This window comes from Streptomyces cellostaticus (genome assembly GCF_001513965.1).
Lineage (GTDB): Bacteria > Actinomycetota > Actinomycetes > Streptomycetales > Streptomycetaceae > Streptomyces > Streptomyces cellostaticus.
Genome location: NZ_KQ948016.1, coordinates 375988 through 433658, shown reverse-complemented (window position 1 = coordinate 433658; position 57671 = coordinate 375988). Strand labels below are relative to the sequence as shown.

The 57671-nt window shown below is 70.9% G+C and carries 48 protein-coding genes, 1 pseudogene and 1 riboswitch (2 of these 50 only partly in view); of the genes and pseudogenes, 33 read left to right on the top strand and 16 right to left on the bottom strand.

The genetic code is table 11. The features are described 5' to 3' along the window. Positions 1 to 482: the start of a glycine oxidase ThiO gene (thiO, locus tag AQI88_RS05560; RefSeq protein WP_066992751.1), read on the bottom strand. 679 nt of this gene lie to the left of the window's left edge; only the first 482 of its 1161 coding nucleotides appear in the window; it begins with the start codon at positions 480 to 482; its stop codon lies beyond the left edge, outside the window. After that, positions 480 to 591, bottom strand: a riboswitch (TPP riboswitch). (Overlaps the previous gene by 3 nt.) Before the next feature lie 53 nt (positions 592 to 644). Here thiO and AQI88_RS05555 point away from each other — a divergent pair. From AQI88_RS05555 to AQI88_RS05530, 6 genes and pseudogenes are all read left to right on the top strand, one after another. Then, a pseudogene (locus AQI88_RS05555) lies at positions 645 to 891 on the top strand (avidin-fold protein). 32 nt (positions 892 to 923) lie between these two features. Further along, positions 924 to 2156 carry an NAD(P)/FAD-dependent oxidoreductase gene (locus tag AQI88_RS05550; RefSeq protein ID WP_079057403.1) on the top strand — a complete coding sequence of 411 codons (1233 nt, stop codon included), beginning with the start codon at positions 924 to 926 and terminating at the stop codon, positions 2154 to 2156. Positions 2157 to 2298: 142 nt separating this feature from the next. Beyond that, positions 2299 to 2664 carry an Rv2175c family DNA-binding protein gene (locus AQI88_RS05545; RefSeq protein ID WP_066992743.1) on the top strand — a complete coding sequence of 122 codons (366 nt, stop codon included), beginning with the start codon at positions 2299 to 2301 and terminating at the stop codon, positions 2662 to 2664. Positions 2665 to 2754: 90 nt separating this feature from the next. Continuing rightward, on the top strand, positions 2755 to 3402 hold the full coding sequence (thiE, locus tag AQI88_RS05540) for a thiamine phosphate synthase (RefSeq protein ID WP_066992740.1): 648 nt from the start codon (positions 2755 to 2757) through the stop codon (positions 3400 to 3402). A 120-nt stretch (positions 3403 to 3522) separates the two neighbouring features. Then, the gene (gene metF / locus AQI88_RS05535) at positions 3523 to 4446 is read left to right on the top strand and encodes a methylenetetrahydrofolate reductase [NAD(P)H] (protein ID WP_066992737.1); all 924 of its coding nucleotides are present in this window, start codon (positions 3523 to 3525) and stop codon (positions 4444 to 4446) included. Positions 4447 to 4502: 56 nt separating this feature from the next. Continuing rightward, complete coding sequence (locus AQI88_RS05530; protein WP_066992734.1) at positions 4503 to 5423, top strand: SCO2102 family sporulation regulator; 921 nt, start codon at positions 4503 to 4505, stop codon at positions 5421 to 5423. Positions 5424 to 5436: 13 nt separating this feature from the next. Here the strand turns inward: AQI88_RS05530 and AQI88_RS05525 are convergent, their stop codons facing one another. The 4 genes from AQI88_RS05525 to AQI88_RS05510 all read right to left on the bottom strand — a co-directional run bounded on the left by AQI88_RS05525 (position 5437) and on the right by AQI88_RS05510 (position 10843). Continuing rightward, positions 5437 to 6948, bottom strand: coding sequence for a phytoene desaturase family protein (locus AQI88_RS05525; protein ID WP_208615720.1), 1512 nt, complete (start codon positions 6946 to 6948; stop codon positions 5437 to 5439). 394 nt (positions 6949 to 7342) lie between these two features. Further along, complete coding sequence (locus AQI88_RS05520; RefSeq protein ID WP_066992729.1) at positions 7343 to 7972, bottom strand: TetR/AcrR family transcriptional regulator; 630 nt, start codon at positions 7970 to 7972, stop codon at positions 7343 to 7345. A 47-nt stretch (positions 7973 to 8019) separates the two neighbouring features. After that, a complete protein-coding gene (locus tag AQI88_RS05515; protein WP_066992726.1) occupies positions 8020 to 10104 on the bottom strand; it encodes a YhgE/Pip domain-containing protein in 2085 nt (694 codons plus the stop codon). After that, complete coding sequence (locus AQI88_RS05510; protein ID WP_066992722.1) at positions 10076 to 10843, bottom strand: ATP-binding cassette domain-containing protein; 768 nt, start codon at positions 10841 to 10843, stop codon at positions 10076 to 10078. Before AQI88_RS05510 ends, AQI88_RS05515 begins: the two co-directional genes overlap by 29 nt. Positions 10844 to 11010: 167 nt before the next feature. On the opposite strand from AQI88_RS05510, the gene AQI88_RS05505 reads away from it, so the two are divergent. The 3 genes from AQI88_RS05505 to AQI88_RS05495 all read left to right on the top strand — a co-directional run bounded on the left by AQI88_RS05505 (position 11011) and on the right by AQI88_RS05495 (position 13136). Continuing rightward, positions 11011 to 11574 carry an SAV_6107 family HEPN domain-containing protein gene (locus tag AQI88_RS05505; RefSeq protein WP_066992720.1) on the top strand — a complete coding sequence of 188 codons (564 nt, stop codon included), beginning with the start codon at positions 11011 to 11013 and terminating at the stop codon, positions 11572 to 11574. A gap of 124 nt (positions 11575 to 11698) precedes the next feature. Next, positions 11699 to 12469 (top strand): methyltransferase, encoded by a 771-nt coding sequence (locus tag AQI88_RS05500; protein WP_066992718.1) that lies wholly within the window; start codon positions 11699 to 11701, stop codon positions 12467 to 12469. A gap of 277 nt (positions 12470 to 12746) precedes the next feature. Further along, positions 12747 to 13136, top strand: coding sequence for a DUF3040 domain-containing protein (locus tag AQI88_RS05495; RefSeq protein ID WP_066992715.1), 390 nt, complete (start codon positions 12747 to 12749; stop codon positions 13134 to 13136). 95 nt (positions 13137 to 13231) lie between these two features. Here the strand turns inward: AQI88_RS05495 and AQI88_RS05490 are convergent, their stop codons facing one another. The 4 genes from AQI88_RS05490 to AQI88_RS05475 all read right to left on the bottom strand — a co-directional run bounded on the left by AQI88_RS05490 (position 13232) and on the right by AQI88_RS05475 (position 18840). Next, positions 13232 to 15619 carry a transglutaminase TgpA family protein gene (locus tag AQI88_RS05490; protein WP_066992712.1) on the bottom strand — a complete coding sequence of 796 codons (2388 nt, stop codon included), beginning with the start codon at positions 15617 to 15619 and terminating at the stop codon, positions 13232 to 13234. Beyond that, a complete protein-coding gene (locus AQI88_RS05485) occupies positions 15616 to 16977 on the bottom strand; it encodes a DUF58 domain-containing protein (protein ID WP_066992709.1) in 1362 nt (453 codons plus the stop codon). The genes AQI88_RS05490 and AQI88_RS05485 overlap by 4 nt, the downstream gene beginning before the upstream one ends. Continuing rightward, positions 16977 to 18017 carry an AAA family ATPase gene (locus tag AQI88_RS05480; RefSeq protein WP_066992706.1) on the bottom strand — a complete coding sequence of 347 codons (1041 nt, stop codon included), beginning with the start codon at positions 18015 to 18017 and terminating at the stop codon, positions 16977 to 16979. The genes AQI88_RS05485 and AQI88_RS05480 overlap by 1 nt, the downstream gene beginning before the upstream one ends. A gap of 274 nt (positions 18018 to 18291) precedes the next feature. Then, entirely contained in the window at positions 18292 to 18840 is a 549-nt protein-coding gene (locus AQI88_RS05475) for a beta-class carbonic anhydrase (RefSeq protein WP_066992704.1), read from the bottom strand. Positions 18841 to 19261: 421 nt separating this feature from the next. Between AQI88_RS05475 and rsmH the strand changes: the two genes are divergently transcribed. The 16 genes from rsmH to AQI88_RS05395 all read left to right on the top strand — a co-directional run bounded on the left by rsmH (position 19262) and on the right by AQI88_RS05395 (position 37037). Then, positions 19262 to 20218 (top strand): 16S rRNA (cytosine(1402)-N(4))-methyltransferase RsmH, encoded by a 957-nt coding sequence (gene rsmH, locus AQI88_RS05470; protein WP_079057402.1) that lies wholly within the window; start codon positions 19262 to 19264, stop codon positions 20216 to 20218. A gap of 82 nt (positions 20219 to 20300) precedes the next feature. Further along, a complete protein-coding gene (ftsL, locus tag AQI88_RS05465) occupies positions 20301 to 20891 on the top strand; it encodes a cell division protein FtsL (protein ID WP_066992699.1) in 591 nt (196 codons plus the stop codon). 5 nt (positions 20892 to 20896) lie between these two features. Further along, the gene (locus AQI88_RS05460; protein WP_279616524.1) at positions 20897 to 22861 is read left to right on the top strand and encodes a peptidoglycan D,D-transpeptidase FtsI family protein; all 1965 of its coding nucleotides are present in this window, start codon (positions 20897 to 20899) and stop codon (positions 22859 to 22861) included. A 31-nt stretch (positions 22862 to 22892) separates the two neighbouring features. Further along, positions 22893 to 24548: a UDP-N-acetylmuramoyl-L-alanyl-D-glutamate--2,6-diaminopimelate ligase gene (locus AQI88_RS05455; RefSeq protein ID WP_208615719.1), complete on the top strand. Its 1656-nt coding sequence runs from the start codon at positions 22893 to 22895 to the stop codon at positions 24546 to 24548. Positions 24549 to 24552: 4 nt separating this feature from the next. Further along, entirely contained in the window at positions 24553 to 25959 is a 1407-nt protein-coding gene (locus AQI88_RS05450; protein WP_066992692.1) for a UDP-N-acetylmuramoyl-tripeptide--D-alanyl-D-alanine ligase, read from the top strand. After that, entirely contained in the window at positions 25956 to 27029 is a 1074-nt protein-coding gene (gene mraY / locus AQI88_RS05445; protein ID WP_066992688.1) for a phospho-N-acetylmuramoyl-pentapeptide-transferase, read from the top strand. The genes AQI88_RS05450 and mraY overlap by 4 nt, the downstream gene beginning before the upstream one ends. Further along, on the top strand, positions 27011 to 28453 hold the full coding sequence (murD, locus tag AQI88_RS05440) for a UDP-N-acetylmuramoyl-L-alanine--D-glutamate ligase (RefSeq protein ID WP_208615718.1): 1443 nt from the start codon (positions 27011 to 27013) through the stop codon (positions 28451 to 28453). Before mraY ends, murD begins: the two co-directional genes overlap by 19 nt. A 68-nt stretch (positions 28454 to 28521) precedes the next feature. Next, positions 28522 to 29883, top strand: a complete 1362-nt coding sequence (gene ftsW / locus AQI88_RS05435; protein ID WP_066992684.1) for a putative lipid II flippase FtsW — start codon at positions 28522 to 28524, stop codon at positions 29881 to 29883. A gap of 6 nt (positions 29884 to 29889) precedes the next feature. Beyond that, positions 29890 to 30978 (top strand): undecaprenyldiphospho-muramoylpentapeptide beta-N-acetylglucosaminyltransferase, encoded by a 1089-nt coding sequence (murG, locus tag AQI88_RS05430; protein WP_066992681.1) that lies wholly within the window; start codon positions 29890 to 29892, stop codon positions 30976 to 30978. Between the two features lie 26 nt (positions 30979 to 31004). After that, positions 31005 to 31799 (top strand): cell division protein FtsQ/DivIB, encoded by a 795-nt coding sequence (locus AQI88_RS05425; RefSeq protein WP_066993704.1) that lies wholly within the window; start codon positions 31005 to 31007, stop codon positions 31797 to 31799. A gap of 278 nt (positions 31800 to 32077) precedes the next feature. Beyond that, positions 32078 to 33283, top strand: a complete 1206-nt coding sequence (ftsZ, locus tag AQI88_RS05420) for a cell division protein FtsZ (protein ID WP_066992678.1) — start codon at positions 32078 to 32080, stop codon at positions 33281 to 33283. Beyond that, a complete protein-coding gene (gene pgeF, locus AQI88_RS05415; RefSeq protein WP_066992675.1) occupies positions 33280 to 34008 on the top strand; it encodes a peptidoglycan editing factor PgeF in 729 nt (242 codons plus the stop codon). Before ftsZ ends, pgeF begins: the two co-directional genes overlap by 4 nt. A 6-nt stretch (positions 34009 to 34014) precedes the next feature. Then, positions 34015 to 34734, top strand: a complete 720-nt coding sequence (locus tag AQI88_RS05410) for a YggS family pyridoxal phosphate-dependent enzyme (protein WP_066992673.1) — start codon at positions 34015 to 34017, stop codon at positions 34732 to 34734. Positions 34735 to 34862: 128 nt separating this feature from the next. Next, the gene (locus tag AQI88_RS05405; protein WP_066992671.1) at positions 34863 to 35504 is read left to right on the top strand and encodes a cell division protein SepF; all 642 of its coding nucleotides are present in this window, start codon (positions 34863 to 34865) and stop codon (positions 35502 to 35504) included. 50 nt (positions 35505 to 35554) lie between these two features. Then, complete coding sequence (locus tag AQI88_RS05400) at positions 35555 to 35842, top strand: YggT family protein (protein WP_066992668.1); 288 nt, start codon at positions 35555 to 35557, stop codon at positions 35840 to 35842. 55 nt (positions 35843 to 35897) lie between these two features. Next, a complete protein-coding gene (locus AQI88_RS05395) occupies positions 35898 to 37037 on the top strand; it encodes a DivIVA domain-containing protein (RefSeq protein ID WP_159050297.1) in 1140 nt (379 codons plus the stop codon). A 166-nt stretch (positions 37038 to 37203) separates the two neighbouring features. On the opposite strand, the gene ileS is transcribed toward AQI88_RS05395, so the two are convergent. After that, on the bottom strand, positions 37204 to 40347 hold the full coding sequence (gene ileS, locus AQI88_RS05390) for an isoleucine--tRNA ligase (protein ID WP_066992663.1): 3144 nt from the start codon (positions 40345 to 40347) through the stop codon (positions 37204 to 37206). Positions 40348 to 40953: 606 nt separating this feature from the next. On the opposite strand from ileS, the gene AQI88_RS05385 reads away from it, so the two are divergent. From AQI88_RS05385 to AQI88_RS05365, 5 genes are all read left to right on the top strand, one after another. After that, positions 40954 to 42153, top strand: a complete 1200-nt coding sequence (locus AQI88_RS05385) for a TraR/DksA family transcriptional regulator (RefSeq protein WP_066992660.1) — start codon at positions 40954 to 40956, stop codon at positions 42151 to 42153. A 67-nt stretch (positions 42154 to 42220) separates the two neighbouring features. Beyond that, a complete protein-coding gene (lspA, locus tag AQI88_RS05380) occupies positions 42221 to 42856 on the top strand; it encodes a signal peptidase II (RefSeq protein WP_066992657.1) in 636 nt (211 codons plus the stop codon). A gap of 60 nt (positions 42857 to 42916) precedes the next feature. Beyond that, a complete protein-coding gene (locus AQI88_RS05375) occupies positions 42917 to 43861 on the top strand; it encodes an RluA family pseudouridine synthase (RefSeq protein ID WP_066992655.1) in 945 nt (314 codons plus the stop codon). Further along, positions 43858 to 44325: a GNAT family N-acetyltransferase gene (locus AQI88_RS05370; protein ID WP_066992652.1), complete on the top strand. Its 468-nt coding sequence runs from the start codon at positions 43858 to 43860 to the stop codon at positions 44323 to 44325. Before AQI88_RS05375 ends, AQI88_RS05370 begins: the two co-directional genes overlap by 4 nt. A 47-nt stretch (positions 44326 to 44372) precedes the next feature. Beyond that, positions 44373 to 45959, top strand: a complete 1587-nt coding sequence (locus AQI88_RS05365; RefSeq protein ID WP_066992649.1) for a Na+/H+ antiporter — start codon at positions 44373 to 44375, stop codon at positions 45957 to 45959. An 83-nt stretch (positions 45960 to 46042) separates the two neighbouring features. Here AQI88_RS05365 and AQI88_RS05360 read toward each other — a convergent pair whose 3' ends face one another. Beyond that, positions 46043 to 47143, bottom strand: coding sequence for a mechanosensitive ion channel family protein (locus tag AQI88_RS05360; protein WP_066992646.1), 1101 nt, complete (start codon positions 47141 to 47143; stop codon positions 46043 to 46045). A gap of 107 nt (positions 47144 to 47250) precedes the next feature. Here AQI88_RS05360 and AQI88_RS05355 point away from each other — a divergent pair, with 107 nt between their 5' ends. Continuing rightward, positions 47251 to 47820 (top strand): dienelactone hydrolase family protein, encoded by a 570-nt coding sequence (locus AQI88_RS05355; RefSeq protein ID WP_066992643.1) that lies wholly within the window; start codon positions 47251 to 47253, stop codon positions 47818 to 47820. A gap of 7 nt (positions 47821 to 47827) precedes the next feature. On the opposite strand, the gene AQI88_RS05350 is transcribed toward AQI88_RS05355, so the two are convergent. From AQI88_RS05350 to AQI88_RS05335, 4 genes are all read right to left on the bottom strand, one after another. Further along, positions 47828 to 49498 carry an alkaline phosphatase D family protein gene (locus tag AQI88_RS05350; RefSeq protein ID WP_066992642.1) on the bottom strand — a complete coding sequence of 557 codons (1671 nt, stop codon included), beginning with the start codon at positions 49496 to 49498 and terminating at the stop codon, positions 47828 to 47830. A 105-nt stretch (positions 49499 to 49603) separates the two neighbouring features. After that, positions 49604 to 50425, bottom strand: a complete 822-nt coding sequence (locus AQI88_RS05345) for a thioredoxin domain-containing protein (RefSeq protein WP_066993697.1) — start codon at positions 50423 to 50425, stop codon at positions 49604 to 49606. Positions 50426 to 50506: 81 nt separating this feature from the next. Beyond that, positions 50507 to 51190, bottom strand: coding sequence for a hypothetical protein (locus AQI88_RS05340; protein ID WP_066992640.1), 684 nt, complete (start codon positions 51188 to 51190; stop codon positions 50507 to 50509). A 68-nt stretch (positions 51191 to 51258) separates the two neighbouring features. Beyond that, the gene (locus AQI88_RS05335) at positions 51259 to 52584 is read right to left on the bottom strand and encodes a DUF2252 domain-containing protein (protein ID WP_066992637.1); all 1326 of its coding nucleotides are present in this window, start codon (positions 52582 to 52584) and stop codon (positions 51259 to 51261) included. Between the two features lie 235 nt (positions 52585 to 52819). Here AQI88_RS05335 and dnaE point away from each other — a divergent pair, with 235 nt between their 5' ends. Then, entirely contained in the window at positions 52820 to 56359 is a 3540-nt protein-coding gene (gene dnaE / locus AQI88_RS05330) for a DNA polymerase III subunit alpha (protein ID WP_066992634.1), read from the top strand. Between the two features lie 71 nt (positions 56360 to 56430). Here the strand turns inward: dnaE and AQI88_RS46525 are convergent, their stop codons facing one another. Continuing rightward, positions 56431 to 56607 carry a hypothetical protein gene (locus AQI88_RS46525; RefSeq protein WP_167357443.1) on the bottom strand — a complete coding sequence of 59 codons (177 nt, stop codon included), beginning with the start codon at positions 56605 to 56607 and terminating at the stop codon, positions 56431 to 56433. Positions 56608 to 56832: 225 nt separating this feature from the next. On the opposite strand from AQI88_RS46525, the gene AQI88_RS05325 reads away from it, so the two are divergent. Next, positions 56833 to 57671, top strand: partial view of an NYN domain-containing protein gene (locus AQI88_RS05325; protein WP_066992631.1) — the 5' portion only. The gene runs 382 nt beyond the window's last position; 839 of the gene's 1221 nt are visible here — the first part of the coding sequence; its start codon is at positions 56833 to 56835; its stop codon lies beyond the right edge, outside the window.

Here is a 57671-nt window from a genome sequence, read left to right as displayed (position 1 = left end):
GACGCCAGCCGCCTCGGGTCGATCTGGTGGTCCCCGTCGACCCGCAGCCCGCCGCGCACGCCGGGCGCGAGCATCGGCTCCAGGCGTCGGCACTCCCGCCCGGACAGCCACTCCGACTCCAGGCCCGAGCGCTGTTGCAGGTCGTGCAGCTCGCGCAGATGGGCGCGGTCGTCGGCGTCCAGCGCGACGGCGAGCGTGCCGCAGCGGCGGTAGCCGAGGTCGTGGCCGGTCAGCTCGGTCAGCTCGGCCGCGAAGTCCGGATAGCGGCGGGCCGATTCGAGGTTGAGGGCGAGCAGCGTCTCCTCGCCGTAGTGCAGTTCGGTGACCGCGGCCAGCATCCCCGCCGCGACCCGCGCGGCCCCGCCGCCGGGCTCGGGGTCCACCACGGCCGTGGCGAGCCCGCGCTGCGCGGCACGCCAGGCCGTGACCAGGCCGATGATCCCGCCCCCGATGACGAGGACGTCGGACGTACGTGACGACATGGGCGTCCAGCCCCTCCCTTCGCCGGCATGACCCGGATCAGGTTCGTACGGTCGGAGGCCGCCAGCCTCCCTCTCAGCCCGGTGCGTCCGGGCTCCCGCGAGTGCTTGTACGGTGGCCACCCTAGCCCGCAGCGCTCGTCACCCGTAAGGGAGCCCCTGTCCGTGGCCCGCTCGCTCGACGGACTGATCCTGGCCCCCGTGGCGGACCAAGCCCCAGGTCAGGTGGGTACCAGCTCCCGGTTCGCGTACCACGAGAAGGACGGCGAGATCTGGGCCGAGTACGCGGGCGGCGACGTCGTACGCGGCCATCTGGCCGGCATCCGGGAGGGCGACCGGCTGGAGGGAGTGGGAGTCGCGGCCCGGCAGCGGCAGGAGCGTTGTGGAACAGGTCACTGAGCACGTCCGCTGACTGACGGATTGTCAGTTGTCTATGGTGATCGGGTGAGCGAGCAGACACAACAGCAGGGCACTGCACAGGGGCGGCGCGTGGTCGTCGTCGGCGCGGGCATGGCCGGGGTGCAGACCGCGGTGGCCCTGCGGGAACAGGACTACACGGGCACCGTGACCCTGATCGGCGCAGAGCCGCACCAGCCCTACGACCGGCCGCCGCTGTCCAAGGCCGTGCTGCTCGGCACGTCCGAGGGCTCCGCCTTCGACGTCGACTTCGAGTCGCTCGGCATCGAACTGCGGCTCGGCTGCGAGGTGCTGGGCGTGCGCCCCGGCGACCACGAGCTGGACACCGAGGCCGGGCCCGTGCCCTACGACGTCCTGGTCCTCGCCACCGGCGCCGAACCGATCACCCTGCCCGGCACCGAGGGCGTGCCCGGTGTGCACCTGTTGCGCACCCTGGACGACGCCGAACGGCTGCGGCCGGTGCTCGCCCGGCAGCACGACATCGTGGTCGTCGGCGCCGGCTGGATCGGCGCCGAGTTCGCCACGGCGGCCCGGGAGGCGGGCTGCGTGGTGACCGTCGTCGAGGCCGCCGACCGTCCGCTGGCCGGTGCGCTGCCCGCCGAGGTCGCCGCGCCCATGACCGCCTGGTACGCCGACAGCGGCGCCGAGCTGCGCACGAACGCGCGCGTGGAGCGCATCGAGCCCGGCGTGGTGGTGCTGGCCGACGGCACGCGGCTGCCCGCGGGCGCCGTCGTGGTCGGCATCGGCGCGCGCCCCGCCACCGCCTGGCTGGCCGGCTCCGGCATCGAGCTGGGCGTGCACGGTGAGGTGGTGGCAGACGCCCGCCTGCGCACCTGCGCCGAGGACGTGTACGCGGTCGGCGACTGCGCCTCCTTCCCCTCGGCCCGGTACGGCGCCCGGCTGCTGGTCCACCACTGGGACAACGCCCTCCAGGGGCCGCGGACGGTCGCCGCGAACATCCTGGGCGAGACCCCCGCGGACTACGACCCGGTGCCGTACTTCTGGTCCGAGCAGTTCGGCCGGTTCGTCCAGTACGCCGGCCACCACCCCGCGGCCGACCGCCTGGTGTGGCGCGGCGACCCGGCGGATCCGGCCTGGACCGTGTGCTGGCTGCGCGAGGACCGGCTGGTGGCCCTCCTGGCCGTCGGCCGACCGCGTGACCTGGCCCAGGGCCGCCGTCTGATCGAGGCGGGCCGCCGCATGGACCCCGAGGTGCTGACGGACCCGGCACGGCCCCTGAAGGACGCCACGGCCGACTGATCAGTGTCCTTGGAGGAACTGTCCTTAGGGGAACTGTGCGACCAGCCACGACGGACCCGCAGGTGACCGACGTCACATCGCGGCACCCCCAGCGGAGCGCCTCGGCTTCCGACTGTCAGTGGGGGATGGCAGGCTTGTTCCCGTGACCGAGATTGACGCAAAGATCGATGCTCTCGTCCCCGCCTGGCTCACCGTCCCCGACATCGCCGAGCAACTCGGCGTCGACGTGACGCGTGTACGGCAGCTGGTCAAGGAGGGCCAGCTCGTCGCCGTACGCCGAGGCGAGAACAGGGCACTGCACGTCCCCGCCGCCTTCATCGACGGGGACAAGGTCGTCAAGGGCCTGTTCGGGACCCTGACGCTCCTGAGGGACGACGGCTTCACGGTGGAAGAGATGATCGAGTGGCTCTTCACCCCCGACCCGACCCTGCCCGGTACCCCCGCGCAGGCCCTGAGCGAGAATCGCGGCACGGAGGTGAAGCGCCGCGCCCAGGCGCTCGCCGTCTGAACCGACCCGCACCTCGGGTGGCGTACCGGCCATGGCCCGTACGCCACCCCCTCGCACACCCATGGACACCGACCACGGGGGGATCCACCCATGTCCGACACCGCCCGCAGCGGGCTCGCCGACGCCCGCCTCTACCTCTGCACGGACGCCCGCAGGCGGCAGGGCGACCTCGCCGAGTTCCTGGACGCGGTCCTGGCCGGCGGTGTCGACATCGTCCAGCTGCGCGACAAGGGCATGGAGGCCGCCGAGGAGCTGGAGCACCTCAAGGTCTTCGCCGACGCCTGTGCCCGGCACGGCAAGCTGCTCGCGGTCAACGACCGGGCCGACGTCGCCCATGCCGCCTCCGCCGGCGTGCTCCATCTGGGCCAGGGCGACCTCCCGGTCCCCGCGGCCCGCGCGATCCTCGGCGACGACGTCCTGATCGGCCGCTCCACGCACGCCGACTCCGAGGCCGCCGCGGCCGCCGTCCAGGAGGGCGTGGACTACTTCTGCACCGGCCCCTGCTGGCCCACCCCCACCAAGCCCGGCCGCCACGCACCCGGCCTCGACCTGGTCCGGTACACCGCCTCCCTGGGCACCGACCGTCCCTGGTTCGCCATCGGCGGCATCGACCTCGCCAACCTGGACGAGGTGCTGGACGCCGGTGCCCGCCGGGTGGTCGTGGTCCGCGCCATCACCGAGGCCGACGACCCCGGGGCCGCCACGGCGGAGTTCGCGAAGCGACTGCGGCAGGCCTAGCGCCCGCCTGACAGGGTGTGTGTCCAGGTTTTTGTCCAAGGGGTGGACAGGAAGGCGACAATTCGGGCAAATTTACGGTTCTCGGTTGGGGGACCGCCCGCCCCTGGTTAACCTGCCGGTATGGCCCTCGGAACCGCATCCACCAGGACTGATCGCGCACGCACCGTGCGCGACATTCTGGGTACCGGCAAGACGACGTACTCGTTCGAGTTCTACGCGCCGAAGACCCCCAAGGGTGAGCGGAACCTGTGGAACGCGCTGCGGAGGGTCGAGGCGGTGGCCCCGGACTTCGTCTCCGTCACCTACGGCGCCGGCGGCTCCACGCGCACGACGACGGTCAAGGAGACCCAGCAGATCGTCGTCGACACGACGCTCACACCGGTCGCCCACCTCACCGCGGTCGACCACTCCGTCGCCGAACTGCGCAACATCATCGGCCAGTACGCCGACGCGGGCATCCGCAACATGCTCGCCGTGCGCGGTGACCCGCCCGGCGACCCGATGGGCGACTGGGTGCCGCACCCGAGTGGCCTCACGTACGCGGCCGAACTCGTCCGGCTCATCAAGGAGTCGGGCGACTTCTGCGTGGGCGTGGCCGCGTTCCCGGAGATGCACCCGCGCTCCCTCGACTGGGACACCGATGTCGCGCACTTCGTCGACAAGTGCCGTGCGGGCGCCGACTACGCCATCACCCAGATGTTCTTCCAGCCGGAGTCGTATCTGCGGCTGCGTGACCGGGTCGAGGCCGCGGGCTGCGACACCCCGGTCATCCCCGAGATCCTGCCGGTCACCAGCGTGAAGATGCTGGAGCGGCTGCCCAAGCTCAGCACCGCGCTGTTCCCGGACGCCCTGAAAGAGCGGATCCTCACAGCGAAGGACGATCCGGCGGCGGTACGCTCCATTGGCATCGAGTTCGCCACGGAGTTCTGTGCACGGCTGCTGGCCGAGGGAGTGCCAGGACTGCACTTCATCACGCTCAACAACTCCACGGCGACCCTGGAAATCTACGAGAACCTGGGCCTGCACCACCCCCCGCAGGCCTAGACCGGCCGCACCGCCGTACGACACACTGCGTAGCGGCCACTGGGAGAGGGGCGTACATGGGCTGGACGGTCCTCTACATCGCGTTCGGCATCGTCGCACTGTGGTTGCTCGGCGAGGTGCTGCTGCAGTACAAGGCGCGGCTGCGCTGGCGGCTGCTCGCGTTCGCGGGCTTCCTCGGTGTCGTGGTGGGCGTGCTGATGCCGTCCGTCGTCGTCATCGGCCTGGGCGCGATCGCCTTCGCGGTCGGCCAGACCTACGTCACGCTGTCCTTCCGCCGCGGCTTCGCCGCCGGCTGGGCGGTCAAGCGTCCCGACGCCGCCCCCGAGGGCGTCAGCAGCAAGCGCCGCCGCGGCAAGGCCGACCGCCACGAGCCGAGCCTCGAGGTCTCCGACCTGGAGGCCGCCGAGGGCGACGACCGGAACGCCGACTACGGCCGTGACCAGCTCGCCTACGGCGACGACGACTACGACCGCGACGACGTCTTCACCCCGGCCCGCTCTCCCGAGCCCACCGCCGCCGAGACCACCGCCGTCTACGAGCCGCAGCCCCTGCCCGAGGACACCGGTTCCTACGGCGTCTACGGCGACACCGCCTATGCGGGCGCCGCCCAGCCCCAGGGCGCCGACCAGAACTACGCCTACGACTACTCGGGCTACGCCCAGCAGGGCTACGGCTACGACACCGGCGGCCAGCAGGGCTACGCCAACTACTCCGACCCGTACATCGGTTCCCAGCCCTACGGCGGCGCCTCGTACAACACCGGCTACGACCAGCAGTACGGCCAGCAGGGCTACGGCCAGGACCCGTACGCCACCGGCGGCTACGGCGAGTCGACGGCCGGCGGGGCGTGGGTCCCGCAGCAGCGCACCGACGAGACCCACGGCGGCGAACTCCCGCAGGAGCAGCCGTACCCGTACCAGGGCAACGGGCAGCAGCCGCAGCCGGGCGCCGGGTACGACGAGAAGTACCGTTTCTGAAGCCCGGCTCCGCTCACTGGGAGCCGCGGAAGTCCGGGCCCTCCACGATCAGCCCGGCCACCAGCGCGCCCGACATGCCGGCATGGGGGAGTCCGCCGCCGGGGTGGGACCAGCCGCCCACCCGGTACAGACCGGGCAGGCGCGTGGTGTTCGCCGGGTGCAGGAAACGGCCCCCGCCGGCGGCGAGTGCGGGAGCGGGCACGGCCCCGAAGCCGGCGCCCGTCTCGTTCTCGGTGTGCTCGGGTGTGCGCACCTCGTGCCACAGCAGACGCTCGCGCAGCCCCGGCACCGCGGACCCGGCGGCTTCGAGGAGAAAGTCCGTGTAGCGCCGGACCGTGCCCGCGTCCTCCCAGGCGGCCTCGGTCGACACCACGGCGGACACCACGACGGACTCGTGCGCGTCGTCCGGTCTGAGCGCCGGGTCGTCGGGGCGCAGCACGGTCACCGTGGGACACACGGGCTCGTCGCCGCCGGGAGATACCAGGAAGTCCAGCTCGGTCTGGGAATCCGGTGCGTGGACGACCGTGCGGTGGGCGGCTCGGTCCTCGCACCCGCCGCGCAGAGCCAGCAGGGCGGTGAACCGTCCGGGCGGGGGTGAGACCGGGTCGGGCCGCACGTCACCGTCCTCGTCCAGCGGGAACTCCGTCAGGGCCCGCAGCCGCGCCGGGGCCACGTCCGCCACGACATGGTCCGCCTCGGCCACCGTCCCGTCGGCCAGCTCCACCCCCACGGCCCGGCCGTCCTTCGCCACGATCCCCGTGACCTCGGCACCGAAGGAGAATTCCACCCTCCGTTGCACGCACCGCTCGTACACCGCGCGCGCCAACTCCCTTATGCCGCCGTGCACATACCAGGTGCCGAAGGCGTGCTCCATGTACGGCAGTACGGCGGCGCTCGCCGGAGCGGTCCGGGGATCGAGGCCGTACCCGAGCACGTGGCTCTCCAGGAGAGCCGCCAGGCGCTCGTCACGCAGCTCCCAGGCGCCGATCTCGGCCGGTGTTCCCGCCCGGCGCGTGCGCAGCAGGCGCTTGTGCGGGACCGACGGATACGGCTCCTGCTCCGCCAGCACCTGCCAGTTCGGCCACAGGGGTTCCTCCAGCAGGGGCCGGCGGGTGCGGTCCCAGGCCTCGCGAGCCCGCACCAGGAAGTCGCCCCAGCGCTCGCCCGCCCCCGATCCCAGTGCTTCGTCCAGGGCCGCGACGACACCCGCGCGCGAGGCGTTCGGCAGGGACACCTCCGTGCCGTCCGCGAAGACGTGCCGCGCGGCCGGGTCGACCTGGACCAGCTCGACGACGTCCTCCAGCGGCTCCTTGCCGGTCTTGACGAACAGATCGCGGTACACGGCGGGCAGCGTCAGCAGCCCCGGGCCGGTGTCGAAGCCGAACCCGTCCCGCTCGAAGCGGCGCACCGCGCCGCCGTACGTCTCCGTACGCTCGTACACCGCCACCCGGTGGCCCGCGACGGCCAGCCGGGCAGCGGCCGCCATCGCGCCCATCCCGGCGCCGATCACCGCAATCCGTGCCATGCCTGCGACTTTATCGACCGCCACCGACAATCCGGTCCGCGGGCGGCCCCGGCGACCGGGCCGGCGCCCTGGGCACCCGTACGGGCGCCTGAGTATCCGTACCTAGGTGCCGAGATGAGTACGCGCGCGGATGGGCCACGACCTGCGGGAACGGGAGAGTGGAGGCACGGCAGGGGGCGCGGGCCGAAACCGCCGACACGGGGCGGCGGAACGGCGCGCGTCCTGGCCGCTCCTTCCGCCGATCCGTCGGCGGAAGCGAGGCACGGGGGACCCGGGGCAGACCACCACGGGGGACCATCGGGGGAAAACCGTACGGGGAGTACGGGAAGTACGGGGGAGTGGGAAGGCGCCGGTCCGGCAGCGGACCGGCGCCTTTCTCGTGCTCCCCGGGTGCTCAGCCCTTGCCGCTCACACGCCCCTGGAGCAGCCGGGACAGGGCCGCGTGAACGTCGTCCAGGGAGCGCTCCGGCTGGAAGGACTTCCAGTCCAGCGCGGCCACCAGGACCATGCCGACCAGCGCGGCCGCGGTCAGCTGGACGTCGATCTCCTCGCTGAACTCGCCGGCCGCCACGCCCTCGCGCAGCACCCCCTCGACCACGGCCACGGCCTCCTGCCGCACCACCATCAAGGTGGACTGCCAGGCGCGGTTGGTGCGCCACAGCTCGGCCACGTACAGCTGGGTGAAGGCCGGGTAGCGGTCGATGAAGACCAGGCCCGCGCGGACCATCGCGTCCAGGGCGTCCACCTTGCTGCCGCCCTCGGCCGCGGTCCGCTCGGCCGCCTCCCGCAGGGAGGCGGTCAGGAGGCCCACGCCGTGCCGCAGCAGCTCCTCGAAGAGGACCGACTTGCTCGCGAAGTTGTAGTAGACCGTGCCCTTGGCGACGCCGGCCCGCTCGGCGATCTCGTCCACCGTGGTGGCCGAGAAGCCCTGCTCGGCGATGAGTGTGACGGCCGCTTCGTAGAGCTTCTGCCGGGTTGCCTCGCGACGCGTGCTGCCGCCGGACGTGGCGCTGCTGCTTTCCATGGCCCTGATTCTCACAGGTACGCGCGCGTGCGGGGCACGCTTGGCGATCACAGGCTCAGCTCCGGGTGCAGCCGGTCCAGCGTCCACACCTGGCGGCGCCGGGCCGCGAGCGCGGTGAGCGCGAGGGCGCCCGCGGTGAACGCGGCCAGCACACCGCACGCCTGCCAGACCGGGCCGAGCCCGCCGCCCGTGATCAGCCGGCGCAGGGCCGCCACGATGTAGCTCATCGGCAGGAACGGGTGGATGGCGTTGAAGAAGCCCGGGCTGGTCTGCACGGGATACGTGCCGCCCGCCGAGGTCAGCTGGAGCATCAGCAGCGCCAGGACGAGGATCCGGCCGGCCGCGCCGAAGCGGGCGTTCAGCCACTGCACGATCGACCCGAAGCAGGCCGCCACGAGGAACAGGAAGCCGACCGTGCCGGCCGCCCGCGCCATCTGCAGGCCGATCGCCCAGTGCAGCACGGACATCAGGGCGGCCGTCTGCAGCACGCCCACCGCGACCACCGGCAGCCAGCCGGCCAGCGCGATCCGCCAGGCCGGCGAACCGGCCGCCAGGGCACGCCGGTTGAGCGGCGGGATCAGCATGTACGCCACCATCGCACCCACCCACAGGGACAGCGGGATGAAGTACGGGGCGAACCCGGTGCCGTAGTTCGGCGCCTTGTGCAGATCGTGGGAGGCGAGCTGGACCGGGTCGGCCATCACACCGGTGCGCTGGTCGCGGTCCTGCTTGTCGTAGTCCGGGATCTTCTTCGCGCCGTCGTGCAGACCGCCGGCGAGCTTCCCGGAGCCGTCGACCAGCTTGTACATGCCGCCGTTGAGGGTCTCGGCGCCCGACGCCGCCGTGCCGATGCCCTGGTCCAGCGTGGCCGAGCCGGTCTGCGCGGTGCCGAGCCCGGAATGCAGCTTCTTCGCGCCCGCGGCGACCTCGGCCGCGCCGTCGTTCAGCTTGTTGATCTTCTTGACGGCGTCGTTCACGTCCGTGTACAGGTGCGGCGCGCGGTCGGCGAGGGCCTGGGCCTGCTTCTGGAGCGTGCCGAGGTTGTCCTTCAGCGTCTTGAGGTCGCCGTCCTGGTCGGCGATCAGGGTGTTGAGGTCGTCGGCGACGGTGGCCACGTCGGCGGCCGCCTGCCTGGCCTTCTTCAGGTCCGGGCAGACGGGGTCCGGGACGGCCGCGGTCTCGCAGCGTGCCCGGTATACCTCGTCCAGGACGGCCGAGGATGCGTGGGCGGTCTTGGCGGCGCCCGGCGCGAGCTTGACCAGGACGTCGAGGTTGTGCCGCACCGCCTGGGCCGAGTCGGCGACCAGCTGGGCCGTGTCCCCGATCGTCTTCCCGTTGTCCCTCAGGAACGGGCCGGCCTTCTCGTAGACGCCGTTGACGTTGTCGGCGAGCGTCCGGGTGCCGTCCGCCACCTGCTGCGAGCCGTCCTCCAGGTCGCCCGCGCCCGTGTTGAGCTTCTTGAGTCCCTTGGCCAGTTTGCCGCTGCCGCTCTTGGCGTCCTGCAGCCCGTCCGCGAGGTCCTTGGAGCCCTTCTCCGCCTTCCCGATGCCGCCCTTGAGCTTGTCGGCGCCCTTGGCGGCCGTCACCGTCTTGTCGTGGATGCCGGAGAACGAGATGAAGATCTTGTCCAGGAAGGTGCGGGACGCTTTGGTGGACGCGGCCGTGCGGACCTCGTTGAAGACCGTCCGGGAGATCTGGCCGACGATGTAGTTGTTCGCGTCGTTCGTGCGCACCCTGAGCGCGCTCGTCTCCGGGGAGCCGCCCGAGCTGGAGGCGATCCGCTCGCTGAAGTCGGACGGCATGGTCAGCGACAGGTAGTAGGTGCCGTCCTCGACGCCCCGGCGGGCCTCGGCATCGCTCACCTGGTGCCACTCGAAGGCCCGGCTGTCGCGCAGCCCGTCGACGATGTCGTCGCCGGCCGTGACCTTCTTCCCGCCCGCGGTGGCGCCCTTGTCGTCGTTCACCAGGGCCACCGGGATGCGGTCCAGCCGGCCGTACGGGTCCCAGAACGACCACAGGTACAGGGCGCCGTACAGCAGGGGCAGCACGAGCAGCGCGACCAGGGCGGCGCGCGGCAGCTTCCCCCGCCCGAAGCGCCTCAGCTCAAGCGCGGCCAGCCTCGGCGAGCGCATCGGCCTCCTCCTTCTGGTCGCTCTTGTCGTTGCTCTGGCGGGTGGGATCGCTGTTCCGGCGGGTGGGAACGCGAACGCAGTCCTCGGGGGCGGTGCGGCACACGGCCACGACCGTCGTCCCCGCGCGCGTGAGGGACCGCAGCAGGTCCCAGACCTCGGCGCGCTCGGCGTCCGAGAGCTTCAGGTCGACATCGTCGACCCCGAGCAGCCGGGGCCGGCCGAGGAGGGCCAGCGCGATGGACAGGCGCAGCTCCTCCAGCCGCTCCAGGTCGCGTACGGCCGTCCGGGAGCCCTTGGGGAGCGTCTCCGGGGCGAGTCCGGCGGCGGCCAGGGCCGCGTCGACGCGCAGCCGTGCCTCGTGGGCACGCTGCGGACGGGGCCGCAGCAGCTCACGCAAGGTGTCCCCGAACCTGCGCTGCAGCAGGGCCCGTTCGCGCAGGTGCTCCCCGACGGTCAGGGCCGGTTCCAGGTCGGTGACACCGGCCACGTTGGCCACGGCGCCGACGCGGCGCACGGCCGCCATGTGGCGGGGAAGTGCGATCCCGCCCACCGTCGCCGCTCCCGCGGTGGCCTTCATCCGTCCCGTGAGCGCGAGCAGCAGACTCGTACGGCCGGAGCCGGACGGTCCCTCGACCGCGATCAGTGAGCCGGGCTCCGCGTCGAAAGTGATGTCGCAAAAGGCCCACCCCCGCGGCCCCTTGAGCCCGAGGTCCTCGGCTGTGACGTCCACGCCGTCCACAAGCCCCCCTGCCTGCTTGCCATTCTTTGAACTGACTGGTCAGTGCAAAAATACGCCCGAACCTGCGAGCGAGGCAAAAGCCCAGGTCAGAACGGATTGTCAGTGCCATACCGCACGATGGGCACATACGGCACCTGTGCCGTCACCCAGACGACAGGAGGTTCGTCATGGCCAACTCCTCCGCAGCCGCCGCCCACCGGCGCCGCGCCACCGGCCCTGCCCCCTCACTGACCGGCCCGGCGAGCGATGTGCACCCCGTGCTCCGCCGGGCCACGGCCCCGCCCGCAGTCCTCGACCTGCTCGCCCAGGCCCGGGCCGGCCTCGACGAGGCCACCGTCCTGGAATCGCCCAACGAGCGCTACGCGACGGCCCACCTCGCCGCCCTGCGCACCGCCGCCGCCGTCCTCGCCGCCCGGGGCCGCCCCGAGACCTCCCCGCGCCGCCGGGCCCGCATCCGCAGCGCCTGGGAGGTACTCCCCGAGATCGCACCCGAACTGACCGAGTGGAGCGCGCTCTTCGCCTCCGGCGCCGCCCGCCGCGCCCGCGCCGAGGCCGGCATCGACGGTGCGGCCGGACAGCGGGACGCCGACGACCTGATACGCGACGTGGCGATGTTCCTCCGGATCGTCGAGCGGATGCTGGTGCTCCAGCCCGTCCTGCCCCAGCCCCGCCGGGACACCGGCGAGCAGGACACCGCGAGCACCCGCGGCGACCTCCCGGACGCGGGCTGACCACCGATGGTCCGCCGTGTGAGACGCCCAGGGGTGCATGCCGCCACGGTGACCGGGTACGGCACCGGAGGCAATAGGGTGGAGGTCGCCTGAAGCCTTCCGCCCTGCCGAGGAGTCAACTGCCGTGTCGGACCCGATGCGCCCCCGCGCCTCTCTCCGTACCGCCGTGGTCTGGGAGGTCCTCCAGGACGCCCTCGACCGCCGGGTCAAGGCCACGGGGCGGGAGTCGCTGGACGTGCTCGACACCGGAGGCGGCAGCGGCAACTTCGCTGTGCCCCTCGCCCGCCTCGGCCACCGCGTCACCGTCGTCGACCCCAGCCCGAACGCGCTGTTCGCGCTGGAGCGCCGCGCCGCCGAGGCCGGCGTCGCCGATCGGGTCAGGGGTGTCCAGGGCGACGCCCACGGCCTGTTCGACGTGGTCGAGCGCGGCGGCTACGACGCGGTGCTGTGCCACGGCGTCCTGGAGTACGTCGACGACCCCGCCGAGGGCGTCCGCAACGCGGTGGCCGCGCTGCGCTCCGAGGGCGTCCTCAGCCTGCTCGCCGCCGGGCTCGGCGGCGCCGTCCTCGCCCGGGCCCTCGCCGGTCACTTCAAGGAGGCCAAGCAGGCCCTGGAGGACCCGGAGGGCCGCTGGGGCGCCGGGGACCCGATGCCGCGCCGCTTCACCGCCGAGCAGCTCACCGCGCTGGTCGAGGGCGCGGGCCTGAAGATCGGCGCCGTGCACGGCGTACGGGTCTTCGCCGACCTCGTGCCCGGCGTCCTGGTGGACACCGAGCCCGGTGCGCTCGACGCCCTGCTGAAGCTGGAGGCCGCCGCGGCCGAGTTGCCCGCCTTCCATTCCGTCGCCACCCAGCTCCATGTGCTCGGTGAGACGCCGGGTGCCGCGGAGGCCTGAGTGCCTCCGCGGCACCCGCCGCTGATCAGGCGCTCGGCAGCAGATGGAGTACGCCACAAGACGCCCGATCGAGCGGTTTGCGCCGTATGATCGAGCTATACCGACCGGCATGACGGGTCGGCTGCCGGGGAATGGAAGCCTCAGCGAGCCGGACCCACCATGGCGGATTTCGGTTGGCCAATTGGCGTAGAGGGGCGGGTTTCACGGGGGCGATTCCCTGCCTATCCTGAAGGGACCCCCCGGGTCGCCCCGGCGACTGCACGATGAGGAGGACTCCGTGCCGCTCTCGGAGCACGAGCAGCGCATGCTCGAGCAAATGGAGCGAGCGCTGTACGCCGAAGATCCCAAGTTCGCGTCGGCGCTTGAGGGAAGTGGGCTGCGGACGTACACCCGGCGGCGGGTCTACCAGGCGGTCGCGGGCTTCCTCGTGGGTATCGCGCTCCTCATGGCCGGAATGGTCGCACAGCAGATCTGGGTCAGCGTGGTGGGTTTCCTCGTCATGCTGGGCTGCGCCGTACTCGCCGTCACGGGCTGGCGGAAAGCCCCCAAGCCGGGTGAGCAGCCCGCCGCGGGCGCCCCGCGCCGCCAGGCACGGCAGAAGCGCTCCGTGATGGACCGGATCGAGCAGCGCTGGCAGCGCCGCCGGGACGAACAACAGGGCCACTGACCGCACGGCGGTTTCAGCGGACAACAGCAGACATGCGTGAGGGGTGATCACCTGTGGGTGGTCACCCCTCACGCATGTCGTGCTGCCCTGAAACCTCAGCCCTGCTGGCCCGAAGGCCTGCGCAGCGTCGGCCGGGCCGCCACCGCACGGGCCCTGAGCGCCGCCGACCAGGCCGACACCGCCCACAGCACCCGGACGGCCGAGCGCGGTGCGAACCGCGCCCGCAGCCGCGTCGGCCCGCTCACCGTGCCGTTCAGCGCGGCGATCACCTGGCGCACGTCCTCGGCCAGGCCCGCCACCGGGCGCGGCCGGGGCGCGTACAGCACCTGTTCCACCGCGTCCGCCACCCGGTGCACCGCGGCACCGGCCGTCGCATCGAGATGGCCCAGCCGGACGATCCGGGCGGCCGCCTTGCGCGGCGTCTGCGACTCGTCCGGCAGGACGCCGACGTCCCAGGCGCTGTCGGTCAGCTCCTGCCAGGCTGCCAGCGTGTGCGCCGCCGCGCCCTCCTCGGTCCGGGCGTGCGCGCCGAGCCGTAGCGACCGCACGCGCGCCCGCCACAGCAGGGGCGACAGCGGAACCGCCAGGACGGCCAGGACACCGAGCCCGGTCAGCACGTACCACAGCCAGCGCCACGTGCCGCCGCCACCGCTCGCCTGCGCCACCGCCGCGGACGGGCTGTCACAGGCGTCGAGCTTGCGCAGCTGGGCCGTGCAACTGTCGCTCGGCGAGGGGGCCGCCGAGGGCGCCGTGGACGAACCGTGGGACGGCAGGGCCTCGTCCGGCAGCGAACTGCCGGGCGTGTCCGACTGGGTGTACGACGGCGTGGTGCCCCGGGTCGGGGTCGGCTCGAAGCGGGTCCAGCCCACGCCCTCGAAGTACAGCTCGGGCCAGGCGTGCGCGTCCTTCAGGGTCACCGAGACCGTGCCGTCCGCCTGCGGGGTGCCGGGCGCGAAGCCCACCGCCACCCGGGCCGGGATGCCGAGTGTGCGGGCCATCGCCGCCATCGCGAAGGAGAAGTGGACGCAGAAACCCTGCTTCTTCTTCAGGAAGTTGGCAATCGCGTCCGGGCCGTGGCCGACCTCCACCTGGGTGTCGTACTGGAATCCGCCGGTCACGGCGAAGTAGTCCTGGAGCTTGACCGCCTCGTCGTAGTGGCTGGCCGAACCCGCGGTGATCTCCTTGGCGGTCTGGGCCACCACCTTCGGCAGCTTGGACGGCACCTTGGTGTACTCGCGCTTCAGGGCCGCCGGCGGCTGCGGCGCGTCGGCCAGCTGCCCGGCGGACGGCTGCACGTCCAGGCTGGTCACCTGGTAGGTCTCGCCGCGTGTGTTCTGGCCGTGGTCGCCGACGAGCGTCATGCCGACCGGTTCGTAGCGCCAGTTGCCGCTGACCCTCACCCCGCTCGGCGGGTACGGCATCGGCAGCCAGTCCTGCGCGTACCAGTCCGCCGCCGTGATCGTCGACTTCACGGTGGTGCGCTTGACGTCCGTGCTCAGTCCGATGGGCGTGGGGAGGAGGTCCGGCAGGCCGGTGATGTGCCGCTGGGACGGCTTCCAGGTCGTGCCGTCGAAGTCGTCCAGGGACACGATCCGCAGGTACATGTCCGAGAGGTCGTTGGCACTGGTCTTCACGGACAGCACCTGGCGGTCGTTGTCCACGTTCAGGCTGTCGCGCAGCGACACCAGGGGGTTGACCGCGGAGATCGTGCCGCCGTTCCCGTGGCCCGCGCCGACGCCCGTTCCCGCGGCGTCCAGCAGGCCGCCCTGCATCGCGGGCAGGGCGAGCGGCACCACCAGGGCGACGCCGAGGGCGACCGCGCCGATCCGGCGCCCGGTGCGCACCGGGGCCACCGCGCCGCTCTCCGGGTCGCCCGGGATGCGAGGCGCGCCGCCGAAGACGCGGCCCCACTGGGCCAGCCGGTCCCGGCCCTCGGCGAGCAGCAGCATCAGATAGCCCGCCGCCGCGACCAGGAACCACAGCCAGTCGGCGGCGCCGTGGGACAGCCCGGCGGCCACCGAGTACAGCGCGAGCAGCGGCAGACCGGCCGGGGCCGCGCTGCGGAAGGTCACCGCGAGGGTGTCCACCAGCAGGCCGATGCCCAGGACCCCGCCGATCAGCATCAGCTTGATGCCGTCGGTGAGCGGTGCCGGTATCGCGTACTGGCTGACGTCGTTCGAGCCCTGCTGGAGCAGGTCGGCGAAGTACCGGAAGGCGTCCGGGCCGGGCACGAGCCCGATGATCGCCTGCTGCCGGGCGAAGACCAGGGTCAGCAGCATCAGCGTGACCAGGGCCTGCGCCGCCACGGTCAGCGGCCGCGCCAGCGGCACCCGCCGGGCCGCCGCACCCACCCCGGTCTGCACGGCGACCAGCAGGACCGCCTGCAGCAGCCACGTGGGCCGGTCGACCAGGGGCAGCAGTGCGCACGAGGCCATCAGCGTGGCCGCGGCGGCGCACAGCGCCAGTCGTGCCCGCCCGCTCATCCCAGTGCCTCCCCGCTCACGGCGGCCAGGCCCGAGCGTTCCCGGTCCGCCTGCCGCCACAGATCGTTCAGCGAGGCGCCGCGCGGCACGCTCAGCGCCGTCCAGCCCGCCTCGCGCAGCATGCGCAGCCGTTCCTCGTGTCTGTCGCCCGGGCCCGGCACATCGGTCGCCTCGCGCACCCAGATGTCGGGGTCCAGTACGAAGGCGACCGCGCCGCCGCTGCGCTGGCGCATCTTGGCCACCACCGCGGCCTGCTCCTCGTCGAGATCGCCCAGGAAGGCGACCAGCAGCCCCTCGCTCCCGCCGCGCAGCACGTCGTACGCCCGGGACAGGCCCGTGCCGTCGGAGTGGTCGATCACCGCGAGGGTGTCCATCATCAGCCCGGCCGCGTCCGCCGTCTCCTGCCCGGCGCCCGCGAACCCGTCGGCGCCCTCGCCGGGCACCGAGCTGCCGCTGTCCGTCAGCAGGCGCACCGAGAAGCCCCGTTCGAGCATGTGCACCAGGGCCGACGCGGTGCCGGAGACGGCCCACTCGAAGGCCGAGTCGGGTCCCGCGCCCTCGTAGGCGATGCCCCGGGTGTCCAGGAGCACCGTGCAGCGGGAGCGCCGCGGCTGCTCCTCACGGCGCACCATCAGCTCGCCGTAGCGCGCCGTGGAGCGCCAGTGGACCCGGCGCAGGTCGTCGCCGTAGCGGTACCCGCGCGGGATCACGTCGTCCTCGCCCGCCAGGGCCAGCGAGCGCTGGTGCCCGTCGCCGTACCCCTTGGCCTCGCCGCTGAAGCGGACCGGTGCCAGCGGGTCCACGCGCGGGATGACCGTCAGCGTGTCGAACGTCGAGAAGGACCGGGTCAGTTCGCACATCCCGAACGGGTCGGTCAGCCGCAGCTGCAACGGCCCCAGCGGATAACGGCCCCGCAGGTCCGAGCGGACCCGGTAGGACACCTCGCGGTGGCCGCCGGGCTCCACCCGGTCCAGCACGAAGCGGGGCCGCGGCCCGAGGACGTAGGGCACCCGGTCCTGGAGCATCAGCAGGCCCGTGGGCAGCCGGGAGACGTTGTCCATCCGCAGGTGCACCCGGGCCTCGCTGCCGGCGGGCACGCGCGCGGGGGAGAGCCGGCGGCTGCCCGCCACCCGGTAGCGCGTGCGGTACAGCACCGTCGCGCAGAGCAGGGGCAGCACGGCCAGCAGCAGGCCGACCCGCAGCAGATCGCTCTGGCCCAGCACATACGCGCAGATCGCGGCCGCGATCCCGGCCGCCAGGAAGGAACGTCCGCGGGTGGTGAGCCCCGCCAGGGCCGTACGGACGCCGCCCGTCTCCCCGCGGTCGGCCTCCGCCTGCCCCGTCCCCCCGGCGCTCATCACAGACTCCGCGGGGGCTGCTGCGGATAGGCCGGAATGGTCCGCCCCAGTCCGCCGAAGCCGCTCTGCGCCTGCGGAGCCGCGGGCACCGGCGTGCGCTGCAGGATCTCCTGCACCATCTGCTCGGCCGTACGGCGGTTGAGCTGGGCCTGGGCGGTGGGCAGCAGCCGGTGGGCGAGGACGGCGACGGCGAGCGCCTGGACGTCGTCCGGCAGCGCGTACTCCCGGCCGGCGAGGGCGGCGGCCGCCTTGGCCGCGCGCAGCAGATGCAGCGTCGCGCGCGGGGAGGCGCCGAGTCTGAGGTCGGGGTGGGTGCGGGTGGCCGCGACCAGCTCGACCGCGTACCGCCGCACCGCCTCCGAGACGTGCACGCCGCGCACCGCCTCGATCAGCTTCACGATCTCGTGCGCGTGCGCCACCGGCTGCAGGTCCTCCAGCGGGGAGACACCGCCGTGCACGTCCAGCATCTGCAACTCGGCCTCGACGCTCGGGTAACCGACGGAGACCCGGGCCATGAAGCGGTCGCGCTGGGCCTCGGGCAGCGGGTAGGTGCCCTCCATCTCGACCGGGTTCTGCGTGGCCACCACCATGAAGGGGGTCGGCAGTTCGTAGGTCTGCCCGTCGATGGTGACCTGCCGCTCCTCCATGGACTCCAGCAGCGCCGACTGGGTCTTCGGCGAGGCGCGGTTGATCTCGTCGCCGATCACGATCTGGGCGAAGATGGCGCCCGGTTTGAACTCGAAGTCCCGGCCCTGCTGGTCCCAGATGGACACCCCGGTGATGTCCGAGGGCAGCAGGTCGGGCGTGAACTGGATGCGCCGCACCGAGCAGTCGATGGACCGCGCCAGCGCCTTGGCGAGCATCGTCTTGCCCACCCCGGGGACGTCCTCGATCAAGAGGTGTCCCTCGGCGAGCAGTACGGTCAGCGAAAGCCGTACGACCTCGGGCTTGCCCTCGATCACACCCTCCACCGAACTGCGGACGCGCTCCACAGTGGCAGTCAGATCAGTGAGGCTCGCTCGATCGTCATAGGTCGTCACCCGGCCCTCCTCGGCCCGTTCTTACTCGGGCCGACGCTCTGCGATGCGAAACCGGCCCACCCCGAAACACGGACACCGCGCGGAAATAGTTCCGCGCGACGCCACACCCCCGCATTCTTGCTGCCGTTACCGATTCGTGTCACTCGACTGTGGACAACTGCCCGCACGATGTCGGTCTTACGGCCATTTCGACCACCGTTTTCGATGCCGGCGGCGGAATGTGTGCGTACGGCGGGGTGTTCGGGGCGGGCCGGTGCGCCTGGTCGGGCCGGGCTCAGGCCGGGTCGATCTCGCGCAGCAGGCCCGTGTGCACATCGAAGACGAAGCCGCGCACGTTGTCGGTGTGCAGCAGGAACGGCGAGGTGCGCACCCGCTGCATGGACTGGCGCACGTCCTGGTCGACGTCCCGGAAGGACTCCACCGCCCACGCCGGGCGCTGGCCGACCTCCATCTCCAGTTCGTGCCGGAAGTCCTCGGTGAGGGACTCCAGACCGCATCCTGTGTGGTGGATCAGGACGACGCTGCGGGTGCCGAGCGCCCGCTGGCTGATGGTGAGGGAGCGGATCACGTCGTCGGTGACGACTCCGCCCGCGTTGCGGATGGTGTGGCAGTCGCCGAGCTCCAGACCGAGCGCGGCGTGCAGGTCGAGTCGGGCGTCCATGCAGGCCACCACTGCCACGTGGAGCACGGGACGGGCGTCCATGCCGGGGTCAGTGAAGGCGGTGGCGTACTGCTGATTGGCCTCCACCAGGCGGTCGGTCACGGTGCCGTCGCTGGTTATGGCGCCTTCGGATCCAGTGGGAACTGCTGCGGAAGTCGTCATACTCATGACGTTACTGGTCACCTCCGGTCCCGGCCTGCTGTGAGAATGGGACAAAGAACGTCATCGTGGCTTGTTGTGAGCTAACCCATACGGAGGGCAAACGGTGACCGCACGGGTGAATCCGTTCGAATTGCGGCTCCCGCCGGGATGCGGTACGCGACGCGCAGGCCGGTTGATTGACCGCGCGACACGGTGGACTAAAGTGACGCGAAGCGGGAGACGCGGCTCTCCCTGCTGGTGAAACCCCTGGAGATCCCGGCACCCGCCCGGACCGTCTCCCCACGTGCGCGGCGCGTACGTACGGCTCGGCCTCCTCCCGCTCCCGGTCGGCTGACGCTTCCGGCGCCGGCAGGCCTCCCCTTCACCGAGCGGGCGGGGACCCGGCGGTGCGTACGGCCCGCGCCGGAACTGAGAGGCCCCCTTGAGCCAGAGTCGACACGTCCCGGTGATGCTCCAGCGGTGCCTGGATCTGCTGGCGCCCGCCCTGGAGCGGCCGGGAGCGGTGGTCGTCGACTGCACCCTCGGCCTCGGCGGCCACAGTGAGGCGCTGCTGACCCGGTTCCCCGAGGCGCGGCTGATCGCCCTCGACCGGGACAAGGAGGCGCTGCGGCTGTCCGGTGAGCGGCTCGCCCCCTTCGGTGAGCGCGCCACCCTCGTGCACGCCGTGTACGACGAGCTGCCCGACGTACTGCACAGGCTCGGCCTCGCGCGCGTGCAGGGCGTCCTGTTCGACCTCGGCGTCTCCTCCATGCAACTGGACGAGGCCGACCGCGGCTTCGCCTACGCCCAGGACGCCCCCCTCGACATGCGCATGGACCAGACGACCGGCATCAGCGCGGCCGACGTCCTCAACACCTATCCGGCGGGCGAGCTGGTGCGGATCCTGCGCGCGTACGGCGAGGAGAAGCAGGCCAAGCGGATCGTCTCCGCGATCGTCCGCGAGCGCGAGAGGGAGCCGTTCAGCAACAGCGCGCGGCTGGTCGAGCTGATCAGGGACGCGCTGCCGCAGGCCGCCAAGCGCACCGGCGGCAACCCGGCCAAGCGCACCTTCCAGGCGCTGCGGATCGAGGTCAACGGCGAGCTGTCCGTCCTGGAGCGGGCGATTCCGGCTGCCGTGCAGGCCCTCGGCGTCGGCGGACGCATCGCGGTGCTGTCGTACCACTCACTTGAAGACCGGCTGGTCAAGCAGGTGTTCGCGGCCGGTGCCGCGTCCACCGCCCCGCCCGGTCTGCCGGTCGTGCCCGAGCGCTACCAGCCGCGGCTCAAGCTGCTCACGCGCGGTGCCGAACTTCCCACCGAGGAAGAGATCGCCGTGAACCGCCGGGCTGCTCCGGCGCGGCTGCGCGGCGCCGAGCGCATCAGAGAGGAGGCCGAGTGAGCGAATCGGGTCGGTTGGGTTTCCGAACCCGTCGGAGGGCCGGTGGCGCCCCCGGCTGCTCATCTGTGCCGGCGGAGGGTCAGTGAGTAGGAAACCCGAACTGAGGGGGAGGGCCGCCCGGCTCGCCCGGCTCTTCCCGGCCGGCCGCGCCCGCGCGGCCCGCGCCCCGTTCGTCCTCCTCGTCGTCCTGCTGCTCGGCGGCGGCCTCATCGGGCTGCTGGTACTGAACTCGGCACTCAGCGAAGGCTCGTTCAAACTCGACGCCCTGCAGAAGCAGACGAAGAACCTCACCGACGAGGAACAGGCCCTCCAGCGGGACATTGACGCCTACTCGTCCCCCGACGCCCTCCAGCGCCGCGCGCGCCAACTCGGCATGGTCCCCGGCGGCGACCCGGCCTTCCTCGGCCCCGACGGCACCGTCAAGGGCGTACCGGGCGTCGCGAGCCCCGAGCCCGCCGCCTTCACCGCCCCGGTCGCCCCCGAGGTGGTCGCCCCGGTGGCCCCCGAGGTGGTCGCCCCGGCCGCCGGCCCCTCCCCGGCACCCTCGGTCACGCCGGCCCAGCCGCTCGTCACGCCCACCCCCTCGGCCCCGGCCCCGGTGACCACCCCGACAGAGGCGGTGGCGCCGCTCTCCACCCTCCAGCCCGCGCCCACCCCGACCCCCGGCAGGTGACGGAAGTGTCCGACAGGGAACCGCCGCGCCGCCGTGTGCCCGGCCCCGCGAAGCCTCCCCGGCCGCGGGGTGCCGTCCGGCGGCAGCCCGGGCCCGGTACCCGTCCGGTCCGCCGGCCGAGCGGGGCCCGGCCCATGCCGCCGCCGCCCCTCCGGCTCGGCAGGCCCCGCCCCCGGCTGCGCCTGGTCGGCCTCGCGCTCACCCTGGTCCTGCTCGCCTTCGTCGTACGGCTGCTCCAGGTCCAGGCCGTCGACGCCAGCGCGTACGCCGCCAAGGCCGAACAGAACCGGTACGTCGTGCACACCCTGGCCGCCGAGCGCGGCGGGATCACCGACCGTAACGGCGTGCCCCTCGCGATCAGCGAGAACGCGTACGACATCACGGCCGACCCGACGATGTTCACCGTCAAGCAGCTGAAGATCGACAACGGCCCCGAGCAGGCCGCCGCGCTGCTCGCGCCGATCCTCGGCCAGGACCAGGCCACGCTCGTCAAGAAGCTCAGGCCCGAGAACAAGCAGTCGCGCTACACCCGGCTCGCCAACCGCCAGACCCCGCAGGTCTGGAAGCAGATCAGGGACCTGAAGGCCGCGCTCGCCAAGAAGGCCGAGACCGACAACAACACGGCCAACGTGCTCTCCGGCGTCTTCGCCGACCCCAGCAGCCAGCGCGTGTATCCCAACGGCGACCTCGCCGCCGGGATTCTGGGCTGGGTCAACACCGACGGCCAGGGCGGCGGCGGCATCGAGCAGGAGCTGAACAAGCAGCTGTCCGGCAAGGACGGCAAGATCCGCTACGCCCAGTCCGGCGGCCGCGAGGTGCCCACCGTGGGATCGACGGAGACCCCCGCCGTGCCCGGCTCCGACGCGGAACTCACCATCGACCGCGACATCCAGTGGGCCGCCCAGAACGCCATCAGCGAGCAGGTGAAGAAGTCCAGGGCGGACCGCGGCTACGTCATCGTCCAGGACGCCCGCACCGGCCAGATCCTGGCCATGGCCAACTCGCCCGGCTTCGACCCGAACGACCTGGCGAAGGCCGACGGCGCGGCCATGGGCAACGCGGCCGTCCAGGACGCCTACGAGCCCGGCTCCACCGCCAAGGTGATGTCGATGGCGGCCGTACTGGAGCAGAACGCGGCCACCCCGCTCACCCACGTCGTCGTACCGAACCGGCTGCACCGCGGGGACCGGCTCTTCCAGGACGACGTCGACCATGACACCTGGTACCTCACGCTCAACGGCGTGCTCGCCAAGTCCAGCAACATCGGCACCATCCTCGCCACCGGCCAGCTCGGCAGGACCCAGCCGGAGGCCAACAAGGTCCTCTACTCGGTCCTGCGCAAGTTCGGCATCGGCAGTTCCACCGGGCTCGGCTTCCCCGGCGAGACCAGGGGCATCCTCGCGCCCGCCGGCAAGTGGTCGACGTCGCAGCAGTACACGGTTCCTTTCGGCCAGGGCTTCTCCCTCAGCGCCATGCAGGCCGCCTCCGTCTACTCCACGATCGCCAACGGCGGTGTCCGCGTCGAGCCGACCCTGGTGCGCGGCACCGAGGGTGCCGACGGACGCTTCACCCCCGCCCCGCAGCCGAAGAAGACCCGTGTGGTCAGCGAGAAGACCGCGAGGACGCTCGCCCAGATGCTGGAGTCCGTCGTGGACGACGAGCAGGGCACCGGCATCAAGGCCCGTATCCCCGGGTACCGGGTCGCGGGCAAGACCGGCACGGCCAACCGCGTGGATCCGGCCACCGGCAGGTACCGCGGATACACCTCGTCGTTCGCCGGATTCGCACCCGCGGACAACCCGCGGATCACGGTCTACTGCGCGATCCAGAATGCCACCTCCGGCAGCTACTACGGCGGCCAGATCTGTGGACCCATCTACAAGCAGGTGATGGAGTTCGCCCTGAAGACCCTCCAGGTCCCGCCGACCGGGGCGAGGGCCGCGAACCTGCCCGTCACCTACAAGCCCTGATCAGCACCTCGGAAACACCAGGAACGAGTTCGTGACAACGATCACCCCCGATGCCGGGAACCAAGGCGCTCAAGAGCCCTCACTTCGCTCCGGAGCCGGTGCGCCCGGTACGCTCACCGCCGTGCCACACGCTGATCAGTCCCAAACCACCCAGAAAGGCGCTTCCGTGACATATCCGGGACCGCCGCGACCGGTCCAGGTCTCCGCCACACCCCTCGCGGAACTGGCCGATCAGCTGGGTGCCGCCGCTCCGGCCGGCGCCGCCGAGGTCACGGGGATCACCCACGACTCGCGCGCCGTCCGCCCCGGTGACCTGTACGCCGCCCTCCCGGGCGCCCGCCTGCACGGCGCCGACTTCGTCACCCAGGCCGCCGGCCTCGGCGCGGTCGCCGTGCTGACCGACCCGGCGGGCGCCGGGCGCGCCGCCGCGACCGGACTGCCGGTCCTGGTCGTGGACGACCCGCGCGCGCGGATGGGCGAACTGGCGGCGACGATCTACGGCCGCCCCGGCCGCGACCTGCTCCAGATCGGCATCACCGGCACCTCCGGCAAGACCACCACCGCCTACCTGGTCGAGGGCGGACTGAAGACCGCCCGCGCCACCGGACTCATCGGCACCGTCGAGATGCGCATCGGCGAGGAGCGGATCAAGTCCGAGCGCACCACCCCCGAAGCCACCGACCTGCAGGCCCTGTTCGCCGTCATGCGCGAACGCGGCGTCGAGGCGGTCGCCATGGAGGTCTCCAGCCACGCCCTGGTCCTCGGCCGGGTCGACGGCTGTGTCTTCGACATCGCCGTGTTCAGCAACCTCAGCCCGGAACACATGGAGTTCCACTCCGACATGGAGGACTACTTCCAGGCCAAGGCGCAGCTGTTCACGCCCGAACGCAGCAGACTCGGTGTGATCAACGCCGACGACGAGTACGGCCGCCGGCTCGCGAAGGAGGCCGGCGTCCCGGTCGTCACCTTCTCCGCCGAGGGCCACCCCGACGCCGACTGGCGCGCCGAGGACGTCCAGGTCGGCCCCATGGACTCGACGTTCACCGTCATCGGCCCCCAGGGCGAGCGTATCCACGCCAGGTCGCCGCTGCCGGGCCCCTTCAACGTGGCGAACACCCTCGCCGCCGTCGTCGCCCTCGCCGCGGCCGGCCTCGACCCGCAGGCCGCCGCCGACGGCATCGCCGCCGTACCGGGAGTCCCCGGCCGTCTGGAGCGGGTGGACGCCGGGCAGTCGTATCTCGCGGTCGTCGACTACGCCCACAAGACCGACGCGGTCGAGTCGGTGCTCAAGGCGCTGCGCAAGGTCACCAAGGGCCGGCTGCACGTCGTCCTCGGCTGCGGCGGCGACCGCGACCAGACCAAGCGCGCCCCGATGGGTGCCGCCGCGGCCCGGCTCTCCGACACGGCCGTACTGACCTCCGACAACCCCCGCTCCGAGGACCCCCTCGCGATCCTCGCGACCATGCTCCAGGGCGCGGCCTCCGTGCCCGCGCACGAGCGCGGAGAGGTGCTCCTCTTCGAGGACCGGGCCGCCGCGATCGCCGCCGCCGTGGGCCGCGCGGCCCCCGGTGACACGGTGCTGGTCGCGGGCAAGGGCCACGAGCAGGGCCAGGACATCGCCGGCGTGGTCCGTCCCTTCGACGACCGCCAGGTGCTTCGCGAAGCTATCCAGAAGACCCAGGGATGAACTTGTGATCGCCCTCTCCCTCGCCGAGATCGCAGCAGTCGTCGGCGGGCAGACGCACGACATACCGGATCCGTCCGTCCAGGTCACGGGACCGGTCGTCCGGGACTCCCGGGAGGTTCGGCCAGGCAGCCTCTTCGCCGCGTTCGTCGGCGAGCGCGTCGACGGCCACGACTACGCCCAGGCGGTCGTCGAGGCCGGTGCGGCGGCCGTGCTGGCCTCCCGGCCCCTCGGCGTGCCCGCGATCGTCGTGGACGACGTCACCAAGGCGCTGGGCGCCCTCGCGCGCCACGTCGTGACGAAGGCGGGCGCGACCCTCGTCGCGCTCACCGGATCGGCCGGCAAGACGAGCACCAAGGACCTCATCGCCCAGGTGCTGAACAGCAAGGCGCCCACGATCTGGCCGGAAGGCAATCTCAACAACGAGATCGGCCTTCCGCTGACCGCGCTGCGGGTCGCGCACGACACGCAGTACCTCGTGCTGGAGATGGGCGCGCGCTACATCGGCGACATCCGCTACCTCACCAGCCTCACGCCCCCCAGGGTCGGCCTCGTCCTCAACGTCGGCACCGCCCACATCGGCGAGTTCGGCGGCCGCGAGCAGATCGCCCAGGCGAAGGGCGAGATCATCGAGGGGCTTCCCGAGGACGGATCCGCGATCCTCAACGCCGACGACCCGCTGGTCCGGTCCATGGCCTCCCGTACCAAGGCGAAGGTGGTCCTTTTCGGAGAGTCGGCCGAAGCGGACGTACGCGCCGAGAACGTGCGACTCACGGACAGCGGACAGCCCGCCTTCAGGCTTCACACACCCTCCGGTGCAAGCGATGTGACCATGCGCCTGTACGGTGAGCACCACGTGTCGAACGCGCTCGCCGCGGCCGCCGTCGCCCATGAGCTGGGCATGTCCGCAGACGAGATCGCCCGCGCGCTCTCCGAGGCGGGCTCCCTCTCCCGCTGGCGCATGGAGGTCACTGAGCGCCCGGACGGCGTGACCATCGTCAACGACGCCTACAACGCCAACCCCGAGTCCATGCGGGCCGCCCTCAAGGCGCTCGCGGCCATGGGCAAGGGGCGCCGCACGTGGGCGGTGCTCGGCAAGATGGCCGAGCTGGGGGACGAGGCGCTCGCCGAGCACGACGCCGTCGGACGGCTCGCCGTCCGGCTCAACGTCAGCAAGCTCGTCGCGGTCGGGGGGACTGAGGCCTCCTGGTTGCAACTGGGCGCATATAACGAGGGTTCGTGGGGTGAGGAGTCGGTGCACGTGTCCGACGCACAGGCGGCGGTCGACCTGTTGCGCAGCGAGTTGCGCCCGGGAGACGTCGTACTCGTGAAGGCGTCCCGTTCGGTGGGGCTCGAAAGCGTTGCGCAGGCGCTGATCGAGACCGGTGCCGAGGGTGAGGTTGCCGCCCGATGATGAACCAGATCCTGTTCTCGGGAGTCATTGGCCTCTTCCTGACGCTGGTCGGCACCCCGCTGCTGATCAAGCTGCTCGCCCGCAAGGGCTACGGCCAGTACATCCGTGACGACGGCCCGCGCGAGCACGCCAGCAAGCGCGGTACGCCGACCATGGGCGGCATCGCCTTCATCCTGGCGACGGTCGCCGCGTACTTCCTCAGCAAGGTGATCACCGGCAAGCCGCCGACGTTCTCCGGGCTGCTGGTGCTCGGCCTGATGGTCGGCATGGGCCTGGTCGGCTTCCTGGACGACTACATCAAGATCGTCAAGCGGCGTTCGCTGGGCCTGAGGGCCAAGGCGAAGATGGCGGGCCAGCTGATCGTCGGCATCTCCTTCGCCGTGCTGTCGCTGATGTTCTCCGACGCGCGCGGCAACACCCCGGCCTCCACCAAGCTGTCGTTCATCACCGACTTCGGCTGGTCGATCGGCCCGGTGCTGTTCGTGATCTGGGCGCTGTTCATGATCCTTGCGATGTCGAACGGCGTGAACCTCACCGACGGTCTGGACGGCCTCGCCACCGGCGCCTCCGTGCTCGTTTTCGGCGCCTACACGTTCATCGGCGTCTGGCAGTTCCAGGAGTCCTGCGCCAACACACAGACGCTGACCAACCCGACCGCCTGCTACGAGGTGCGCGACCCGCTCGACCTCGCCGTGGTCGCCTCCGCGTTGATGGGCGCCTGCCTGGGCTTCCTGTGGTGGAACACCTCCCCGGCGAAGATCTTCATGGGCGACACCGGCTCGCTCGCCCTCGGCGGTGTCCTCACGGGTCTGGCCATCCTCTCCCGCACGGAGCTGCTGGTGGCCATCATGGGCGGTCTGTTCGTCCTCATCACGATGTCGGTCGTCATCCAGGTCGGCTCCTTCCGGCTCACCGGAAAGCGCGTCTTCCGCATGGCGCCGCTCCAGCACCACTTCGAACTCAAGGGCTGGTCCGAAGTCCTGGTGGTGGTCCGCTTCTGGATCATCCAGGGCATCTGTGTGATTGTCGGACTTGGCCTCTTCTATGCAGGATGGGCAGCGGAAAAGTGACCTCCTCGGTGCCGTCAGGGTCTTCTGAGTTCCAGGGCAAGCACGTCACCGTCGCCGGGCTCGGCGTCTCGGGCGTCCCGGCGGCGAAAGTGCTGCACGCGCGCGGGGCGATCGTCACGGTCGTCAACGACGGCGACGACGCACGCGCGCGTGAGCAGGCCGCGGAGCTGGAGGCGCTCGGCATCACCGTGCGCCTCGGCGACGGGGCGACCCTGCCCGAGGGCACCGAGCTGATCGTCACGGCACCCGGCTGGAAGCCGGACAAGCCGCTGTTCCTGGCGGCGGAGAAGGCGGGCGTGCCCGTCTGGGGCGACGTGGAGCTGGCCTGGCGCCTGCGGGGCCCCGACGCGGCTCCCTGGCTGGCCGTGACGGGCACCAACGGCAAGACCACCACCGTCCAGATGCTGGCGTCGATCCTGAAGGCCGCAGGCCTCAGAACGGCCGCCGTCGGCAACATCGGCGTCTCCCTGCTGGACGCGGTCCTCGGCGAGGAGGAACACGACGTCCTCGCCGTGGAGCTGTCCAGCTACCAGCTCCACTGGGCGCCCTCGCTGCGCGCCCACTCCGCCGTGGTCCTCAACCTCGCGCCCGACCACCTCGACTGGCACGGCTCCATGGAGGCCTACGCGGCCGACAAGGGCCGCATCTTCGAAGGCAATCGGGTCGCGTGCGTCTACAACGTGGCCGACAAGCTCACCGAGGACCTGGTGCGCGAGGCCGACGTCGAAGAGGGCTGCCGGGCCATCGGGTTCACCCTCGGTACCCCGGGTCCCTCCCAACTCGGAGTCGTGGACGGCATCCTGGTCGACCGCGCCTTCGTCGAGAACCGGCACAAGAACGCCCAGGAACTCGCCGAGGTCGGCGACGTCAACCCGCCGGCCCCGCACAACATCGCGAACGCCCTTGCCGCCGCGGCCCTCGCGCGCGCCTTCGGGGTGCCCGCCACGGCCGTACGCGACGGCCTGAGGGCCTTCAGGCCCGACGCCCACCGCATCGCGCACGTCGCCGATCTCGACCAGGTGGCGTACGTGGACGATTCCAAGGCGACCAACACTCATGCCGCGGAAGCCTCGTTGGCGGCGTATGAGTCGATCGTGTGGATTGCGGGTGGTCTGGCGAAGGGCGCGGCCTTCGACGAGCTGGTCGCCAAGTCGGCAAAACGACTTCGCGGCGTGGTCCTGATCGGCGCCGATCGCGCCCTGATCCGCGACGCCCTTGCGCGACACGCCCCGCAGGTACCCGTCGTCGACCTCGAACGGACCGACACTGGGGCGATGCTCCAGGCGGTGACGGAGGCGAAGCGGCTCGCTCAGCCCGGCGACACGGTGCTGCTGGCCCCGGCCTGCGCCTCCATGGACATGTTCACCAACTACAACCAGCGCGGTGACGCGTTCGCGGAGGCGGTCCGCGAACTCGGCGCCTGACCCCGGCCGCCTGCCGGGCGGATCTTGGGAGGGACGCGTGGGACGGTCGACGTTCAGTGGAGGCGTTGATGCCCGGTAGCCGCACCGGCCGGCCGCCCGTGCAGCGGGCGTCCCGGCATCCCGCCTCCCCCCGGCCGTCGCGCGAGAACCCCGTACTGCGGCTCTACATGCGCGCGCGGAAGGCCTGGGACCGCCCGCTGACCGCCTACTACCTGATCCTCGGCGGCAGCGTGCTGATCACCGTGCTGGGGCTGGTGATGGTCTACTCGGCCTCCCAGATCACCGCGCTGCAGCTCTCGCTGCCGGGGTCGTACTTCTTCCGCAAGCAGTTCCTGGCGGCGGCCATCGGCGGCATACTGCTGTTCGCCGCCTCCCGCATGCCGGTGAAGCTGCACCGGGCCCTGGCGTACCCGATCCTCGCCGGCGCCGTCTTCCTGATGGCCCTGGTGCAGGTGCCCGGGATAGGGATGGCCGTCAACGGCAACCAGAACTGGATCTCCCTCGGCGGCTCCTTCCAGATCCAGCCCAGCGAGTTCGGCAAGCTCGCCCTGGTGCTGTGGGGCGCCGACCTGATCGCCCGCAAGCAGGACAAGAAGCTGCTGACCCAGTGGAAGCACATGCTGGTGCCGCTGGTCCCGGTCGCCTTCCTGCTGCTCGGGCTGATCATGCTCGGCGGTGACATGGGCACCGCGATCATCCTCACCGCGATCCTCTTCGGCCTGCTCTGGCTCGCGGGGGCGCCCACCCGGCTGTTCGCCGGGGTGCTGTCGATCGCGGGCGCGATCGGGGCGATCCTGATCAAGACCAGCCCCAACCGGATGGCCCGCCTCGCCTGCATCGGCGCCACCGAACCCAGGTCCGGGGTGGCCGACTGCTGGCAGGCCGTGCACGGCATCTACGCCCTCGCCTCCGGCGGACTCTTCGGATCCGGCCTCGGCGCGAGTGTGGAAAAATGGGGCCAACTTCCGGAAGCCCACACCGACTTCATCTTCGCCGTCACCGGCGAGGAACTGGGCCTGGCGGGGACGCTGTCGGTGCTCGCCCTGTTCGCGGCTCTAGGCTATGCGGGTATCCGCGTGGCCGGACGCACGGAGGACCCCTTCGTGAGGTACGCCGCGGGAGGTGTGACCACCTGGATCACCGCCCAGGCGGTGATCAACATCGGTGCGGTGCTCGGCCTGCTGCCGATCGCCGGCGTCCCCCTCCCGCTGTTCTCCTACGGAGGTTCCGCCCTGCTGCCGACCATGTTCGCCATCGGGCTGCTGATCGCCTTCGCGCGCGACGAGCCCGCTGCGCGGGCAGCGCTTGCGATGCGGCAACCTCGCTTTGGTAGAAAGCGGGCGGGAGGCTCCGGTGCCGAGCGGGGGCCTCGGAGATGGAACACGATGCGACGGCGCGCCTCGGTGGCGCGCTCGTCCAGAGAGCGGTGAATTTCGGTGCATGTCGTACTCGCTGGTGGGGGGACCGCCGGCCACATCGAGCCCGCGCTCGCCCTCGCGGACGCCCTGCGCAGGCAGGACCCCACCGTGGGGATCACGGCCCTGGGCACGGAGCGGGGCCTTGAGACCCGGCTCGTTCCGGAGCGCGGCTACGAGCTGGCGCTGATCCCCGCGGTGCCCCTGCCCCGCAAGCCCACGCCCGAGCTGATCACCGTCCCGGGACGGCTGCGCGGCACGATCAAGGCCGCGGAGCAGATCCTGGAGCGCACCAAGGCCGACTGTGTGGTCGGCTTCGGCGGCTATGTCGCGCTGCCCGGCTACCTGGCCGCCAAGCGCCTCGGCGTGCCCATCGTGATCCACGAGGCCAACGCGCGGCCCGGCCTGGCCAACAAGATCGGCTCGCGGTACGCGGCCCGGGTCGCGGTCTCCACCCCGGACAGCAAGCTGCGTGACGCCCGCTACATCGGCATCCCGCTGCGCCGCTCCATCGCCACCCTGGACCGCGCCGCCGCGCGCCCCGAGGCCCGCGCGATGTTCGGGCTCGACCCGAACCTGCCGACGCTGCTCGTCACCGGCGGCTCGCAGGGCGCCCGCCGTCTCAACGAGGTGGTCCAGCAGGTCGCCCCCTGGCTCCAGCAGGCCGGCATCCAGATCCTGCACGCGGTCGGCCCGAAGAACGAACTGCCGCAGGTGCAGCAGATGCCGGGAATGCCCCCTTACATCCCGGTAAGTTATCTGGACCGGATGGACCTCGCGTACGCCGCCGCCGACATGATGCTCTGCCGCGCGGGCGCGATGACCGTCGCCGAACTCTCCGCCGTCGGGCTCCCGGCCGCCTATGTCCCGCTGCCCATCGGCAACGGCGAACAGCGGCTGAACGCCCAGCCGGTGGTCAAGGCCGGCGGCGGGCTCCTCGTCGACGACGCGGAACTCACGCCCGAGTGGGTGCAGCACAACGTCCTGCCCGTGCTCGCCGACCCGCACCGGCTGTACGAGATGTCCCGCGCCGCGGGCGAGTTCGGCCGCCGGGACGCCGATGAGCTGCTCGTCGGCATGGTGTACGAGGCCATCGCCTCGCGCCGTTAGGACCGTATGACGAAAGGGCAGTGAGCGTGGCCGGACCGACGACCGCCGAGCGCGGTGACCGCCAGCAGGAGTCGTCCGGCCCGCCGCCCGCGCGGCGGTCGAGGAAACGCCGCCTTCGTGTGATCGTCATCCTGGCGCTCGCCCTGGCACTCCTGGGCGGCTGCTCCGTCTGGGCGTTGTACGGCTCCCAGTGGCTGCGTGTGGACCACGCCTCGGTCTCCGGGACGCTCGTGCTGACCCCCTCCGAGGTCCGCGAGGTCGCCTCCGTGCCTCTCGGAAAGCCGCTGATTTCCGTCGACACGAATGCCATCGAAGCCCGGCTTCGGCGGAAATTGCCCCGAATTGACACCGTTGATGTCGTCCGCGCCTGGCCCCATGGAATCGGCCTGAAAGTGACCGAGCGCACCCCGGTGCTACTTGTCCGAAAAGCCGGGAACTTCGTCGAAGTCGACCACAAAGGTGTCCGTTTCGCTACGGTTTCGCAGGCGCCGAAAGGCGTTCCGATGCTGGAATTGACCGCCTCCCGGAAGGGGTCCGGTGCTGCGAGCTTCCGGCGTTTCGGCACCGACCGGCTGGTGCGCGAGGCGGTCCGGGTCGGCGGCGATCTGTCGGCCGCGGTCGCCCGGGAGACCCGGACCGTCCAAGTCCGTTCCTTTGACGACATCTCGCTGGAGTTGGGCGGCGGTCGCACGGTGGCATGGGGCAGCAGCGAGAGCGGCCGCGTCAAGGCAAGGGCCCTCGCAGCTCTCATGAAAGCAGCTCCCGGCGCGCGGCACTTCGACGTCAGCGTTCCCACCGCCCCTGCGTCATCGGGGAGTTGACGCACATCAGCGCAGGCCAGCACCCTGGTTGGGCACTGCTACGGCTGATCACATAGGGTGAAAAGAAAAACGGGAGGTTCGGCGTGTTCGTTGAACGGGCGCCACTTGTCGACTTAGTGTCCTGTTCAGAAGACTCCAGGGAACAGACACACTGGTAACCCTAAACTTCAGGGTTAGGGTTCGGGTCGGCGTTCGGACCGTCCCATTCGGCATCCGTCGTCCCGGCGCGGGGCACCGCCCGGCGGCGACAACGTAATTCGAGGCGAGAGGCCTTCGACGTGGCAGCACCGCAGAACTACCTCGCAGTCATCAAGGTCATCGGTGTCGGCGGCGGTGGTGTCAATGCCATCAACCGGATGATCGAGGTCGGTCTCAAGGGCGTCGAGTTCATCGCCATCAACACCGACGCACAGGCGCTGTTGATGAGCGACGCCGACGTCAAGCTCGACGTCGGCCGTGAACTCACCCGCGGACTCGGCGCCGGAGCCAACCCGGCCGTCGGCCGCAAGGCCGCCGAGGACCACCGCGAGGAGATCGAGGAGGTCCTCAAGGGGGCCGACATGGTCTTCGTGACGGCCGGCGAAGGCGGCGGCACCGGCACCGGCGGGGCGCCCGTCGTGGCCAACATCGCACGCTCGCTCGGCGCCCTCACCATCGGCGTGGTCACGCGCCCGTTCACCTTCGAGGGACGGCGCCGCGCGAACCAGGCCGAGGACGGCATCGCCGAGCTGCGTGAAGAGGTCGACACCCTCATCGTCATCCCGAACGACCGGCTGCTGTCCATCTCGGACCGCCAGGTCTCGGTTCTCGACGCCTTCAAGTCGGCGGACCAGGTCCTGCTCTCCGGTGTCCAGGGCATCACCGACCTCATCACCACCCCCGGCCTGATCAACCTCGACTTCGCCGACGTCAAGTCGGTCATGTCCGAGGCCGGTTCGGCCCTGATGGGCATCGGCTCGGCCCGCGGCGACGACCGGGCGGTGGCCGCGGCCGAGATGGCGATCTCCTCGCCGCTGCTGGAGGCGTCCATCGACGGTGCCCGGGGCGTGCTGCTCTCCATCTCCGGCGGCTCCGACCTCGGTCTGTTCGAGATCAACGAGGCCGCCCAGCTGGTCAGCGAGGCCGCCCACCCCGAGGCCAACATCATCTTCGGCGCGGTCATCGACGACGCCCTCGGCGACGAGGTGCGGGTCACCGTGATCGCGGCCGGCTTCGACGGCGGCCAGCCGCCGGCCCGCCGGGACAACGTCCTCGGCTCGTCCTCCGCTTCGGCCCCGGCCCGCCGCGAGGAGCCCGCTCCGGTACGGCAGCCGGAGAGCCGCCCGTCCTTCGGCTCGCTCGGCAGCGTGACCCCGAAGGAGGAGCCGGAGCCCGCGCCCGAGCCGGTGGCCGACATCCCGGTCACCCCGCCGGTCACGCCGGCGCCGCGCACCTACTCGGACAGCTCGGCCGAGGAGCTGGACGTGCCGGACTTCCTGAAGTGATAGGACAGCGCGAGAGCGTGAGCGGCGCGCACTTCGCCTTCACCGACCGGTGGGGCGGGGTGAGCGCCGCTCCGTATGAGGAGCTCAACCTCGGCGGAGGGGTCGGGGACGAACCCGGATCGGTCCGGGCCAATCGCGAGCTGGTGGCGAAGTCGCTCGGTCTCGACCCCGGCTCGGTCGTCTGGATGAACCAGGTGCACGGGGCGGATGCGGTGGTGGTGGACGAGCCCTGGGGAGACCGTCCGGTGCCGCAGGTCGACGCGATCGTCACCGCCCGCCGCGGACTCGCCCTCGCCGTCCTCACCGCCGACTGCGTGCCGGTCCTGCTGGCCGACCCCGTCGCCGGGGTGGTGGCCGCGGCCCACGCCGGGCGGCCCGGCATGGTGCGGGGAGTCGTCCCCGCCGCCGTACGGGCCATGACCGAACTCGGCGCCGAGCCGGACCGGATCGTCGCCCGCACCGGACCGGCGGTCTGCGGCCGGTGCTACGAGGTGCCTGAGGACATGCGCGCCGAGGTGGCCGCCGTCGAACCGGCGGCGCACGCCGAAACGAGCTGGGGCACGCCAGCGGTCGATGTGAGCGCCGGAGTGCAGGCGCAGCTCGACCGGCTCGGGGTGCGCGACCGGGAACACTCGCCGGTGTGCACGCTGGAGTCGGGCGACCACTTCTCATACCGCCGCGACCGCACCACGGGGCGCCTCGCGGCCTATGTCTGGCTGGACTGATGGGGCATGACGGACCGTAAGACCGAACTCGCCGCAAATCTGGCGAAAGTGGAGCAGCGCATCGCCGCAGCGTGTGCGGCGGCCGGGCGTGAGCGGGAGGAGGTGACCCTGATCGTGGTCACCAAGACCTACCCGGCGAGCGATGTGCGGATTCTGTCGGAACTCGGTGTGCGTCACGTCGCCGAGAACCGCGACCAGGACGCCGCGCCGAAGGCCGTCGCGTGTGCGGATCTGCCCCTGAAATGGCATTTTGTCGGTCAGTTGCAGACCAACAAAGTGCGTTCCGTGGTCGGTTACGCGGATGTCGTGCAGTCCGTGGACCGAGCGCGACTCGTCACGGCGCTGTCGAACGAGGCCGTGCGGGCGGAGCGCGAGGTGGGGTGTCTCCTCCAGGTCGCGCTCGACGCCGGCGAAAGCGAGCGGGGCGAGCGCGGTGGCGTCGCGCCCGGCGGAATCGAAGAGTTGGCCGACCTCGTGGCCCGGGCTCCGGGACTGCGGCTCGACGGGCTGATGACCGTCGCTCCGCTCACCGGAGAGTACGCGGGACGCGAACAGGCGGCATTCGAGCGGCTCATGGATTTGTCGACTGACCTGCGCCGCGCCCATCCGGCTGCAACCATGGTGTCCGCAGGGATGAGTGCGGACCTCGAACAGGCCGTGGCCGCTGGAGCGACACATGTGCGCGTCGGCACCGCGGTACTCGGAGTCCGCCCCAGGCTCGGGTAACGTCGCCAGGAAGTCGGACCACAGCAGAAAATATGGTCAGTGCCTGTGAAGGCGGGCACAACGACCGCGTGGATCGTAGGCACTTGGCACTCGTCAGTCGATCCACCACAGAGCGGAGGACTCAGAGCATGGCCGGCGCGATGCGCAAGATGGCGGTCTACCTCGGCCTCGTGGAGGACGATGGTTACGACGGCCGCGGATTCGACCCCGACGACGATTTCGAGCCCGAGCTGGACCCGGAGCCCGAGCGGGACCACCGACGGCATGAATCGTCACACCAGTCGCACGGCGCACACCAGTCCCAAAGGGACGAAGAGGTGCGAATCGTGCAACCGCCCGCGCCGCGCGAACCGGTGGCCCGTTCGACTTCGCTCGCCGCGGAATCCGGGCGCCCCGCGCGGATCGCGCCCGTGGCATCCATCACACAAGAACGTCAGTCCCTGGAGAAGAACGCACCGGTGATCATGCCCAAGGTCGTGTCGGAACGAGAGCCTTACCGGATCACCACGCTTCACCCGCGGACCTACAACGAGGCCCGTACCATCGGGGAACACTTCCGTGAGGGCACCCCGGTGATCATGAATCTGACTGAGATGGACGACACAGACGCGAAGCGACTTGTCGACTTTGCGGCTGGTTTGGTGTTTGGTCTTCACGGCAGCATCGAGCGGGTGACGCAGAAGGTGTTTCTGTTGTCTCCTGCTAACGTCGATGTCACGGCGGAGGACAAGGCCCGCATCGCAGAGGGCGGGTTCTTCAACCAGAGCTGAGAAGTACCACCGGTAGGAAGCACGGAACAGGGGAGAGGGAAGCCCAGACCATGAGCGTGTTCGCGCAGGTGATCTACATCGCGCTGATGGTGTTCCTCGTCGTGCTGATCTTCCGGCTGGTCATGGACTATGTCTTCCAGTTCGCCCGCTCGTGGCAACCCGGCAAGGCGATGGTGGTCGTCCTGGAGGCCACCTACACTGTCACCGATCCACCGCTGAAGCTTCTGCGGCGGTTCATCCCGCCGCTGCGTCTCGGGGGCGTGGCGCTCGACCTGTCCTTCTTCGTACTGATGATCATCGTCTACATCCTCATCTCCGTTGCGCGGAGCTTCCTGTGATGAGGGTGGACGATACGGTCTTGCCGACTGCCGATGACTACGTTGAGGTGAAGAGATGCCGTTGACCCCCGAGGACGTGCGGAACAAGCAGTTCACGACCGTCCGCCTCCGAGAAGGCTATGACGAGGACGAGGTCGATGCCTTCCTCGATGAGGTCGAAGCCGAACTGACCCGTCTGCTTCGCGAGAACGAGGACCTGCGCGCCAAGCTGGCCGCGGCCACGCGCGCTGCTGCCCAGAACCAGCAGAACATGCGCAAGCCTCCGGAGCAGGACCAGCAGCAGGGCATTCCCCAGCAGGGGATGCGAGGTCCCGGCGCGCCGGTGCCCGCCGGAATATCGGGCCCGCCGCAGCAGCAGATGGGTGGCCCCATGGGTGGCCCGCCCCAGCTGCCGAGCGGTGCCCCGCAGCTGCCCGCCGGTCCCGGCGGTGGTCAGGGTGGTCCGCAGGGTCCCGGCCCGATGGGCCAGGGTCCGATGGGTCAGGGCCCCATGGGTCAGGGCCCGATGGGCGGTCAGCCCCCCATGCAGCAGCAGATGGGCGGTCCGATGGGCGGCCCCATGGGCGGTCCGATGGGCGGCCCCGGTCAGGGCCCTGGTGGCGACAGCGCCGCCCGAGTCCTCTCGCTGGCCCAGCAGACCGCCGACCAGGCGATCGCCGAGGCCCGCTCCGAGGCCAACAAGATCGTCGGCGAGGCCCGCAGCCGCGCCGAGGGTCTGGAGCGTGACGCCCGTGCCAAGGCGGACGCGCTGGAGCGGGACGCGCAGGAGAAGCACCGCGTCGCCATGGGCTCCCTGGAGTCCGCGCGCGCCACGCTGGAGCGCAAGGTCGAGGACCTGCGCGGCTTCGAGCGCGAGTACCGCACGCGTCTGAAGTCGTACCTGGAGTCGCAGCTGCGCCAGCTGGAGACCCAGGCCGACGACTCGCTGGCCCCGCCGCGGACCCCGGCCACCGCCTCGCTCCCGCCGTCCCCGGCGCCCTCCATGGCCCCGGCCGGTGCGAGCACCCCGTCCTATGGTGGCAACCAGACGATGGGTGGGTCCCCTGCGCCGTCCGCCCCCTCCTACGGCGGCCAGCAGCAGATGACCCCGGCGATGACCCAGCCCATGGCCCCGGTCCGTCCGCAGGGTCCGTCCCCGATGGGCCAGGCGCCCTCGCCGATGCGCGGGTTCCTGATCGACGAGGACGACAACTGACGGGCCGCGGACACTAGTACGACAACGGCGTCGGCAGCGTTCAGGGCGGGGCCCCGGATTTCGATCCGGGGCCCCGCCCTTTTTACGCGCGTTGAGGTGGGCTCGGGCAAAGAAACGGCGGCTGCCCTCCGGTGTGAACCGGTGGACAGCCGCCGCGGTGCGGGGGCTACGCCTTGCGCAGCCGGAACGTCAGCGACAGCCCCTCGTCGGTGAAGGCATCGCCGTAGGTGTCGTCGGCCTCACCCTGGCCGAAGTCGGTCGACAAGACCTCCTCGGCGATCAGCTCGGCGTGCTCGGCCAGGGCCGCGACGACCGCCGGATCCGTGGAGCTCCAGCGCAGCGCGATCCGGTCGGCGACGTCCAGGCCGCTGTTCTTGCGGGCCTCCTGGATCAGCCGGATCGCGTCCCGGGCCAGGCCCGCCTGCCGCAGCTCCTCGGTGATCTCCAGGTCCAGCGCGACCGTGGCACCGGAGTCCGAGGCCACCGACCAGCCCTCGCGCGGGGTCTCGGTGATGATCACCTCGTCCGGGGCGAGGGCGACCGTCTCGCCGTCGACCTCCACGGACGCCGTGCCCTCGCGCAGGGCGAGGGACAGCGCGGCCGCGTCGGCGTTCGCGATGGCCTTGGCCACGTCCTGCACCCGCTTGCCGAACCGCTTGCCCAGGGCACGGAAGTTGGCCTTGGCGGTGGTGTCCACCAGGGAGCCGCCGACTTCGGCCAGGGATGCCAGCGAGGAGACGTTCAGCTCCTCGGTGATCTGGACGTGCAGCTCGGGGTCCAGGGCATCGAAGCCGGTGGCGGCGATGAGGGCCCGGGACAGCGGCTGACGCGTCTTGACGCCCGACTCCGCGCGCGTGGCGCGGCCGAGCTCCACCAGGCGGCGCACCAGGACCATCTGCCGGGACAGCTCCGGGTCGATCGCGGACAGGTCCGCCTCGGGCCAGGAGGCCAGGTGGACCGACTCCGGGGCGCCCGGGGACACCGGCACGACCAGGTCCTGCCACACCCGCTCGGTGATGAACGGGGTGATCGGGGCCATCAGCTTCGTGACCGTCTCCAGCACCTCGTGCAGCGTGCGCAGCGCGGCCTTGTCGCCCTGCCAGAAGCGGCGGCGCGAGCGACGGACGTACCAGTTCGACAGGTCGTCGACGAACGCGGACAGCAGCTTGCCGGCGCGCTGGGTGTCGTAGGCCTCCAGCGCCTGGGTCACCTGGTCGGTGAGCGCGTGCAGTTCGGACAGCAGCCAGCGGTCCAGCAGCGGGCGGTCGGCCGGGGCCGGGTCCGCCGCGCTGGGTGCCCAGTCCGACGTACGGGCGTACAGCGCCTGGAAGGCGACCGTGTTCCAGTACGTCAGCAGCGTCTTGCGGACGACCTCCTGGATGGTGCCGTGGCCCACCCGGCGGGCCGCCCACGGGGAACCGCCGGCCGCCATGAACCAGCGCACCGCGTCCGCGCCGTGCCGGTCCATGAGCGGGATCGGGTCCAGGGTGTTGCCCAGGTGCTTGGACATCTTGCGGCCGTCCTCGGCGAGGATGTGGCCGAGGCACACGACGTTCTCGTACGACGACTTGTCGAAGACGAGCGTGCCGACGGCCATGAGGGTGTAGAACCACCCTCGCGTCTGGTCGATCGCCTCGGAGATGAACTGCGCCGGGTACCGGCTCTCGAACAGCTCCTTGTTCTTGTGCGGGTAGCCCCACTGCGCGAACGGCATCGAACCCGAGTCGTACCAGGCGTCGATGACCTCCGGCACGCGCGTGGCCGTTTTCCCGCAGCCGTCGTGACGGCAGGCGAAGGTGACCTCGTCGATGTACGGGCGGTGCGGGTCGAGGCCCGACTGGTCGGTGCCGGTCAGCTCGGTCAGCTCCGCGCGGGAGCCGGCACAGGTGAGGTGGTCGTCCTCGCAGCGCCAGATCGGCAGCGGGGTGCCCCAGTAGCGGTTGCGGGACAGCGCCCAGTCGATGTTGTTGTTCAGCCAGTCGCCGAAGCGGCCGTGCTTGACCGTCTCCGGGAACCAGTTGGTCTTCTCGTTCTCCTGGATCAGGCGGTCCTTGATCGCCGTGGTGCGGATGTACCAGGAGGGCTGCGCGTAGTAGAGCAGCGCGGTGTGGCAGCGCCAGCAGTGCGGGTAGCTGTGCTCGTACGGGATGTGCTTGAAGAGCAGGCCGCGCTGCTGGAGGTCCTCGGTGAGCTTTTCGTCCGCCTTCTTGAAGAAGACGCCACCGACCAGCGGGACGTTCTCCTCGAAGGTGCCGTCCGGGCGGACCGGGTTCACCACCGGCAGACCGTAGGACCGGCAGACCCTGAGGTCGTCCTCACCGAAGGCGGGGGACTGGTGGACCAGACCCGTGCCGTCCTCGGTGGTGACGTACTCGGCGTTCACCACGTAGTGGGCCGGCTCCGGGAACTCCACGAGCTCGAACGGACGTTGATACGTCCAGCGCTCCATCTCGGCGCCCGTGAAGGTCTGGCCGGTGGTCTCCCAGCCCTCGCCGAGCGCCTTGCCGACGAGCGGCTCGGCGACGACGAGCTTGTCCTCGCCGTCGGTCGCGACGACGTAGGTGACCTCCGGGTGCGCGGCGACCGCCGTGTTCGACACCAGGGTCCAGGGGGTCGTCGTCCACACCAGGAGCGCGGCCTGGCCGGCCAGCGGACCGGAGGTGAGCGGGAAACGGACGTACACGGACGGGTCGACGACCGTCTCGTAGCCCTGCGCCAGCTCGTGGTCGGACAGGCCGGTGCCGCAACGCGGGCACCAGGGAGCGACACGGTGGTCCTGGACCAGCAGGTCCTTGGTGAAGATCTCCTTGAGCGACCACCAGACCGACTCCACGTACTCGGGGTCCATGGTCCGGTAGGCGTCGTCCAGGTCGACCCAGTAGCCCATGCGGGTCGTCAGCTCGGCGAAGGCGTCGGTGTGCCGGGTCACCGACTCGCGGCACTTGGCGTTGAACTCGGCGATGCCGTACGCCTCGATGTCCTGCTTGCCGGAGAAGCCCAGCTCCTTCTCGACCGCCAGCTCCACCGGCAGGCCGTGGCAGTCCCAGCCGGCCTTGCGGGCCACGTGGTAGCCGCGCATGGTGCGGAAGCGGGGGAAGACGTCCTTGAAGACGCGCGCTTCGATGTGGTGGGCACCGGGCATGCCGTTCGCGGTGGGCGGGCCCTCGTAGAACACCCACTCCGGGCGGCCCTCGGACTGCTCCAGGCTCTTGGCGAAGACCTTCTGCTCGCGCCAGAAGTCGAGCACGGCGTGCTCGAGCGCGGGCAGGTCGACCTGGGCGGGCACCTGGCGGTATGTCGGCGCTGTCATCTGCGAACATCCTCCAACGGACTTGCTGCGTTCCGTCAGAGGGACGAGAGCCTTCGATCCTGTCTACGCCGTGTGCGGCGCGCTCCCGCGGTACCACCCTCTTTGGCCCTCCGCCGCGCCGTACGCGCCGGTGAGCCCCCTCATTGGGGTCGCGAAACCGGCTCTACTCGCCCCGGCCTTTCGGCTGTGGCTTTCTTCCGGCGGCTCCGGGGTGATCTTCACGTCGCGCTCACCCCCGGGCTCACACCGTCCCCGGGTCGCTCTGGGCTGCGTACGCCGCTACTCGTCCCCATCCACGCTTTTCGCTCCGCCCAGTGTACGGCTCCGCGCGGACACCGGCCGACCGCTTTTCTCCGGCGTGCGGGCGGCCCGCGGGGAAGGGGCTCGGGTGACTCGAATGGCGAGGGGGCGGGCGCTCGCTTCCGGGGGCGCGCAACCCGGCGGATTACCCGGCGGGGAGCTGGGCACAACGCATGCAGGTCTGCTGCGCGGGGGGTGCGGGGCGGGCGAATCGGGCGGCGTGCCCCGTTGCCGCGGGACTCAAGTCGATTTATCGTCCCAGCACGATTCGCGTGCAAGATCACAATATGTGAAGGGGCCGCGACCATGGTGGCGAAGAAGACCGCCGTACAGCAGCCGGCGACCGTCCGCACCAGGGGCGCGGCCGTCTCCGGCGCTGCGGCTGCTGCCTCCGGCGGCGAGACCAAGGGCGCCGGCGGCAAGAAGAACGCACGCGCTGCCGTGAAGAGGGTGACGGCCGTGAAGAAGGTGCTCCCGGGGGAGGCGGGCGGACGGAAGCGGGGTACTACGGCGGAGGCCGGGACGACGGCCGCAGTCAGGGAGACCGCGGCTGAGGAGGCCGAGAAGGCACCGGCTGAGAAGGCCGCAGCCAAGAAAGCAGCCGTCGGGAAGGCGACGGCCACGGAGGGCATGGCCACGAAAACCGTGGCCAGGAAGAAGGCGGTCGGCAAGGAGACGGCTGCGGCGAAGAAGGCGACCGCCAGGAAAGCAGCCGCCTCGAAGACGGCCGACCAGAAGGCTGCTGTGCACAAGAAGGCTGCCGTGAAGGGGACGGCCGCCGAGAAGCCGGCCAAGAAGGCGGGCGCAGAGACGGCGGCTGCGAAGAAGGCTGCGAAGAAGACGGTCGCGAAGAAAACGGTCGCGAAGAAGACGACCGCCAGGGAGACAGCCGTGAAGGCGACGGCGGGCGGGAAGAAGACCGGCGCGAAGACGACGGCCGCCGGGGACGTCTCCACAGGGGCGGCCGAGAAGAGCACGGCCAAGAAAGCGGGCGCGGCGCGGGCCGCGAAGCAGACGGGAGCCACGACAGTGGTTGCGAAAAAGACTCCTGGCACGGCCACGGCCGAACAGACCGCCGTTCCCAAGGCACGCATCGCCGCGGCGGAGCCCGGCGAGCTGGCGGTGCGCCCCGGTGAGGACCCCTGGACCCCGGAAGAGGTCGCCGAGGCCCGAGCGGATCTGACGGCCGAGGCGGTGCGGCTGAAGAACGAGATCAGCTCCTCCGAGGCGTCCCTCGTGGGCCTGATGCGGGACTCCGGGGACGGCGCCGGCGACGACCAGGCCGACACCGGAACCAAGAACATCACGCGCGAGCACGAGATGGCGCTGGCCGCCAACGCGCGCGAGATGCTGATCCAGACCGAGCGCGCCCTGGAACGGCTCGACGCGGGCACCTACGGCCTGTGCGAGAACTGCGGCAACCCCATCGGCAAGGCCCGCATGCAGGCGTTCCCGAGGGCCACCCTGTGCGTGGAGTGCAAGCAGAAGCAGGAACGTCGCTCCTGAGCACGAGGGTCCTCGGGGGCGTGCCGTAGTCTCGTCCTCAGCCAGGCACCTAGGTTGAGGGACTCACGTGGCAGAGGCGGAGCGCATCATCGGTACGCCGGACACCCCGGACGACAGCGGCGAGCGGACGGCGGCGGCCGGAGCGCCCGCCCGATCCGGCGCGTCCGACGTGTCCGGCGCGGGCGCGCAGGAGGCGACGGCGCAGCGGCGGACCGGGCGCGGGCGCCGGATCGCCGTGCTGTTCGCGGTGGCCGCGTTCGCCTACGCCCTCGACCTGATCAGCAAGCTGCTGGTGGTCGCGAAGCTGGAGCACCACGCACCGATCCAGGTGATCGGGGACCTGCTGGAACTGCATGCCATCCGCAACCCGGGCGCGGCCTTCGGCTTCGGCGCCGCCTTCACGATCATCTTCACGCTGATCGCGGCCGCCGTGATCGTGGTGATCATCCGGCTGGCCCGCAAGCTCTACAGCTTTCCCTGGGCGGTCGCCCTCGGCCTGCTGCTCGGCGGCGCGCTCGGCAACCTCACCGACCGGATCTTCCGGGCGCCCGGGATCTTCGAGGGCGAGGTCGTGGACTTCATCGCGCCCAAGGGCTTCGCGGTGTTCAACCTGGCCGACTCGGCGATCGTGTGCGGCGGCATCCTGATCGTGCTGCTGTCGTTCCGCGGCCTGGACCCGGACGGCACCGTCCACAAGGGCTGACGGCAGGACTTGTCCACAGGCTCGTTCGGTGCCGTCCGACCCGTCCGGCATACTCGACGGGTGAGCACGATTCCCGAGATCCGTACCCTGCCCGTGCCGGACGGCCTGGAGGGCGAGCGCGTCGACGCCGCCATCTCCCGCATGTTCGGCTTCTCCCGTACGAAGGCGGCCGAGCTGGCCGCAGCAGGCAAGGTGCAGGTCGACGGCACGGTGGTCGGCAAGTCAGAGCGGGTGCACGGCGGGGCCTGGCTCGAGGTCGAGATGCCGCAGGCGCCCGCGCCCGTGCAGGTGGTTGCCGAGCCGGTCGAGGGCATGGAGATCGTGCACGACGACGATGACGTGGTCGTCATCGTCAAGCCGGTCGGTGTGGCCGCGCACCCCTCGCCGGGCTGGTCCGGCCCGACCGTCATCGGCGGTCTCGCCGCCGCCGGGTACCGGATCTCCACCTCCGGTGCCGCCGAGCGCCAGGGCATCGTGCACCGCCTCGACGTCGGCACCTCGGGCCTGATGGTGGTCGCCAAGTCCGAGTACGCGTACACGTCGCTCAAGCGCCAGTTCAAGGAGCGCACGGTCGACAAGCGCTACCACACCCTCGTCCAGGGCCACCCGGACCCGACGAGCGGCACGATCGACGCCCCCATCGGCCGGCATCCCCAGCACGACTACAAGTGGGCGGTCACGGCCGAAGGCAAGCCCTCGGTGACCCACTACGACCTCATCGAGGCCTTCCGCGCCGCCTCCCTGCTGGATGTGAAGCTGGAGACCGGCCGCACCCACCAGATCCGCGTCCACATGGCCGCCCACCGCCACCCCTGCGTCGGCGATCTGACCTACGGCGCCGACCCGACCCTCGCCAAGCGGCTGCGCCTGACCCGTCAGTGGCTGCACGCCGTACGGCTCGGCTTCGAGCACCCCGGGGACGGGCAGTGGGTGGAGTTCGAGTGCGACTACCCGGAAGACCTCCAGCAGGCCCTCGACCAGGTGCGCGAGGAGACGTACGCGTGAACACGCCGTACACCGTCCGGACCGCCGAGGACCACGCCGGCCGTGAGGCCTGCTTCGCGGTGCGCAAGGAGGTCTTCGTCGTCGAACAGGGCGTCCCGCAGGACATCGAGTACGACGCGTACGACGCCGTCGCGGTGCATGTGCTGGCGGTCCGCGAGGACGGTGTGCCGCTCGGCACCGGGCGTCTGCTGCACGGCGAGGCGGCCGCGGCGAAGACCGGCCAGGACGCCTCCGTGGGCTCCCTGGGGCGGCTCGCCGTGACCCGTGCGGCGCGCGGGCTGGGCGTCGGCGTGGCCCTGGTGCGGGCCATCGAGGACGCGGCACGCGCGCGTGGCCTGGCGGCCGTGGACCTGCACGCGCAGACCCACGCCCTGGCTTTCTACGAACGGCTCGGGTACGAGGCGTACGGCCCGGAGTTCCCGGACGCCGGGATCCCGCACCGGGCGATGCGACGCGTCCTGTAGCAGGCTTGAGGTCTGCCATGTGATCGTCGACTCCCGGAGCGCCGGCCGTGGATCAGTTGGCTCTGTTGTTCGTGCTGCTGCTCGGGGCCCTGGTGAGCGTCCCGGTGGGAGACCGGTTCGGGCTGCCGGCACCGGTGCTGATGACGCTGTTCGGCGGGGTCCTGGCGGTGGCCGCCTTCGTGCCCGACGTGGACATCCCGCCCGAGCTGATCCTGCCCGCGCTGCTGCCGCCGTTGCTCTACGCCGCGGTTCGGCGGACGTCCTGGCGGCAGTTCACGGCGAACAAGCGGCCGATCTTCCTGCTGGCCGTCGCCCTGGTGTTCGTGACGACGCTGTGTGTGGCCGCCGTCGCCCACGCCATCGTGCCGGGGCTGTCGGTCGCTGCCGCCGTGGCGCTGGGCGCGCTGATCGCCCCGCCCGACCCGGTCGCCGCGACCGCCGTCGCCGGGCAGCTCGGACTGCCGCGCCGGCTGGTGTCGATCCTGGAGGGCGAGGGGCTCTTCAACGACGTCACGGCCATCGTGCTGTACCACGTGGCGATCGCCGCGGCCGTCAGCGGCGAGTTCTCGGCGTGGCACGCCGGCCTGGACCTGGTTCTGTCCGCCGTGGTCGCGCTCGTGGTCGGGCTGGCGCTCGGCTGGGGTGCGAACAAGCTGATGGACCTGCTCGGCGACCCCACCCTGCAGATCGGGATGACCCTGCTGGTGCCGTACGCCTCCTACGTGCTCGCGGAGGAGTTGCAGGGATCCGGGGTGCTCGCCGTGCTCACCACGGCCCTCTTCCTCGCCGAGTACGCCACCGACGCCGACGACGTGATGACCCGGCTGGCCGGACACACCTTCTGGGACATCATCGACACGCTCGTCACCGGTGTCGCCTTCGGGCTGATCGGCCTCGAACTGCACCACGCGATCAGGACGGCGTCCGGGCGCTGGGGCGAGCTGCTCGGCTGGGCGGCGGCCGTCGTGGGGGTCGTGGTCGTCGTCCGGCTGCTGTGGCTGATGCCCGCGACCTGGCTGACCAAGCGGCTGCACGCCCGGCGGGACTACGACGAGGACATCCCGATGAGCTGGCGGGAGACCGTCGTGATGTGGTGGTCCGGGATGCGCGGGGTGGCCTCGGTGGCGCTGGCGCTCGCGATCCCGCGCACGACCGCCGACGGCTCCCCCTTTCCCGACCGGAACGAGATGGTGTTCATCGCCTTCGGGGTGATCATCGCCACGCTGGTGCTGCAAGGGCTGACCCTGCCCTGGCTGGTGAAGCGGCTCGGGGTGCGGGCCGACTCCGAGCGGGAGAAGGAGTTCGAGAAGGAACTGGCCGTACGGGCGGCGAAGGCGGCGAAGCGCAGGCTGCGGGAGATCGAGGAGGTGGAGGAGTTGCCGGAGGAGCTGTCCGAGCAGATGCTGCGGCGGGCCTTCGACATCGGGATCCGGATCAGCCCGGACATGGGGGAGGAGGAGCGGCGGGAGGCACAGCATCAGCGGGCCAAGCGGCTGAAGCGGGTGCGGCGGATTCAGGGGGAGATGCTCAGCGCTGCGCGGCATGAGGTGTTGGCTGCCCGGAGCGAGCCTGGGGCGGATCCGGAGATCGTGGATCGGGTGCTCAGGCATCTCGATGTGCGCAGCCTGCGCTGACATTTTTCTCCCACCTGCGCACCGCCCGTTTCCAGTCGGCTGGGAAGTGGGCGTTTGCCGTGGGGGTGGTTCGCCGCCTGCGGCTATCGGACGGGGGGCGTGGCACCGTTCGGGGCCGGTGGCGCCTTTGACGTGTTGACCCGGGGGAGTGCGTGGGCGTGGTGCGCGGACAGCCAGGTGATCATCTGCTCGCGGACCGTGACCCGTACCGTCCAGATGTCGTCCGCGTCCTTCGCGGTCACCAGGGCGCGCACCTGGATGGTGTTCGGGGTCGTGTCCGTGACCTGCAGGCCGTAGGCACGGCCGTCCCAGGCCGGGCACCGGCGCAGGATGTCGCGGTGGCCGTCCCAGGCCGGGCACCGGCGCAGGATGTCGCGGAGCTTCTCGCGCATCGCCTCGACCGGCGCGCTGTGGTCGAGGTGCCAGGAGACGGTGCCCGTCATCTGCGGGGTGCCCCGTGACCAGTTCTCGAAGGGTTTGGAGGTGAAGTACGACACCGGCATCGTGATCCGACGCTCGTCCCAGGTCCGTACCGTCAGGAAGGTCAGGGTGATCTCCTCGACCGTGCCCCACTCGCCGTCCACCACCACCGTGTCGCCGATGCGTACCATGTCACCGAAGGCGATCTGCAGCCCCGCGAACAGGTTCGACAGGGTCGACTGGGCGGCGACACCGGCGACGATGCCGAGGATGCCGGCGGAGGCCAGCAGCGAGGCACCGGCCGCGCGCATCGCCGGGAAGGTCAGCAGCATCGAGGCGGCGGCCACGACGATGACGATCGCCGAGACCACCCGCATGATCAGCTCGACCTGCGTGCGGACCCGGCGTACCCGGGCGGCGTCCCGGTGGGCGCGTGCGTAGCGGCTGTAGGAGGTCTCGACGATCGCCGCGGCGATCCGGATCACCAGCCAGGCGGCGGACCCGATCAGTACCAGCGTCAGGGTCCGGCCCGCCCCGGCCTGATGCCGCTCCAGCAGTTTCGCCTGGTCGTAGGAGCCTCGGAGCAGGGCGGCGCACAGGACCAGCTGATAGGGGACGCGGCCGCGCCGCAGCAGGCCCCACAGAGGCGTGTCGGGATTGCGTTCGTCGGCCTTGCGCAGCAGCCGGTCGGTGGCCCAGCCGATGGCCAGCGTGAGCAGCACCGAGCTGCCGACCACGGTCAAGGGGCGGAGTACGTTCTCCATGCCTTCGCGCCTAACCCGGCTCGGGGGGTCGTGAACCTGTGGGTTCTCGGCCCGCACGGGTACCGCCGCGGTACGGCGTTGTCGTACCCGGCTGGCACCATGGCCTCATGAACATCATGCTCTTTCACTCGACCTACGGGCTCAGGCCCGCGGTGCACGACGCCGCGGACCGGCTGCGCATGGCCGGCCACGAGGTGTGGACGCCGGACCTCTTCGAGGGGCGCACGTTCGACACGGTCGAGGAGGGCATGGAGTTCAAGGAGCAGATCGGCAAGGAGGAGCTGCTGAAGCGGGCCGTGCTGGCCGCCGCCCCGTATTCCGAGCGAGGGCTCGTGTACGCGGGGTTCTCGCTTGGCGCGTCCATCGCGCAGACCCTGGCGCTGGGCGACGAAAAGGCCCGCGGCCTGCTGCTCCTGCACGGCACGTCGGACATCGCGCCGAACGCGTACGTGGAGGAGCTGCCGGTGCAGCTGCACGTGGCGGAGCCGGACCAGTTCGAGACGGACGACTGGCTGAGCGCCTGGTATCTGCAGATGGGCCGGGCGGGGGCGGACGTGGAGGTCTACCGGTACGCCGGTGCGGGCCACCTCTACACCGACCCCGCTCTGCCGGACTACGACGAGGAGGCCGCCGAGGCCACCTGGCGGGTGGCGCTCGGCTTCCTCGACAGTCTGTAGCGCGCGGTTACACCGGGTCGTAGGTGCGCTCGACCTTCTGCGTGCCGCTGAGGGTGCGGTACGAGCGGGCCCAGCTGGAGGTCGCGTTCGCGTTCGTGCGGTCGGACAGGACGTAGTAGTCCATCTGCGCACGGTCGGCGGTGATGTCCAGGACGCCGTAGCCGTGGCGGTCGGTGTCCACCCAGTGGACGTGCCGGTTGGCGGCCTTGATGAGCGGCGAGGCGATCGCGGAGACGGTGCCCTCGGGGACCTTCACGATGTCGTCGAGGTTGTCGGAGGTCACCGAGGTCACCACGAACTCGGTGGCCGCCGACGCCGACAGCGGATAGGTGCCGGCGTCCACCGGGACGTCGTTGGCCCAGGCCATGTGGATGTCGCCGGTCAGGAAGACGGTGTTGCCGATGGCGTTGGAGCGCAGATGGGCCAGCAACTCGTGGCGGTCGTCGGTGTAGCCGTCCCACTGGTCGGTGTTGGCGGCGATGCCCTCCTGGGGCAGGCCGAGCAGCTTGGCGAGCGGCTTGAACAGGTCCGCGGAGAGCGACCCGAAGGAGAACGGCGAGATCATCACCGAGTTGCCGACCAGCCGCCACCTGGTGTCGGAGGCCTTCAACCCGGCCTTCAGCCAGTCCAGCTGGGCGCGGCCGGTGATCGTACGGTTCGGGTCGTCCACCGAACCGCTGGCCGTGGCGACCTGCTGGGAGCGGAAGGAGCGCAGGTCCAGCAGGGACAGGTCGGCGAGCTTGCCGAAGCGCAGCCGCCGGTAGGTGGTGCCGGCGATGGCCGGGCGGACCGGCATCCACTCGAAGTAGGCCTGCTTGGCGGCGGCCTGACGGGCCGTCCAGGTGCCCTCGGCGCCCTCGGTGTGGTTGACCGCGCCGCCCGACCATGCGTTGTCGGCGAACTCGTGGTCGTCCCAGATCGCGATGACCGGCGCCTTCAGGTGCAGCGCCTGCAGGTCGGGGTCGGTCTTGTACTTCGCGTGCCGGATCCGGTAGTCGGCGAGCGTGATGGTCTCGTTGGCCGGTGCGTGCGGGCGGACGACGGTGCCGCGGGCCGCGTACTCGCCGGACTTGTACTCGTAGATGTAGTCGCCGAGGTGCAGCCAGGCGTCCAGGTCGCTGCGGGCCGCGAGGTGGCGGTAGGCGGAGAAGTAGCCGCCCTCCCAGTTGGCGCAGGAGACCACGCCGAAGCGCAGGCCGGGCACGGCCGCGTCCGCCGCCGGCGCGGTGCGGGTGCGCGCGACCGGGGAGTCGGTGCCGCCGGCCGAGAAGCGGAACCAGTAGTCGGTGGCCGGTTCCAGGCCGCGGATGTCGGCCTTGACGGTGTGGTCGGAGGCGGCCGTCGCGGTGGTGGAACCCTTGGAGACGACGGAGGTGAACGCCTTGTCCCTGGCGACGACCCAGCTCACCTCGGTGTCCGGGCCGAGCCCGGAGCCGGGTATCGCCTCCGGGGTGGGGGTCACCCGGGTCCACAGCAGGACGCCGTCGGGCAGCGGGTCGCCCGAGGCGACGCCGTGCAGGAAAGCGGGGGCGTCCGTGGCGGCGCGGGCCGGGAGCACGGCGGCGAGCGGTCCGGCCAGGACAGCGGTCGCCGCCGCGGCCTTGACGACCGTACGGCGGCGGGGAGAGAGGGAGTTGAGGCCCTTGGATGCCTCGGATGATCTGTATCGACTGGTCACGGCCGATCAGGTTACTGAGTGGTTTTACTGATCGGTATGCGCCAGAGCGGGCGAACTTCGAAAGTTCGCCCGCTCTTTACGCGGTGATCGTTTTCTGACGGGCGGTCAGCCCTTGAGGGCCGCGCCCACCACCCTGTTGAAGTCGGCCACCGTCAGGAGCGTGCCGCCCTTGTTGTCGGCGGTGAGCTGCTTGCCGTCCATGACGAAGCTCGGGGTGCCCCGCACGCCGTCCTTGTTGTCGTCGAAGGCCTTCGACATGGCCATCGCCCAGGCGTCGTAGGTGCCCTTCTTGACCGCGTCCTGGAACTTCGTGTTGTTCTTCAGCGCAGGCACGGTGTCGGCGACCTGGATGAGGTAGCTGTCGTCCTTGAACTTGTCGGAGTTCTCGTCCGGGTGCCACTTCGCCGAGTACAGCGCGCTCTTGTACTCGAGGAACGCCTCGGGGCTGACGTTGAGCGCGGCGCCGAGGGCGCTCAGCGCGTTCTTGGAGCCCTCGCCGTTGTCGTGGTCGTCGATGAACGTGGCGCCGATGTACTGGATCTTGAACTTGCCGTCGTCTATGTCCTTCTTCACGGTCGTACCGACGGCCTGCTCGAAGTCGGCGCAGACCGGGCAGCGCGAGTCCTCGTAGACCTTCAGGGTCTTCTTGGCGCTGTCCTTGCCGATGATGACCGTGGTGCCCTTGGTGCCCGTGGTGTTGGCAGGGGTGACGACATTGCTCGCGTCCTTCAGGCCCACCCAGTAGCTGGGCTTGTTGAGCTGGACGACCGTGTAGCCGATGCCGCCCGCCGCGGCCAGTACGCCCACGACCGAGGCGGCCACGATGACCTGCCGCTTGGCCTTGTCGCGCTTGGCCTGCCGCTCGCGCTCCGCGCGCAGCCGCTCCCGGGCCGCCGTCTTCGCCGACTGGCTGTTCCGCTTGCTCATGTTGGTGATCTCCATATGGGACGCGCACACGTCGTACGCGAGATACGTGTGGGGGACTGGTCGTGCTCAGATGCCGTCGCTTCAGGCGAAGGCGGGTGAGCACGGCGGTCCACGCCGTCCCAGGGAGTGCACGAGGAGCCGGTCGCGGGCGGCGGCCGGCCGAGGGGCCGGACGCGGCAGCCGGCGCGCCGGGGACAGTCGCACGGTGCCGGCGGCCACCGCCAGCAGCAGCGGCCGGAACGTGGTCGCGGCGACCGCGCGCAGCAGCTGGGTCAGGGCCCGCTCGCCGCGGCGCAGCCAGGCGGCGGCCAGCAGGCCCACACCGACGTGCGCGGCGAGCAGCAGCCAGGCCGCGGTCGGGCTGGCGTGCGCGAGCAGCGCCTCGGTGCGGCCGTGGGCGCCGGTCACCTGGGCCAGCGGGGTGCCCACGGCACCGCCCTGGCACAGCACGTCGAGACCGAACGCGCGCAAGGGGCCCGCGACCGGGCCGCCCGCCCTGCCGTAGCAGGCGTGCTGGCCGGTGGTGAACACCGTGTCCGCGGCCAGCTCCAGCGGGATCAGCAGGGCCGCGATCCGGCCGAAGCCGCGCTCGCGGCCCGCCAGCGCGTACGCGGTGGCGAAGACCCCGGCGGCGACCGCGGCCACGGTCGCGACCGGCAGCGGGGCCCGGGACAGCAGCACGTGCGACGCGGTGCTGAGCGTCACGACGACAGCCGTGAACAGCGCCGCGCGCACGGCTCTGAGCTGGGTCCCGGATATGTCCATAGCGAAAGGAGAGTCTGTCACGTACGCGCGTAAGAGACCCCTAAAGAGTGCCTGTGAGTGTGCGGAGGTTACAGCCCCGGAATCCGGCCGTTGCGGAACAGGTCGACGAAGACCTGGTGGTCGGCACGCGCGCGTGCGCCGTAGCTGTGCGCGAAGTCCACCAGCAGGGGCGCGAAGCCCTCCTCGTCGGCCGCGAGCGCCGCGTCGATGGCCCGCTCGGTGGAGAACGGCACCAGGGACTCGCCGGAGGTGTCGTCCGCCGCCGAGTGCATCGTGGCCGTGGCCCGGCCGAGGTCGGCGACGACGGCCGCGATCTCCTCCGGGTCGTCGATGTCGCCCCAGTCCAGGTCGACCGCGTACGGCGAGACCTCGGCGACCAGCTGGCCCGCGCCGTCCAGCTCGGTCCAGCCCAGCCACGGGTCGGCGTGCGCCTGGAGGGCGCGCTGGGAGATCACCGTGCGGTGGCCCTCGTGCTGGAAGTACTCCGCGATCGCCGGGTCCGTGATGTGCCGGGAGACGGCCGGGGTCTGGGCCTGCTTGATGTAGATCACGACGTCGTTCTCCAGGGCGTCGCTGTGGCCCTCCAGGAGGATGTTGTACGACGGCAGGCCCGCCGAGCCGATGCCGATGCCGCGCCGGCCCACGACGTCCTTCACCCGGTACGAGTCCGGGCGGGCCAGGGAGGCGTCCGGCAGCGTCTCCAGGTAGCCGTCGAAGGCGGCCAGCACCTTGTAGCGGGTGGCGGCGTCCAGCTCGATGGAGCCGCCGCCCGGCGCGAAGCGGCGCTCGAAGTCGCGGATCTCGGTCATCGAGTCCAGCAGCTCGAAACGGGTCAGCGAGCGGGCGTCACGCAGCGCGTCCAGCAGCGGCCCCTGCGCGGTGTCCAGCGTGAACGGCGGCACCTCGTCGCTCTTGGCGCCCGTGGCCAGGGCGTGGATGCGCTCGCGGTAGGCGGCCGCGTAGATCGTCACCAGCTCGGTGATCTGCTCGTCACCGAGCGCCTTGGCGTACCCGATGAGCGCGACGGAGGCGGCGAAGCGCTTCAGGTCCCAGGTGAACGGGCCGACGTAGGCCTCGTCGAAGTCGTTGACGTTGAAGACCAGGCGGCCGTTGGAGTCCATGTAGGTGCCGAAGTTCTCGGCGTGCAGGTCGCCGTGGATCCACACGCGCGAGGTGCGGTCGTCCAGGTACGGGCCGCCGCGCTTCTCTGCGTCCAGGTCGTGGTAGAAGAGGGCCGCCGTGCCCCGGTAGAACGCGAACGCCGAGGCCGCCATCTTCCGGAACTTCACGCGGAACGCGGCCGGGTCGGCGGCCAGGAGCCGGCCGAAGGCGGTGTCGAAGACGGCGAGGATCTCCTCGCCGCGCTGCTCGTCGTTGAGCTGGGGGACCGACATCGCGGGGTGCCTCCTGGTACAGGACGGGTGGTGCATGAACGTGCGGGAAGGGGCGACAGCGCTTCCGCCGTCTCCAACGGGCGACGCCACGCGGGAGTGCCCGGTTCCCGCATGAAGGTACGCGGCGAACGGCCGCCTGTGTCAGTGCCGGGGCATAGACTTCGACGCTGTCCCCCAGACTGTCCGCAGCCGGTCGGAAGATCGTCGACGCCTGTTTCCCTCGGAGGCCGAAACCGTGTCAAAGCCGCCCTTCACGCACCTGCACGTCCACACCCAGTACTCGCTGCTGGACGGTGCTGCGCGGCTCAAGGACATGTTCAACGCCTGCAACGAGATGGGCATGACGCACATCGCCATGTCCGACCACGGCAACCTCCACGGGGCGTACGACTTCTTCCACTCCGCGCAGAAGGCCGGAATCACCCCGATCATCGGGATCGAGGCATATGTCGCCCCCGAATCCCGGCGCAACAAGCGCAAGATCCTCTGGGGCCAGCCGCACCAGAAGCGGGACGACATCTCCGGTTCCGGTGGTTACACCCACAAGACGATGTGGGCCGTGAACCGGACCGGCCTGCACAACCTCTTCCGCCTCTCTTCGGACGCGTACGCCGAGGGCTGGCTGCAGAAGTGGCCCCGGATGGACAAGGAGACCATCGCCCAGTGGTCCGAGGGCATCGTCGCCTCCACCGGCTGCCCCTCCGGCGAGGTGCAGACCCGGCTGCGCCTCGGCCACTTCGACGAGGCCCTCAAGGCGGCCGCCGAGTACCAGGACATCTTCGGCAAGGACAAGTACTTCCTGGAGCTGATGGACCACGGCATCGACATCGAGCGCCGGGTCCGTGACGGCCTGCTGGAGATCGGCAGGAAGCTCGGCATCCCGCCGCTGGTCACCAACGACTCGCACTACACCTACGCCCACGAGGCCGGCGCCCACGACGCGCTGCTGTGCATCCAGACCGGCAAGAACCTCTCCGACCCGGACCGCTTCAAGTTCGACGGCACCGGCTACTACCTGAAGTCCACGGACGAGATGTACGCCATCGACTCCTCGGACGCCTGGCAGGAGGGCTGCGCCAACACGCTCCTCGTCGCCGAGATGGTGGACACCACGGGCATGTTCGAGGCGAAGAACCTCATGCCGAAGTTCGACATCCCCGACGGCTACACCGAGGTCACCTGGTTCAAGGAGGAGGTGCGCCGCGGCATGGAGCGCCGCTTCCCCGGCGGCATCCCCGAGGACCGCCAGAAGCAGGCCGAGTACGAGATGGACGTCATCATCCAGATGGGGTTCCCGGGCTACTTCCTCGTGGTCGCCGACTTCATCATGTGGGCCAAGAACAACGGCATCGCGGTCGGCCCCGGCCGAGGCTCCGCGGCCGGCTCGATCGTCGCCTACGCCATGGGCATCACCGACCTCGACCCGATCCCGCACGGCCTGATCTTCGAGCGCTTCCTCAACCCCGAGCGTGTCTCCATGCCCGACGTCGACATCGACTTCGACGAGCGTCGGCGCGTCGAGGTCATCAGGTACGTGACGGAGAAGTACGGCGCCGACAAGGTCGCCATGATCGGCACGTACGGCAAGATCAAGGCCAAGAACGCGATCAAGGACTCCGCGCGCGTGCTGGGCTACCCGTACGCCATGGGCGACCGGCTCACCAAGGCGATGCCCGCCGACGTCCTCGGCAAGGGCATCGACCTGAACGGCATCACCGACCCCTCGCACCCGCGCTACAGCGAGGCGGGCGAGATCCGCGGGATGTACGAGAACGAGCCGGACGTGAAGAAGGTCATCGACACCGCCAAGGGCGTCGAGGGCCTGGTCCGGCAGATGGGCGTGCACGCGGCCGGCGTGATCATGTCCAGCGAGACCATCACCGAGCACGTCCCGGTGTGGGTGCGGCACACCGACGGCGTGACCATCACGCAGTGGGACTACCCGAGCTGTGAGTCGCTCGGCCTGCTGAAGATGGACTTCCTCGGCCTGCGCAACCTGACGATCATGGACGACGCCGTCAAGATGGTGAAGTCCAACAAGGACGTCGACATCGATCTGCTGAGCCTCCCGCTCGACGATCCGACGACCTTCGAACTGCTCCAGCGCGGCGACACCCTCGGCGTCTTCCAGTTCGACGGCGGCCCCATGCGCTCGCTGCTGCGCCTGATGAAGCCCGACAACTTCGAAGACATCTCCGCCGTGTCGGCGCTGTACCGCCCGGGCCCCATGGGCATGGACTCGCACACCAACTACGCGCTGCGCAAGAACAAGCTCCAGGAGATCACCCCGATCCACAAGGAGCTGGAGAAGCCCCTCGAAGAGGTCCTGGCGGTCACCTACGGCCTGATCGTCTACCAGGAGCAGGTGCAGAAGGCCGCCCAGATCATCGCGGGCTACTCACTCGGCGAGGCCGACATCCTGCGCCGCGTGATGGGCAAGAAGAAGCCCGAGGAGCTGGCGAAGAACTTCACCATCTTCCAGGCCGGCGCCCGCAAGAACGACTACAGCGACGAAGCCATCCAGGCCCTGTGGGACGTGCTGGTCCCGTTCGCCGGCTACGCCTTCAACAAGGCCCACTCGGCCGCGTACGGCCTGGTGTCGTACTGGACCGCCTATCTGAAGGCGAACTACCCCGCCGAGTACATGGCCGCGCTCCTGACCTCCGTCAAGGACGACAAGGACAAGTCGGCGATCTACCTCAACGAGTGCCGCCGCATGGGCATCAAGGTGCTCCCGCCGAACGTCAACGAGTCGGTGCACAACTTCGCCGCCCAGGGCGACGACGTGATCCTCTTCGGCCTCGAAGCCGTGCGCAACGTCGGCACCAACGTGGTCGAGTCGATCATCAAGAGCCGCAAGGCGAAGGGCAAGTACGCCTCCTTCCCCGACTACCTCGACAAGGTCGAGGCGGTCGCGTGCAACAAGCGCACCACGGAGTCGCTGATCAAGGCGGGAGCCTTCGACACCCTGGGGCACACCCGCAAGGGGCTGACGGCCCAGTACGAGCCGATGATCGACAACGTGGTCGCGGTCAAGCGCAAGGAGGCCGAGGGCCAGTTCGACCTCTTCGGCGGCATGGGCGAGGAGGAGAGCAGCGAGCCCGGTTTCGGACTCGACGTGGAGTTCACCACCGAGGAGTGGGACAAGACCTACCTGCTCGCCCAGGAGCGGGAGATGCTCGGTCTCTACGTCTCCGACCACCCGCTCTTCGGCCTGGAGCACGTCCTGTCGGACAAGGCCGACGCGGGCATCTCCCAGCTCACCGGAGGTGAGCACGCGGACGGCGCGGTCGTCACCATCGGCGGCATCATCTCGGGCCTGCAGCGCAAGATGACCAAGCAGGGCAACGCCTGGGCCATCGCCACGGTCGAGGACCTCGCCGGCTCCATCGAGTGCATGTTCTTCCCGGCCACCTACCAGCTGGTGTCGACCCAACTGGTCGAGGACGCGGTCGTGTTCGTCAAGGGCCGCCTCGACAAGCGCGAGGACGTGCCGCGGCTCGTGGCGATGGAGCTGATGGTCCCGGACCTGTCCAACGCGGGCACCAACGCGCCGGTGATCCTCACCATCCCCGCCACCAGGGTCACCCCGCCCATGGTCAGCCGCCTCGGCGAGATCCTCAGTCACCACAAGGGCGACAGCGAGGTCCGCATCAAGCTCCAGGGCCCGCGCAAGACCACCGTGCTGCGCCTGGACCGGCACCGGGTCAAGCCTGACCCGGCCCTCTTCGGCGACCTGAAGGTGCTGCTCGGCCCGTCCTGCCTGGCGGGCTGAGCCGTTGAAGCGGGAAGGGGCGCACCCTCGGCGGGTGCGCCCCTTCCGTGTGCCTGGGCTTCAAGTGCCCTTTAGTTGTGGCCGAAGCGCTTCTGCTGCTTACGAGCAACATCCGAGGGGCTGCCCGGGATGTGCATCGGAGACTCGTGCGCCTCGGTGGACGACCGCTGCGCGTGCTCCTGAGCCTGCTCGGCCTGCGAAGCACGGTTCTGCGAGCCGCCCTGCTTGCGGTTCTTGTTCTTGGCCATGGTGATCTGCCTCCTGTGGGGGATCTAGGGGCCAGGGCCGGGACCAGATTCACATAGGCTGACATCAGGCGCATGTCGGATAATTACCGTGTGTGACAGGGTGGGTGGGCGAGACAAAAGCGCAAACGCCACGCCGAAGATCGAGTTCGGGCCGTTAAGCCCCGCGCGGTCGGGCAGACTCGAAGGAAGTCCGAAGCAAAGCCTCCCGGGAAGAGGGTGAGTCGCGTGGACCGTTGCATCGTCCTGGTGGACGCCGGGTATCTGCTGGGAGCCGCCGCCAGCCTCCTCGCCGGTGAGCCCTCGCGGTCCCGGATCACCGTCGACCACGCCGCACTGATCCAGGCCCTGCGCGATCGCGCCGAGTCGGAGACAGAGCGCCCGCTGCTGCGCATCTACTGGTTCGACGGCGCCCCCGACCGCGTTCCCCAGCCGGAGCACCGCAGGCTGCGCGTGATGCCCCGGGTCACCGTCCGGCTCGGCGCCCTCACCCGCAGTGACGGACGCTGGGCGCAGAAGGGCGTCGACGCCGCCATGCACGCCGAGCTGACCGAGCTGGCCCGCAACCGCGCCTGCTCCGACGTCGTCCTGGTCACCGGCGACGGCGATCTGCTGCCCGGCATGATGGCCGCCAAGGAGCACGGCGTCGCCGTCCACCTGTGGGCCGTGCAGGCCGCCGACGGGGACTACAACCAGTCGGAGGACCTGGTCGCCGAGGCCGACGAGCGGCGCGTGCTGGACCGGGCCTGGATCACCCAGGCGGTCCGCGCCAAGGAGCTGACCGGCGTCTGCGCGCCGCCGCCCGCGCCCCGCCCCGAGATCGCGGCGATCCTCTCCGCGCCGCTGCCCGAGTCCGCGCTCGCCGCGGCCGCCGAGCGGCCCGCCGAGCAGGGCGCCCACGCGCCGGCCGCCGCCGCGTCGGAGAACGGCAGCCAGGAGCGGGTGCCCGCCCCCAAGGGCGTACCCACCCCCAAGGACCTCGCCGCCCTGCGCGCACCCGGGGCGCAGGGCGTGCAGCACCCGACGACCGCGACGCTGAGGTGGTCGTCCGACAAGGGCTGGGTGGA

What these genes read in the sequence shown, in the direction of transcription:
- thiE (WP_066992740.1), top strand. Translation starts at nt 2,755, where the DNA reads ATGTCCGACACCGCCCGCAGCGGGCTCGCCGACGCCCGCCTCTACCTC.
- metF (WP_066992737.1), top strand. Translation starts at nt 3,523, where the DNA reads ATGGCCCTCGGAACCGCATCCACCAGGACTGATCGCGCACGCACCGTG.
- AQI88_RS05530 (WP_066992734.1), top strand. Translation starts at nt 4,503, where the DNA reads ATGGGCTGGACGGTCCTCTACATCGCGTTCGGCATCGTCGCACTGTGG.
- AQI88_RS05525 (WP_208615720.1), bottom strand. Translation starts at nt 6,948, where the DNA reads ATGGCACGGATTGCGGTGATCGGCGCCGGGATGGGCGCGATGGCGGCC.
- AQI88_RS05520 (WP_066992729.1), bottom strand. Translation starts at nt 7,972, where the DNA reads ATGGAAAGCAGCAGCGCCACGTCCGGCGGCAGCACGCGTCGCGAGGCA.
- AQI88_RS05515 (WP_066992726.1), bottom strand. Translation starts at nt 10,104, where the DNA reads ATGCGCTCGCCGAGGCTGGCCGCGCTTGAGCTGAGGCGCTTCGGGCGG.
- AQI88_RS05505 (WP_066992720.1), top strand. Translation starts at nt 11,011, where the DNA reads ATGGCCAACTCCTCCGCAGCCGCCGCCCACCGGCGCCGCGCCACCGGC.
- AQI88_RS05490 (WP_066992712.1), bottom strand. Translation starts at nt 15,619, where the DNA reads ATGAGCGGGCGGGCACGACTGGCGCTGTGCGCCGCCGCGGCCACGCTG.
- AQI88_RS05485 (WP_066992709.1), bottom strand. Translation starts at nt 16,977, where the DNA reads ATGAGCGCCGGGGGGACGGGGCAGGCGGAGGCCGACCGCGGGGAGACG.
- AQI88_RS05475 (WP_066992704.1), bottom strand. Translation starts at nt 18,840, where the DNA reads ATGACGACTTCCGCAGCAGTTCCCACTGGATCCGAAGGCGCCATAACC.
- mraY (WP_066992688.1), top strand. Translation starts at nt 25,956, where the DNA reads ATGATGAACCAGATCCTGTTCTCGGGAGTCATTGGCCTCTTCCTGACG.
- murD (WP_208615718.1), top strand. Translation starts at nt 27,011, where the DNA reads ATGGGCAGCGGAAAAGTGACCTCCTCGGTGCCGTCAGGGTCTTCTGAG.
- ftsW (WP_066992684.1), top strand. Translation starts at nt 28,522, where the DNA reads ATGCCCGGTAGCCGCACCGGCCGGCCGCCCGTGCAGCGGGCGTCCCGG.
- AQI88_RS05410 (WP_066992673.1), top strand. Translation starts at nt 34,015, where the DNA reads ATGACGGACCGTAAGACCGAACTCGCCGCAAATCTGGCGAAAGTGGAG.
- AQI88_RS05405 (WP_066992671.1), top strand. Translation starts at nt 34,863, where the DNA reads ATGGCCGGCGCGATGCGCAAGATGGCGGTCTACCTCGGCCTCGTGGAG.
- AQI88_RS05400 (WP_066992668.1), top strand. Translation starts at nt 35,555, where the DNA reads ATGAGCGTGTTCGCGCAGGTGATCTACATCGCGCTGATGGTGTTCCTC.
- AQI88_RS05395 (WP_159050297.1), top strand. Translation starts at nt 35,898, where the DNA reads ATGCCGTTGACCCCCGAGGACGTGCGGAACAAGCAGTTCACGACCGTC.
- ileS (WP_066992663.1), bottom strand. Translation starts at nt 40,347, where the DNA reads ATGACAGCGCCGACATACCGCCAGGTGCCCGCCCAGGTCGACCTGCCC.
- AQI88_RS05385 (WP_066992660.1), top strand. Translation starts at nt 40,954, where the DNA reads ATGGTGGCGAAGAAGACCGCCGTACAGCAGCCGGCGACCGTCCGCACC.
- AQI88_RS05360 (WP_066992646.1), bottom strand. Translation starts at nt 47,143, where the DNA reads ATGGAGAACGTACTCCGCCCCTTGACCGTGGTCGGCAGCTCGGTGCTG.
- AQI88_RS05355 (WP_066992643.1), top strand. Translation starts at nt 47,251, where the DNA reads ATGAACATCATGCTCTTTCACTCGACCTACGGGCTCAGGCCCGCGGTG.
- AQI88_RS05345 (WP_066993697.1), bottom strand. Translation starts at nt 50,425, where the DNA reads ATGAGCAAGCGGAACAGCCAGTCGGCGAAGACGGCGGCCCGGGAGCGG.
- AQI88_RS05340 (WP_066992640.1), bottom strand. Translation starts at nt 51,190, where the DNA reads ATGGACATATCCGGGACCCAGCTCAGAGCCGTGCGCGCGGCGCTGTTC.
- AQI88_RS05335 (WP_066992637.1), bottom strand. Translation starts at nt 52,584, where the DNA reads ATGTCGGTCCCCCAGCTCAACGACGAGCAGCGCGGCGAGGAGATCCTC.
- AQI88_RS46525 (WP_167357443.1), bottom strand. Translation starts at nt 56,607, where the DNA reads ATGGCCAAGAACAAGAACCGCAAGCAGGGCGGCTCGCAGAACCGTGCT.